The organism is Halalkalibacter akibai JCM 9157, from assembly GCF_000513135.1.
Classification (GTDB): domain Bacteria; phylum Bacillota; class Bacilli; order Bacillales; family Bacillaceae_D; genus Halalkalibacter; species Halalkalibacter akibai.
The window spans coordinates 1-51,523 of sequence record NZ_BAUV01000032.1 but is presented as its reverse complement, the minus strand read 5'-3'; the positions used below and the strand labels follow the sequence as shown (position 1 = coordinate 51,523).

General features: G+C 37.3%; 54 protein-coding genes, 16 tRNA genes, 2 pseudogenes and 1 riboswitch. Of the genes and pseudogenes, 11 read left to right on the top strand and 61 right to left on the bottom strand.

What is annotated here, in order from left to right:
* Nucleotides 1-168: 168 nt before the first annotated feature.
* From JCM9157_RS15995 to JCM9157_RS15875, 24 genes and pseudogenes are all read right to left on the bottom strand, one after another.
* Complete coding sequence (locus JCM9157_RS15995; RefSeq protein WP_035666272.1) at nucleotides 169-1,002, bottom strand: TlyA family RNA methyltransferase; 834 nt, start codon at nucleotides 1,000-1,002, stop codon at nucleotides 169-171.
* 5 nt (nucleotides 1,003-1,007) lie between these two features.
* Complete coding sequence (gene dxs, locus JCM9157_RS15990; RefSeq protein ID WP_035666269.1) at nucleotides 1,008-2,897, bottom strand: 1-deoxy-D-xylulose-5-phosphate synthase; 1,890 nt, start codon at nucleotides 2,895-2,897, stop codon at nucleotides 1,008-1,010.
* Nucleotides 2,898-2,907: 10 nt separating this feature from the next.
* Entirely contained in the window at nucleotides 2,908-3,519 is a 612-nt protein-coding gene (locus JCM9157_RS15985) for a hypothetical protein (RefSeq protein WP_035666266.1), read from the bottom strand.
* A gap of 692 nt (nucleotides 3,520-4,211) precedes the next feature.
* The gene (locus tag JCM9157_RS15980; RefSeq protein WP_035666263.1) at nucleotides 4,212-5,102 is read right to left on the bottom strand and encodes a polyprenyl synthetase family protein; all 891 of its coding nucleotides are present in this window, start codon (nucleotides 5,100-5,102) and stop codon (nucleotides 4,212-4,214) included.
* A gap of 1 nt (nucleotide 5,103) precedes the next feature.
* Nucleotides 5,104-5,340: an exodeoxyribonuclease VII small subunit gene (locus JCM9157_RS15975; protein ID WP_035666260.1), complete on the bottom strand. Its 237-nt coding sequence runs from the start codon at nucleotides 5,338-5,340 to the stop codon at nucleotides 5,104-5,106.
* Nucleotides 5,330-6,700: an exodeoxyribonuclease VII large subunit gene (xseA, locus tag JCM9157_RS15970; RefSeq protein ID WP_035666258.1), complete on the bottom strand. Its 1,371-nt coding sequence runs from the start codon at nucleotides 6,698-6,700 to the stop codon at nucleotides 5,330-5,332. The genes JCM9157_RS15975 and xseA overlap by 11 nt, the downstream gene beginning before the upstream one ends.
* A gap of 9 nt (nucleotides 6,701-6,709) precedes the next feature.
* Nucleotides 6,710-7,552, bottom strand: a complete 843-nt coding sequence (gene folD, locus JCM9157_RS15965) for a bifunctional methylenetetrahydrofolate dehydrogenase/methenyltetrahydrofolate cyclohydrolase FolD (protein WP_035666256.1) — start codon at nucleotides 7,550-7,552, stop codon at nucleotides 6,710-6,712.
* A 17-nt stretch (nucleotides 7,553-7,569) separates the two neighbouring features.
* The gene (gene nusB, locus JCM9157_RS15960; RefSeq protein WP_035666254.1) at nucleotides 7,570-7,965 is read right to left on the bottom strand and encodes a transcription antitermination factor NusB; all 396 of its coding nucleotides are present in this window, start codon (nucleotides 7,963-7,965) and stop codon (nucleotides 7,570-7,572) included.
* A 289-nt stretch (nucleotides 7,966-8,254) separates the two neighbouring features.
* Nucleotides 8,255-8,653, bottom strand: coding sequence for an Asp23/Gls24 family envelope stress response protein (locus JCM9157_RS15955; RefSeq protein WP_035666252.1), 399 nt, complete (start codon nucleotides 8,651-8,653; stop codon nucleotides 8,255-8,257).
* A gap of 16 nt (nucleotides 8,654-8,669) precedes the next feature.
* Nucleotides 8,670-10,031, bottom strand: coding sequence for an acetyl-CoA carboxylase biotin carboxylase subunit (gene accC / locus JCM9157_RS15950; protein WP_035666250.1), 1,362 nt, complete (start codon nucleotides 10,029-10,031; stop codon nucleotides 8,670-8,672).
* A 15-nt stretch (nucleotides 10,032-10,046) separates the two neighbouring features.
* Nucleotides 10,047-10,544 (bottom strand): acetyl-CoA carboxylase biotin carboxyl carrier protein, encoded by a 498-nt coding sequence (accB, locus tag JCM9157_RS15945; protein WP_035666249.1) that lies wholly within the window; start codon nucleotides 10,542-10,544, stop codon nucleotides 10,047-10,049.
* 203 nt (nucleotides 10,545-10,747) lie between these two features.
* Nucleotides 10,748-11,125: a hypothetical protein gene (locus tag JCM9157_RS15940; protein ID WP_035666248.1), complete on the bottom strand. Its 378-nt coding sequence runs from the start codon at nucleotides 11,123-11,125 to the stop codon at nucleotides 10,748-10,750.
* Between the two features lie 197 nt (nucleotides 11,126-11,322).
* Nucleotides 11,323-11,931: a SpoIIIAH-like family protein gene (locus tag JCM9157_RS15935; RefSeq protein WP_035666247.1), complete on the bottom strand. Its 609-nt coding sequence runs from the start codon at nucleotides 11,929-11,931 to the stop codon at nucleotides 11,323-11,325.
* Nucleotides 11,931-12,596, bottom strand: coding sequence for a stage III sporulation protein AG (spoIIIAG, locus tag JCM9157_RS15930; RefSeq protein ID WP_035666245.1), 666 nt, complete (start codon nucleotides 12,594-12,596; stop codon nucleotides 11,931-11,933). Before spoIIIAG ends, JCM9157_RS15935 begins: the two co-directional genes overlap by 1 nt.
* On the bottom strand, nucleotides 12,547-13,260 hold the full coding sequence (spoIIIAF, locus tag JCM9157_RS15925) for a stage III sporulation protein AF (protein ID WP_035666244.1): 714 nt from the start codon (nucleotides 13,258-13,260) through the stop codon (nucleotides 12,547-12,549). The genes spoIIIAG and spoIIIAF overlap by 50 nt, the downstream gene beginning before the upstream one ends.
* Before the next feature lie 310 nt (nucleotides 13,261-13,570).
* Nucleotides 13,571-14,706, bottom strand: a pseudogene (gene spoIIIAE / locus JCM9157_RS15915) (stage III sporulation protein AE).
* Between the two features lie 71 nt (nucleotides 14,707-14,777).
* Nucleotides 14,778-15,167: a stage III sporulation protein AD gene (spoIIIAD, locus tag JCM9157_RS15910; RefSeq protein ID WP_081734211.1), complete on the bottom strand. Its 390-nt coding sequence runs from the start codon at nucleotides 15,165-15,167 to the stop codon at nucleotides 14,778-14,780.
* Nucleotides 15,168-15,181: 14 nt separating this feature from the next.
* Nucleotides 15,182-15,388, bottom strand: a complete 207-nt coding sequence (gene spoIIIAC / locus JCM9157_RS15905; RefSeq protein ID WP_034630453.1) for a stage III sporulation protein AC — start codon at nucleotides 15,386-15,388, stop codon at nucleotides 15,182-15,184.
* Between the two features lie 22 nt (nucleotides 15,389-15,410).
* On the bottom strand, nucleotides 15,411-15,923 hold the full coding sequence (gene spoIIIAB / locus JCM9157_RS15900; RefSeq protein ID WP_035666240.1) for a stage III sporulation protein SpoIIIAB: 513 nt from the start codon (nucleotides 15,921-15,923) through the stop codon (nucleotides 15,411-15,413).
* On the bottom strand, nucleotides 15,920-16,852 hold the full coding sequence (spoIIIAA, locus tag JCM9157_RS15895; RefSeq protein ID WP_035666239.1) for a stage III sporulation protein AA: 933 nt from the start codon (nucleotides 16,850-16,852) through the stop codon (nucleotides 15,920-15,922). Before spoIIIAA ends, spoIIIAB begins: the two co-directional genes overlap by 4 nt.
* A 15-nt stretch (nucleotides 16,853-16,867) precedes the next feature.
* Complete coding sequence (locus tag JCM9157_RS15890; RefSeq protein ID WP_035666237.1) at nucleotides 16,868-17,149, bottom strand: YqhV family protein; 282 nt, start codon at nucleotides 17,147-17,149, stop codon at nucleotides 16,868-16,870.
* Between the two features lie 368 nt (nucleotides 17,150-17,517).
* Entirely contained in the window at nucleotides 17,518-18,075 is a 558-nt protein-coding gene (gene efp / locus JCM9157_RS15885) for an elongation factor P (protein WP_035666235.1), read from the bottom strand.
* A gap of 94 nt (nucleotides 18,076-18,169) precedes the next feature.
* A complete protein-coding gene (locus tag JCM9157_RS15880) occupies nucleotides 18,170-19,240 on the bottom strand; it encodes a M24 family metallopeptidase (RefSeq protein ID WP_035666234.1) in 1,071 nt (356 codons plus the stop codon).
* Nucleotides 19,241-19,353: 113 nt separating this feature from the next.
* Nucleotides 19,354-19,821 carry a YqhR family membrane protein gene (locus JCM9157_RS15875; protein ID WP_268870955.1) on the bottom strand — a complete coding sequence of 156 codons (468 nt, stop codon included), beginning with the start codon at nucleotides 19,819-19,821 and terminating at the stop codon, nucleotides 19,354-19,356.
* 327 nt (nucleotides 19,822-20,148) lie between these two features.
* Here JCM9157_RS15875 and JCM9157_RS15870 point away from each other — a divergent pair, with 327 nt between their 5' ends.
* Nucleotides 20,149-20,559, top strand: coding sequence for an SA1362 family protein (locus JCM9157_RS15870; RefSeq protein WP_052013193.1), 411 nt, complete (start codon nucleotides 20,149-20,151; stop codon nucleotides 20,557-20,559).
* A gap of 17 nt (nucleotides 20,560-20,576) precedes the next feature.
* Here the strand turns inward: JCM9157_RS15870 and JCM9157_RS15865 are convergent, their stop codons facing one another.
* The 4 genes from JCM9157_RS15865 to JCM9157_RS15850 form a co-directional block, all read right to left on the bottom strand.
* Nucleotides 20,577-21,473: a patatin-like phospholipase family protein gene (locus tag JCM9157_RS15865; protein WP_035666232.1), complete on the bottom strand. Its 897-nt coding sequence runs from the start codon at nucleotides 21,471-21,473 to the stop codon at nucleotides 20,577-20,579.
* 97 nt (nucleotides 21,474-21,570) lie between these two features.
* On the bottom strand, nucleotides 21,571-21,993 hold the full coding sequence (gene mntR, locus JCM9157_RS15860) for a transcriptional regulator MntR (protein WP_035666230.1): 423 nt from the start codon (nucleotides 21,991-21,993) through the stop codon (nucleotides 21,571-21,573).
* A gap of 155 nt (nucleotides 21,994-22,148) precedes the next feature.
* Nucleotides 22,149-23,174: a spore photoproduct lyase gene (gene splB, locus JCM9157_RS15855; RefSeq protein WP_035666229.1), complete on the bottom strand. Its 1,026-nt coding sequence runs from the start codon at nucleotides 23,172-23,174 to the stop codon at nucleotides 22,149-22,151.
* Between the two features lie 111 nt (nucleotides 23,175-23,285).
* Nucleotides 23,286-25,847, bottom strand: coding sequence for a vitamin B12-dependent ribonucleotide reductase (locus JCM9157_RS15850; protein WP_035666228.1), 2,562 nt, complete (start codon nucleotides 25,845-25,847; stop codon nucleotides 23,286-23,288).
* Nucleotides 25,848-26,281: 434 nt separating this feature from the next.
* Between JCM9157_RS15850 and dat the strand changes: the two genes are divergently transcribed.
* Entirely contained in the window at nucleotides 26,282-27,118 is an 837-nt protein-coding gene (gene dat, locus JCM9157_RS15845; protein WP_035666227.1) for a D-amino-acid transaminase, read from the top strand.
* Nucleotides 27,119-27,182: 64 nt separating this feature from the next.
* Here dat and JCM9157_RS15840 read toward each other — a convergent pair whose 3' ends face one another.
* On the bottom strand, nucleotides 27,183-28,016 hold the full coding sequence (locus tag JCM9157_RS15840; RefSeq protein ID WP_035666226.1) for a lipoate--protein ligase family protein: 834 nt from the start codon (nucleotides 28,014-28,016) through the stop codon (nucleotides 27,183-27,185).
* A gap of 158 nt (nucleotides 28,017-28,174) precedes the next feature.
* Here JCM9157_RS15840 and JCM9157_RS15835 point away from each other — a divergent pair, with 158 nt between their 5' ends.
* The 5 genes from JCM9157_RS15835 (at nucleotide 28,175) to JCM9157_RS15815 (ending at nucleotide 33,272) form a co-directional block, all read left to right on the top strand.
* Entirely contained in the window at nucleotides 28,175-28,549 is a 375-nt protein-coding gene (locus tag JCM9157_RS15835) for a rhodanese-like domain-containing protein (protein WP_035666225.1), read from the top strand.
* 297 nt (nucleotides 28,550-28,846) lie between these two features.
* Nucleotides 28,847-29,377 (top strand): helix-turn-helix domain-containing protein, encoded by a 531-nt coding sequence (locus JCM9157_RS15830; RefSeq protein WP_035666223.1) that lies wholly within the window; start codon nucleotides 28,847-28,849, stop codon nucleotides 29,375-29,377.
* 70 nt (nucleotides 29,378-29,447) lie between these two features.
* Nucleotides 29,448-30,779 (top strand): tyrosine-type recombinase/integrase, encoded by a 1,332-nt coding sequence (locus JCM9157_RS15825; protein ID WP_052013192.1) that lies wholly within the window; start codon nucleotides 29,448-29,450, stop codon nucleotides 30,777-30,779.
* A gap of 173 nt (nucleotides 30,780-30,952) precedes the next feature.
* Nucleotides 30,953-32,866 carry a site-specific integrase gene (locus JCM9157_RS15820; RefSeq protein ID WP_158318629.1) on the top strand — a complete coding sequence of 638 codons (1,914 nt, stop codon included), beginning with the start codon at nucleotides 30,953-30,955 and terminating at the stop codon, nucleotides 32,864-32,866.
* Nucleotides 32,832-33,272, top strand: a complete 441-nt coding sequence (locus JCM9157_RS15815) for a hypothetical protein (protein WP_148296898.1) — start codon at nucleotides 32,832-32,834, stop codon at nucleotides 33,270-33,272. The genes JCM9157_RS15820 and JCM9157_RS15815 overlap by 35 nt, the downstream gene beginning before the upstream one ends.
* A gap of 1,155 nt (nucleotides 33,273-34,427) precedes the next feature.
* Here the strand turns inward: JCM9157_RS15815 and JCM9157_RS15800 are convergent.
* The 7 genes from JCM9157_RS15800 to gcvT all read right to left on the bottom strand — a co-directional run bounded on the left by JCM9157_RS15800 (nucleotide 34,428) and on the right by gcvT (nucleotide 41,547).
* Nucleotides 34,428-35,306: a hypothetical protein gene (locus JCM9157_RS15800; protein WP_035666213.1), complete on the bottom strand. Its 879-nt coding sequence runs from the start codon at nucleotides 35,304-35,306 to the stop codon at nucleotides 34,428-34,430.
* A gap of 530 nt (nucleotides 35,307-35,836) precedes the next feature.
* Complete coding sequence (locus JCM9157_RS15790) at nucleotides 35,837-36,181, bottom strand: hypothetical protein (RefSeq protein ID WP_035666208.1); 345 nt, start codon at nucleotides 36,179-36,181, stop codon at nucleotides 35,837-35,839.
* A gap of 99 nt (nucleotides 36,182-36,280) precedes the next feature.
* Nucleotides 36,281-36,496, bottom strand: coding sequence for a hypothetical protein (locus JCM9157_RS15785; RefSeq protein WP_035666206.1), 216 nt, complete (start codon nucleotides 36,494-36,496; stop codon nucleotides 36,281-36,283).
* Nucleotides 36,497-36,595: 99 nt separating this feature from the next.
* The gene (locus tag JCM9157_RS23525; protein WP_052013190.1) at nucleotides 36,596-37,273 is read right to left on the bottom strand and encodes a hypothetical protein; all 678 of its coding nucleotides are present in this window, start codon (nucleotides 37,271-37,273) and stop codon (nucleotides 36,596-36,598) included.
* 361 nt (nucleotides 37,274-37,634) lie between these two features.
* Nucleotides 37,635-39,095 carry an aminomethyl-transferring glycine dehydrogenase subunit GcvPB gene (gene gcvPB / locus JCM9157_RS15775; RefSeq protein ID WP_148296900.1) on the bottom strand — a complete coding sequence of 487 codons (1,461 nt, stop codon included), beginning with the start codon at nucleotides 39,093-39,095 and terminating at the stop codon, nucleotides 37,635-37,637.
* Complete coding sequence (gene gcvPA / locus JCM9157_RS15770; protein WP_035666202.1) at nucleotides 39,095-40,438, bottom strand: aminomethyl-transferring glycine dehydrogenase subunit GcvPA; 1,344 nt, start codon at nucleotides 40,436-40,438, stop codon at nucleotides 39,095-39,097. The genes gcvPB and gcvPA overlap by 1 nt, the downstream gene beginning before the upstream one ends.
* A gap of 11 nt (nucleotides 40,439-40,449) precedes the next feature.
* Complete coding sequence (gene gcvT, locus JCM9157_RS15765) at nucleotides 40,450-41,547, bottom strand: glycine cleavage system aminomethyltransferase GcvT (protein WP_035666200.1); 1,098 nt, start codon at nucleotides 41,545-41,547, stop codon at nucleotides 40,450-40,452.
* 161 nt (nucleotides 41,548-41,708) lie between these two features.
* A riboswitch (glycine riboswitch) is annotated at nucleotides 41,709-41,816 on the bottom strand.
* 235 nt (nucleotides 41,817-42,051) lie between these two features.
* On the opposite strand from gcvT, the gene JCM9157_RS15760 reads away from it, so the two are divergent.
* Nucleotides 42,052-43,737, top strand: a complete 1,686-nt coding sequence (locus JCM9157_RS15760) for a DEAD/DEAH box helicase (RefSeq protein WP_035666198.1) — start codon at nucleotides 42,052-42,054, stop codon at nucleotides 43,735-43,737.
* Nucleotides 43,715-44,509 (top strand): YqhG family protein, encoded by a 795-nt coding sequence (locus JCM9157_RS15755; protein WP_035666196.1) that lies wholly within the window; start codon nucleotides 43,715-43,717, stop codon nucleotides 44,507-44,509. Before JCM9157_RS15760 ends, JCM9157_RS15755 begins: the two co-directional genes overlap by 23 nt.
* Before the next feature lie 44 nt (nucleotides 44,510-44,553).
* Here JCM9157_RS15755 and JCM9157_RS15750 read toward each other — a convergent pair whose 3' ends face one another.
* The gene (locus JCM9157_RS15750) at nucleotides 44,554-44,742 is read right to left on the bottom strand and encodes a DUF2759 family protein (RefSeq protein WP_035666194.1); all 189 of its coding nucleotides are present in this window, start codon (nucleotides 44,740-44,742) and stop codon (nucleotides 44,554-44,556) included.
* A gap of 224 nt (nucleotides 44,743-44,966) precedes the next feature.
* Here JCM9157_RS15750 and JCM9157_RS15745 point away from each other — a divergent pair.
* Nucleotides 44,967-45,601, top strand: a pseudogene (locus tag JCM9157_RS15745) (MBL fold metallo-hydrolase).
* 397 nt (nucleotides 45,602-45,998) lie between these two features.
* Here JCM9157_RS15745 and JCM9157_RS15740 read toward each other — a convergent pair.
* From JCM9157_RS15740 to comGC, 8 genes are all read right to left on the bottom strand, one after another.
* A complete protein-coding gene (locus JCM9157_RS15740; RefSeq protein ID WP_035666192.1) occupies nucleotides 45,999-46,244 on the bottom strand; it encodes a DUF2626 domain-containing protein in 246 nt (81 codons plus the stop codon).
* Nucleotides 46,245-46,386: 142 nt separating this feature from the next.
* Nucleotides 46,387-47,103 (bottom strand): helix-turn-helix transcriptional regulator, encoded by a 717-nt coding sequence (locus JCM9157_RS15735; protein ID WP_035666190.1) that lies wholly within the window; start codon nucleotides 47,101-47,103, stop codon nucleotides 46,387-46,389.
* A 139-nt stretch (nucleotides 47,104-47,242) separates the two neighbouring features.
* Nucleotides 47,243-47,431 (bottom strand): YqzE family protein, encoded by a 189-nt coding sequence (locus JCM9157_RS15730; protein WP_035666188.1) that lies wholly within the window; start codon nucleotides 47,429-47,431, stop codon nucleotides 47,243-47,245.
* 69 nt (nucleotides 47,432-47,500) lie between these two features.
* Nucleotides 47,501-47,926, bottom strand: coding sequence for a competence type IV pilus minor pilin ComGG (comGG, locus tag JCM9157_RS15725; protein ID WP_158318628.1), 426 nt, complete (start codon nucleotides 47,924-47,926; stop codon nucleotides 47,501-47,503).
* Entirely contained in the window at nucleotides 47,919-48,380 is a 462-nt protein-coding gene (locus JCM9157_RS15720) for a competence type IV pilus minor pilin ComGF (RefSeq protein WP_035666184.1), read from the bottom strand. The genes comGG and JCM9157_RS15720 overlap by 8 nt, the downstream gene beginning before the upstream one ends.
* Nucleotides 48,352-48,639, bottom strand: a complete 288-nt coding sequence (locus JCM9157_RS15715) for a hypothetical protein (protein ID WP_035666182.1) — start codon at nucleotides 48,637-48,639, stop codon at nucleotides 48,352-48,354. Before JCM9157_RS15715 ends, JCM9157_RS15720 begins: the two co-directional genes overlap by 29 nt.
* A 22-nt stretch (nucleotides 48,640-48,661) precedes the next feature.
* Nucleotides 48,662-49,108 carry a competence type IV pilus minor pilin ComGD gene (gene comGD / locus JCM9157_RS15710; RefSeq protein ID WP_035666181.1) on the bottom strand — a complete coding sequence of 149 codons (447 nt, stop codon included), beginning with the start codon at nucleotides 49,106-49,108 and terminating at the stop codon, nucleotides 48,662-48,664.
* Complete coding sequence (gene comGC / locus JCM9157_RS15705) at nucleotides 49,105-49,425, bottom strand: competence type IV pilus major pilin ComGC (RefSeq protein WP_035666179.1); 321 nt, start codon at nucleotides 49,423-49,425, stop codon at nucleotides 49,105-49,107. Before comGC ends, comGD begins: the two co-directional genes overlap by 4 nt.
* Before the next feature lie 157 nt (nucleotides 49,426-49,582).
* Between comGC and yidD the strand changes: the two genes are divergently transcribed.
* Nucleotides 49,583-49,813 (top strand): membrane protein insertion efficiency factor YidD, encoded by a 231-nt coding sequence (gene yidD / locus JCM9157_RS15700; RefSeq protein WP_035666177.1) that lies wholly within the window; start codon nucleotides 49,583-49,585, stop codon nucleotides 49,811-49,813.
* Nucleotides 49,814-49,854: 41 nt separating this feature from the next.
* On the opposite strand, the gene JCM9157_RS15695 is transcribed toward yidD, so the two are convergent.
* The 16 genes from JCM9157_RS15695 to JCM9157_RS15620 form a co-directional block, all read right to left on the bottom strand.
* Nucleotides 49,855-49,936 (bottom strand) — tRNA-Leu (locus tag JCM9157_RS15695).
* 34 nt (nucleotides 49,937-49,970) lie between these two features.
* Nucleotides 49,971-50,046, bottom strand: a tRNA-Lys gene (locus JCM9157_RS15690).
* Nucleotides 50,047-50,059: 13 nt separating this feature from the next.
* A tRNA-Glu gene (locus tag JCM9157_RS15685) sits at nucleotides 50,060-50,134 on the bottom strand.
* Between the two features lie 16 nt (nucleotides 50,135-50,150).
* Nucleotides 50,151-50,241 (bottom strand) — tRNA-Ser (locus JCM9157_RS15680).
* A 1-nt stretch (nucleotide 50,242) separates the two neighbouring features.
* Nucleotides 50,243-50,317 (bottom strand) — tRNA-Asn (locus tag JCM9157_RS15675).
* A 1-nt stretch (nucleotide 50,318) separates the two neighbouring features.
* Nucleotides 50,319-50,395: transfer RNA gene (locus JCM9157_RS15670), tRNA-Ile, on the bottom strand.
* 9 nt (nucleotides 50,396-50,404) lie between these two features.
* Nucleotides 50,405-50,478: transfer RNA gene (locus JCM9157_RS15665), tRNA-Gly, on the bottom strand.
* Nucleotides 50,479-50,507: 29 nt separating this feature from the next.
* A tRNA-Arg gene (locus JCM9157_RS15660) sits at nucleotides 50,508-50,583 on the bottom strand.
* 5 nt (nucleotides 50,584-50,588) lie between these two features.
* Nucleotides 50,589-50,660 (bottom strand) — tRNA-Gly (locus JCM9157_RS15655).
* Between the two features lie 2 nt (nucleotides 50,661-50,662).
* Nucleotides 50,663-50,737, bottom strand: a tRNA-Gln gene (locus JCM9157_RS15650).
* A 16-nt stretch (nucleotides 50,738-50,753) separates the two neighbouring features.
* A tRNA-His gene (locus JCM9157_RS15645) sits at nucleotides 50,754-50,826 on the bottom strand.
* 6 nt (nucleotides 50,827-50,832) lie between these two features.
* A tRNA-Tyr gene (locus JCM9157_RS15640) sits at nucleotides 50,833-50,917 on the bottom strand.
* Nucleotides 50,918-50,934: 17 nt separating this feature from the next.
* A tRNA-Asp gene (locus JCM9157_RS15635) sits at nucleotides 50,935-51,011 on the bottom strand.
* Nucleotides 51,012-51,017: 6 nt separating this feature from the next.
* A tRNA-Met gene (locus JCM9157_RS15630) sits at nucleotides 51,018-51,091 on the bottom strand.
* A 163-nt stretch (nucleotides 51,092-51,254) separates the two neighbouring features.
* A tRNA-Ser gene (locus tag JCM9157_RS15625) sits at nucleotides 51,255-51,347 on the bottom strand.
* 23 nt (nucleotides 51,348-51,370) lie between these two features.
* Nucleotides 51,371-51,446 (bottom strand) — tRNA-Ala (locus JCM9157_RS15620).
* Nucleotides 51,447-51,523 lie beyond the last annotated feature (77 nt).

Below are 51,523 nucleotides of genomic sequence, written 5' to 3'. Positions count from 1 at the left end.
GGGAATCGCATATTTTAAAAAATTTCAAAATCAAAAAAAACATACGAAAACCCCCACCAGATCAACTTTCTCTGAGGGAGTCTACGTATATTTCCTAATGCTAAGGTTCTGCATCGTTCGAATTCTCATTCAAATACTTTTGTTATGTCCTAGCCTCATTAATTAAATTTATTCTTCTTGCTTAGCTTTTAACTGTTCATGTGCGGTCTCGACAATTTCTCTAGGCGACAGGTCATTGCTCATCTTGCCTGCTTCATGTTCCCCCAAAAATTGTAAATGCATGAGAAACTCGATATTTCCTTCTCCACCTTTGATCGGTGAAAAACTGAGGCCAGCCACAGTGAAACCTTGCAAGGTAGCAAATTCGCTAATTCTTGTTACTACTTCTTCATGCACCTTTTTATCTCGTACAATTCCTTTTTTTCCAACCTGTTCCCGCCCCGCCTCAAATTGCGGTTTAACCAGAGCCACTACATCACTGTTTGGAACAAGTAACGTTTTTAAAACAGGAAGAATTAACTTCAAAGAAATAAACGAAACATCAATTGTTGCAAAATGAGGAAGGCCTTCAGTTAAGTCTTCAGGTTTTACATAGCGAAAATTAGTGCGTTCCATCACAACAACACGCTCGTCTTGTCGAAGCTTCCAAGCAAGCTGATTATACCCTACATCCAGAGCATAGACTGCTTTTGCACCGTTTTGTAAGGAACAATCAGTGAAACCACCGGTTGATGCACCAATATCTAAAACAATTTTATCTTGTAAAGAGAGATTAAACTCTGATATTGCTTTTTCAAGCTTTAATCCACCACGACTTACATACGGAAGAGGATTTCCTTTCACTTCTAAAGGAGTTTCACGGTCAACCTTTAAGCCAGGTCTGTCTACTCTTTCCGTACCAGAATAGACAAGTCCTGCCATAATAGAGCGCTTTGCCTTTTCCCTTGTTTCGATTAATCCTCTTTCAACTAATAAAACATCTATACGTTCTTTTTTTGTCACGTCTGTTACGCCCTTTGTCTTTTCTTTGGAAGTAAGGTCATAACTTGATCTAGAACATTAGCTGATGTCAAACCAATTTCCTCAAGTAGCTCTGACACACTACCGTGTTCTATAAATTCATCAGGAATTCCCATACGCTTAACTTCGACATTATGATAGCCATGATCATGGAAAAACTCAAGAACTGTACTACCAAAGCCGCCTTGAAGAGCCGCTTCTTCTAAAGTCAAAACTGGGACATTCATTTTTGCAATTTCATGCAATAATTCTTCGTCTAGTGGTTTAACTGAATTAGCATTTACTAATTTAACTGAGATACCTAGCTTCTCTAATTGCTCAATTGCTTGTTCTGCTACTGGAATCATTGTTCCAAACGTCAACAGACAGGCATCTGTTCCATCTTTAAGTGTTTCCCATTTACCAATTGGGAGTTGCTTTAATTCACTATCCATTTTAATTCCATAGCCGTTCCCTCTAGGGTAACGAACAGCAATAGGACCATCATCGTATTTACATGCCGTATAAAGCATGTGCTGTAACTCATTTTCATCTTTTGGCATTAAGATTTTCATATTAGGCAGGTGACGTAAATAAGCAATATCAAACACACCTTGGTGAGTCTCACCATCTGCCCCTACTAGTCCTGCACGATCAATCGCAAAAACAACATTTAGATTTTGTCTACAAATATCATGAACAACTTGATCATACCCTCGTTGTAAGAAAGTAGAATAGACGGCAAACACTGGTTTCATTCCTTGTGTTGCAAGTCCCCCTGCCATGGTTGTAGCATGCTGTTCCGCAATTCCTACATCAAACATTCTTTCTGGGAACTCTTTTGCGAAGACATCTAACTTGGTTCCACCAGGCATTGCAGCCGTTAAAGCTACAATTCTCTTGTCTTCTCTTGCGATTTTCTTTAACGTTTCTGCAAACACACCACTATAGCTTGGTGGTCCAGGCTTCTTGACAACTTCGCCTGATTCAATTTTATACGGTCCTAATCCATGCCAAGTACCGTGAGCGTCGTTTTCAGCCGGCTCGTAGCCTTTCCCCTTCTTTGTCAGAACATGTACTAGAACGGGGCCTTTTGTTTTCTTTGCATACTTTAAGTTCTCTGCAAGATCATCGAGGTCATGTCCATCAACAGGACCTAAATAAGTAAACCCTAATTCCTCAAAGAAGATCCCAGATACAAGTAAATATTTCAAACTGTCTTTCACTCTTTCAGCAGTCGAAGCAATTTTTCCACCTAATGCTGGAATCTTCTTGATTAACTGTTCAAGTTCTTCTTTTGCCTTATGATATTTACCAGCTGTGCGTAATCTACCTAGCACATTGTGAAGAGCGCCGACATTTGGAGCAATCGACATTTCATTATCGTTTAAAATCACAATTAAATCTGTTTGTTCATGTCCAATATGATTCAAAGCCTCTAATGCCATTCCACCTGTTAATGCACCGTCACCAATTATAGCGACTACATTTTCATCGGTACCTTTTAAATCTCTGGCAGTTGCCATACCCATCGCAGCAGAAAGCGAAGTCGAGCTATGTCCTGTTTCCCACACATCGTGCTCACTTTCATTTCTCTTTGGAAAACCACATAACCCTTTGTATTGGCGGAGCTGATCAAATCGGTCCGCTCTACCTGTAAGGATTTTATGGACATATGCTTGATGACCTACGTCCCAAATAAACTTATCTTTAGGACTATCAAATAAATGATGTAGAGCTAATGTTAGTTCGACAACACCTAAATTAGGTCCTAGATGCCCACCTGTTACCGACAATTTTTCTATTAAGAAATGACGGATATCATCTGCTAATTCTTCTAATTGCTGGTTTGTATAATTTTTAAGTTCGCTTGGGTCTTTAAATTCCTCTAGTTTCATAAAGGAACCCTCACTTTCGAGTCAGTTTGTCTTTTTTCTTTGTTTTTCCATTTGTTGTTTGGAACACTTTTATCTTTAATCTTACCTCTAAAATGTATAATAATCTACCAACTTGATAGATGATTGGTGTTGCGTAGTGGATTGCAAGTGTTTTACCGACTGCTTTTCCTCCTACCGTTAACGCAGCGACCACGCTTGTAAATAGGATTGAAATTGCAAATTGCTGATAAGATGTATCCGTATAACCGAGCTGCAATGCGAGTTGTAATACAACATAAGCTGAAGCGGTACCACTAATAATCCCTGAAATATCACCAATTACATCATTACAGAAGTTAGCAAATTTATCAGCATTTCTTGTGATTAGAACTGCATGTTTAGCTCCATGTAACCGTTCAGATGCCATTGCATGGAAAGGTTTTTCAGTAGCTGCCGTTGCTGCCACACCTATTGTATCAAAAAACACACCTAAAAAGACAATAATGAAGACAATTATCATACCAATTGCCCAAGAAACTCCACTTAAAATAAATGTGGATATAACTGAAAAAATAGCCGCTAGCACGAGTGTGATAACGGCAATACCCAAACTCCAATGTATTGATTTCTGAAGAGGTTTCATAATGGTCTCAAGATCACCTTTTATAAATAGACTATGTATTAATGGAGTGGTCATTTAAAGAGTAAACTCTGTAGCTTAGGTCCAGTAGGATTTCCCAATTCAGTACCACTGCGTCGCCGCAATGGCGGTTTCCCTTTACACTGAAGTTGACGTTGTCACCAATCGCCAGACTGGATTACCACTTAGTCTACACTGCAATCCTCTTTAAATGTCAATTGAACAGTCTAGGAGATTTCCTCGGCAGTTCCTTGCCTTTCTTTTATCCTCTTTTGCAGAGTAGATTTCATATGGGTAAAGTTTTAGACCTGTTGGCCGACAGATCAAAACCTCATTTCCATAATCCCCTCTTCCTCCACTCAAGGCAGGCTACGCTGCAGACAAGCTCCCTAGCTTGCCGTTGCAGGTTCATACCATTTGCTCTTGTTTCTTACTCGTGTAAGAACCGAGCAAACGGCCTCCACGGTAGGAGGGTCAACGCCCACATGCCTTTGTGGATCGCCCTACTACCTTATCTCCCAGTCAAGACCCAAGGCTGGGCGCCTCAAGCCAAGACAAGGAGCTTCATCGATGTGCCCTTTGGCGGATTTTTAGCCCCGCCTTCAAGAAAGGAGAACTGACTAGAATACTGCACCACTCACGTGTCTCGCTATTATAGCACGCACATTTTATTTGCTCAATGGAAATGCTTTGAATTAATGGTCACGTTCGGCTACATAGTTTGTTAGGGCCATTAATAAACTTTGATCCAAATTCACATTAGATAAGTAAGTCTCTGCTTTTAGCTTATGCTCAGACAGCTTGTTTTTTGCACCATCTAAACCTAAAAGATTTGGATATGTACTTTTGTTATTACCGTCATCGCTCCCGATTGGCTTCCCAATCGTTTCTGCATCGCCTTCAACATCAAGAATATCATCTTTGATTTGAAACATAAGTCCTAATTCTTTGGCAAACTGTCGCAAGTTGTCAATATCTGATTTTGAAGCTCCTGCAATGATCGCACCCGCGATAATAGCTACGGTTAACAGATCTCCTGTTTTATGATGATGGATGTAAACCAGTTCGTCTAGAGTTAGAGATTGGTTTTCACCTTCCATATCAGCCACCTGACCTCCTACCATTCCTTCTGGTCCGCTAGCTCGTGCCAATTCTTGGATAAGAAGCAGTTTTTGTTCTGCGGTGAGGTTTCCGACTTCCATTTTAGTAATTACTTCAAAACTGTATGTAAGTAAGGCATCACCTGCTAAAATTGCTAGAGCTTCACCGAATACTTTATGATTAGTCGGCTTTCCTCTTCTAAGATCATCATCATCCATTGCTGGTAAGTCGTCGTGTATTAAAGAATAAGTATGAATCATTTCAATAGCGCAAGCCATATCATAACCATGTTCAAGTGGTTTACCAAAGCTTTTAACTGTAGCAAGCAATAAAGCTGGTCTTATCCTTTTACCGCCAGCATTCAAAGAATAGAACATAGCCTCTTTTAACGTGTCTGGAGCTTGAAGCTTTTTAATGTGAATAGGTAACTGTTTTTCTATTTCCTTCTTTAGTTCATTAAGAAAAAGGGAAAGGTCCTCATTCACACTATTCATCCTCCTGAAAATCCAACAATTCTATTTCGCCATCTTCATGAAGAATTTGATCCATTTGTTTCTCTACCTGCTCAAGCTTTTCATGACATTGTTTTGACAATGCCATTCCTTCTTGAAACATCGAGATCGCTTTTTCTAGAGGAACGTCTCCTTGCTCAAGTTTTTCTACTACACTTTCTAATTGTGACATTGCCTCTTCAAAACTCAATTCTTTATTCTCAGTCGTCATTTTTTTCCTCCTCCACCATTGACTTGGTTTCTTCAACAAGACAATGAATCAATCCATCTTTCAGCCTTATATCTAACTTTTCTCCTACATTCACTTGTTTCAAAGTTTTCACTAATGAATGATCTTCTTGTTTATATGCTAGACTATACCCTCGGTCCATCAGACGTAATGGACTTAGCAAATTTAACTCACCTATCACTTTTTCAAAAGGTTGACGTTTTAATTTAAGGTGTTCCTTCATTGCTTTAACTAACGCCTCATGTAAGTGCTGTTTGTTTTCTTTTGCTTGTTCAATTTTAAGCTCAGGATGCAGTCGGTTGAGCGCTTTATCAAGATGAACTAGGTTCGTCGCAGGTTCTTGAATTGCTTTTATCAGCGAGCGTTTTAACCTGTCGATGTTTCCGTCCAATTGTTGTTCTTTTTGTTGAATTAGCTGCTCAGGGTACCTGAATGCATATGAACGTTTTAATCGTTCTAATTTACTTCTCTCAACGGACAACTTGTTTTCAATTAATTTCTTCATGCGATTTTGCATGGATAAAAGGGACCGGTTTATTTCTCTAATATCAGGAACAGCTAGTTCAGCAGCTCCAGTTGGTGTTGGCGCACGTAGATCAGCCACAAAATCACTGATCGTGAAATCTGTTTCATGACCTACAGCAGAAATGACCGGCATATTCGTGGCTGCAATGGCGCGAACAACTCCCTCATCATTAAAGGCCCAGAGTTCTTCAATTGAGCCTCCACCTCGTCCAATAATTAAACAATCAAAGCAATTGGCTAAGTCTGCCTGTTCTACCGCTCGAATAATGGAAGCTGGAGCCTGCTCACCTTGTACCAAAACGGGTAACAAAGTGATCTGCGTAACAGGGTATCTTCTTTTTAAAGTTGTTACGATATCACGAATTGCAGCTCCCGTTGGTGATGTGATAACGGCTATTCTCTCAGGAAAGGCAGGAATAGGCTTTTTTCTGGCTTCATCAAATAACCCTTCCTTTTCCAACTGAGCCTTTAATTTTTCATAAGCTAAATAAAGGCTCCCGATTCCATCTGGTTGCATTTCTTTTGCGTAAAATTGGTATTGACCATATGGTTCATACACATTGACTTCGCCACGTATGATAACTTTCATGCCATTTTCAGGCTTAAACTTTAAAAAACGATTATTACCCGCAAACATAACGGCTTGCATTCTTGATTGTTGGTCTTTTACCGTAAAATATAAATGACCACGCGTGTGCATTTTCACATTAGACAGCTCGCCTCTAAGCCAAACATTATGAAGAATCGAGTCCTCCTCCATAATTGTTTTAATGTATCTGTTAACCTCTGAAATCGACCAGATATTTTGAGTTGTCATTAGAACCTATTAACGATTTCTCGCGGATTGCACAGTATTTTCTAATAACATGGTGATCGTCATTGGACCCACTCCGCCAGGAACTGGTGTAATATAAGAGGCTTTATCTTTTACCTTATCGAAATCTACGTCACCACAAAGCTTGCCATCTACTCGGTTTATTCCTACATCGACAACTACAGCACCTTGTCTTACATCTTCTGCTCCAATAAAGTTAGGTCTTCCGATTGCGACAATCAGTATATCTGCAAGATTTGTCATCGCTCGTAAATTTGCAGTGCGTGAATGACAATAAGTAACGGTAGCATGTTCGTTCAAGAGAAGTTGGCCTACAGGCTTACCGACTATATTACTCCGTCCCACAACCACTACATGCTTACCGACTAAATCAATTTCTGCTTCTTTTAGCATTTCAACAACACCATATGGCGTACATGGAAGAAATGTCTCTTCACCTGTCATCATTTTTCCGATATTAATTGGATGAAAGCCATCTACATCCTTATTAGGTGCAATTTTCTCAATGACAGCTTGTTCAGAGATATGTTTCGGAATTGGTAACTGAACTAAAATTCCATCAATTGAATCATCTTGATTTAACTGTTCAATTTCAGACAATAATTCATCCTCTGTAATACTATCTGGTTTCTTAATTAAAACAGAGTGGATACCAGCTTGTTCACAAGCTTTTTGCTTTGCTTTTACATAAGATTGAGAAGCTGGGTCCTCTCCTACTAAAATAACCGCAAGACCTGGTGTTACGCCCTCAGCCTTTAATTTTTCAACGTCTATTTTTAATTGATCTCTTTTTTTAGCAGCTAATTCTTTACCATTCAATAATAATGCAGTCACTCTTCCCCACTCCTCTTTTAATCTTGAATAGTCTCCATCGCCTTTGACAAGACCCCGTTTACAAATTTACCTGATTCTTCTCCACCGAATGCTTTAGCTAATTCAATTCCTTCGTTAAAAGTTACGTTAACAGGAATATCATCAATGAATTTCATTTCATATAAAGTCATCCGCACGATTGCACGGTCTACTAGACCCATTCTGTCAATTGTCCAGCCTTGAAGACTAGCTGAAATCTTTGAGTCGATTTCCGGTTTATGTTCAATTGTTCCTTTAACTAATTCAAGCATAAACTCACTTGCTGTTTCCGAGTCATCAAGTACACTATGTATAGCTGAGTCTATATCGGTTTCTGTTAAATCAATTTGATAGAGCGCTTGAGCCGCTCTAAGTCTTGCTACTCTTCGATTCATTTGTTAAACTCCTTTAAGCTTTTGCATATGGATTATGTTAGTCTAGCATGTAATATGTTGATAATAGCATAACACGCTTTACTAAAACAGAACAATTTAGCATAATAGTTGATGATCTTTCGCTTTCTGTGATATTAATCTGACTTTAAGACGATTAAAAGACATCAATTGCATCTAAATTCAAAACACCTATTATTAGTAGCTATCCCTTTTTTTGTTGTCTCCTTTTTATTATAACCAAAAATATGAAAAAGACAGTCGAGGATTTCCCCAACTGTCCTAAAAAATTTTAATTTTCCTCTTCAACTGCTTCATTCGATTCAAATTGCACACCAACAACATGTACGTTGATTGCTTGCAATTCGATTGCCGTCATCGTTTGCAACGCTTGTTTGATATTAGATTGGATTAGATTAGCTACCTCAGGAACAGCAACACCGTATGTTATGACAACTGAAACGTCTACTGTGATTCCATCTTCAGCTAATTCAACCTTTACACCTTTACCATGGTTTTTTCGCCCTAGTTTCTCGGCTACCCCAGTAGCGAAATTACCACGCATAGTCGCTACACCGTCTACTTCAGAGGCTGCAATACCTGCTATTACCTCAATTACTTCTGGAGAAATTTCAACTTTTCCTAATTCGGATTTTTGCTCTTCTAGTTCTAGAATGTGGTTCTCATTCATACTAAGTCCCTCCTAATTATTTAAGTTTTACAGACATAACATCGTGTTGCTCTAAGAACTTTGTATTAAAATCACCTGAGACAAATGTTTCATGACTTAAAAGGCGTAAATGGAACGGAATCGTTGTTTCTACCCCTTCAATTTCAAATTCCTCAAGTGCACGTTTCATTTTAGCAACAGCTTCTGCACGAGTCGCTCCATGCGTAATTACTTTTGCAACCATAGAATCATAAAAAGGAGAAATCACATAACCGGGATAAACAGCTGAATCAACTCGCACCCCGAGTCCACCTGGCGCTAAGTAGTTTGTGATCTTTCCTGGAGAAGGCATGAAATTTTTAGATGGATTTTCAGCATTTATTCTACATTCAATAGACCAACCTTGGAATGTAACATCTTCTTGTGTGAGGGATAAAACTTCTCCACTCGCCACACGAATTTGTTCTTTAATTAAATCAATCCCCGTTACCATTTCTGTAACAGGATGCTCTACTTGAATCCTTGTATTCATTTCCATAAAATAAAAATTACCATTAATATGATCGTAAATGAATTCTACAGTCCCAGCTCCAGAATAATCAACAGCTTTCGCTGCATTAACAGCAGCTGTTCCCATTTCATTTCTCGTTTCATCCGAGATAGCAGGTGAAGGTGTTTCTTCAAGTAATTTTTGTAGTCTTCTTTGAATACTACAATCGCGCTCACCAAGATGGATTACATTACCGTGATTATCCGCAAGAACTTGGATCTCGACATGTCTAAAATCCTCTATATACTTTTCAATATAGACTCCTGGATTTCCAAACGCAGTTGCCGCCTCTTGTTGGGTGATATTCATTCCTTTTTGAAGCTCCTCTGCATTGCGAGCTACACGAATTCCCTTACCACCCCCACCAGCAGTGGCCTTAATAATAACAGGAAAGCCAATTTCTTCGGCTACAGCAAGACCGGCTTCAACACTTTCCACAATCCCTTTAGAACCTGGAACAATCGGTACACCTGCAGCAGCCATCGTTTTTCTTGCTACATCTTTTGTACCCATTTGATTGATGGCGTATGGACTTGGACCGATAAATGTAATGTTACAAGCTCCACAAATTTCTGCAAAATCAGCATTTTCTGCTAGAAAACCATAACCTGGGTGTATCGCATCCACCTCAGTTAATGTTGCCACACTCATAATGTTAGTGACATTCAAATAACTTTTATTCGAAGCTGTTGGTCCAATACAATATGCTTCATCAGCTAAGCGTACATGTAATGAATCCTTATCTGCCTCGGAGTACACTGCTACTGTTTCTATATCTAGCTCTCGACAAGCACGAATAATTCGAACTGCAATTTCCCCACGATTAGCTATTAAAACCTTTTTTATCATCGTATCTCTCCTATACTAGACAAGCTCTACTACAAATAATGGTTGTCCATATTCAACAAGTTCACCGTTCTCAGCAAGAACTTCAACAATTGTTCCTTTAACTTCTGCTTCGATCTCATTCATTAGTTTCATTGCTTCAACTATACACACAACAGATTCTGTTGAAACTTTAGCGCCTGTTTTTACGTATGGATCTGCATCAGGTGATGGGGCTGCATAAAAAGTTCCTACCATTGGTGATGTTATTGTATGTAAATTTGAATTACTTGTACTTGATGCTTGCTCAACTTCTACAGCTGCTGGAGCTACTGCTTTTTCTTCTCTTGGAATAGCCACTGGAGCGGGCACAGGTGCTGCCTCTCTTGTCACCTCAACTACCTTTTCCACTGAAGGTGCAGGTGCAACTTGCTTTTTCAAAACAAGTTTAGTCCCATCTTGTTCAAACTTTAATTCATCAATACTTGATGCGTCTAATGCTTTAATTAATTCTTTCAACTCTTGTACTTTTAACATATTTCTTTACACTCCCTCATTCTCCCCTAAGCATAGAATATGACTAAGGTCTAATAAATTGTTGTTTTACGTTATTATAACATAATGATTTCGACAAAGAGGACATGATCCCTTCTTTGTTCATCACGAAAAATAAAAGGCTGACTCTATTAGAAATCCGTTTGACATCGTAACGGTAAGATCTTGAAGTCAGCCTTCCATTATTATTCTTCTGAAGAAGCAGGAGCAGCAGTTACGTCCTCAACTTCTGTTTTTACTAGTGCTTCTTTTTTATATTGTCTGAAAACAGGAAATTCAGATAGGTTGTCTGGAATCTTACCGTTTTCTAATAGAATAATTTTCACAATATCTTTGTTACGTGCCATATGAAATTTATCGCCATACTCGTTTTCCTTCGTATAGCGCTTCAAGCTTTGATAATCTTCTTCTTGAATTGAAACTTTATATGTACCTTGATCGTCATCTTCTAGTTGCTGTTCGAAACCAATTTCAAATTCTACTATTTGAATGTTGTCATTTTTTATATTGCGCGTTTGTTCTAGAACCGCTTTTGCACCTTCTGTTAAATCATTCCATTCCATTTTTATCGCTCCTCATCATTTGTTACTTTGCGTATTATATCATAGTCAAATCATGAGTTGCATCCTTTTGGAAGAATTCCTTTTTTCAGAAGTTTTGCCGCAGAATTTGGTCAAAATAATTATAAAGTACTTACTAACAAAGCTTGACTCACCGTTATTAAAATATAAAGCCGCCTGTTTTGGCGGCTTTATCTTATTTATTTCGTTGCTTGGTGTGCAACAGTAACTTCAGAATTTGCTCCTAAATGCGTGTGTGTTAAGTTTAAAATTTCAGTTGCCTGTGCAGCTGTTAACTCATCTGTTTGAACAATAACACGTACTTTATTATCTTCTGCTAAAACTAGGGCATCTGAGAATCCTTTAGCTACAATTAATGTTTCAAGTTGTGATTCTTTTTGAGCTAAACGTTGTAATTCCATGCTTCTTTCATGAGCCTCTACTTTTTCTTCAGCTGATGCGTCAGCAGATGCTCTGATATTTGTAAATTCTTCAGCCATTCTATCTCTTGATGCTTGCAGTTCCATGCGAATTGTTGTAAAAGCTTCATTCGTAGAAATAGCAGAAATCATTCCGTCTGTTTCATCAGCTTCGTCAAACTCTTCAGAGATGTTCACAACTACTTCATTCGCATCCCCTTCCAGTAGTTCTTCGATATTAATATCTGATTCTTGTTGTTCTTCACCCTCGTCAACAAAAGCAATCTCATCTCCACCAGGCACGGTTGGAGAAGTAACGTAATACACTGACAAGACAATAATTAAACTCAACATTGTTAATAACCAAACTGTTTGTTTTTTCAATACCATTATAAATCCTCCTTAGTTTTCTTCGGCATAACCGAAACTCTATGTGTTGGTACATCAAGTCCACGACTTACTGCTTCAATCACCCAACTTTTTACTTGAGCGTTCTCTACCCCTTTAGCAACTACTAGTACTCCCCGGATAGTTGGTTTCTCCGTTTGTACTAGAATCGGAACTTCTTTATCGCCATTTCGGGTAATCACAATTTGCTCATCACGAGAGAGGTCTTCTACTTTTCTAGTTCCACCTTCTCGGTCGGTTTCATCCGTATTTTGCTGCTTTTCGTTTACATTTCGTTCATAGACATTTCGCTCAGTCTCGGCTAGGTTAACCATAACTGACACGTCTGAAATACCTACCATTTGCTCTAGTATCTCTTTCAACTGATTTTCATAGCGCATTTCATAGTCTTGCATTGAGTTAGGTTCTACGGATGAACTTCGTTTAAATACTGGCTCATCGTCTTCCTGTTCTTCATTAAAGACGGGTAAGGATTGTTCTTCATCTCCTGCTGGATTGGTCAGAAGGTTGCCCGTAATCATGAGCGCAAGACCTACACATCCAAGAAGCAAAATATAGTGGAGCGGCAATTTCTTTTTTTTGCCACCACCTGACTTCTTAAATAAATTCTGTAGCCATTGTTGATCCTTCTGTTCGTCGCGATTCATTCTGCTCTTTTCCCCCTTCCCAAGCTAGTAAAATCTTTTCTTTCGGGATGTACCAATTTTCTGAGAGAAATTGTTGAACTTGTTTCAGGTCGCTACTCGTTTCATCAATCTCATCGTCCATCGTTAATGGCTTGGAAGTATCAATATGAACAACTTGGACTGATGAAATCTCGTTTGACCTTTCTTGTTCAACAGGTAATGCTTCTGATGATTGAACGTGAACATGAATGGCTTTAATGGCATCCAATGCTTGATCTTCTATTAGAAGTTGTTCAAATTCTTCATCAGGTTCAATAGCAACATGCTTGATTTTCAGCTGATGCTGATCCACCAATGCTTCTGCCACTTGTCTCTCCAGTTGGACAGCCACCTGTTCTAAATGATATGCACGTTGTCCCAACTCTATTTCTCTTTTTTGCAAATTTATTTGATCATTTATTGTTTTTTCTGTTTGCTCAGTTTGATTTGCTACAGAAAAGAGCCATGCATCAACGTCTTCAGTAAAAATCGTTAATAGTGGTTGTAGCATTACAACTAGTAAAAGTAGCCCAACAACCATCTTGACGTATCTTTGCATATTAGAGTTAGGCAACATTAACTCAAGAATTGTCGCTAGTAGAATTAAAAGAATGATATTTGTTAGCCATTCTGTTAAAAAGCCCATTTGGTATTTACTCCTTTCTTAAGGGAAGTAGTTATAGTGTTGAACATGCTGGCAATGGCTTCTCTCGCTGCTCGTCTCTTTGAGAAGTTCGCTCAAAGAGACTTAAGATCTTGCAGCGGTTGGAGCCCTTGCTTTTGGTTGGGGTGTTTCAGGTTTCCTTCGGCCCTACTCTGTGCGAACATGCTGGCAATGGCTTCTCTCGCTGCTCGTCTCTTTGAGAAGTTCGCTCAAAGAGACTTAAGATCTTGCAGCGGTTTCGCTCATTGCATAGATTTTGCTAAAAAAGGAAGTTCGTCTTTTTTAGCAAAATCTATCGCATCATGATTGACAAGTTTCCGGCGGCTACCATGATGGTTATAGCTAGGAAGAACATTAAGCAGACAACTGCCATGGCTGCGAAAACGAAGATGACGCTTTGCCAATGATAGAAAGGCATTCGATGATCGGCCCTCCTCCTAATGGTTGAAGTACAGCAGCTGATAAATTAAAAATAATAGCTAACGATAGTACCTTTAGTGCCGGAAAAGCACAAAGCATTAGAAGTATCCCAAGACCAGCTATTCCAATCGTATTTTTCAATAGTACTGATGCTGATAAAACTGTATCTGCAGCATCAGTGAACATTCGTCCAATTACAGGGACTAGATTCCCTGCAATGAATTTAGCTGTTCTGACCGTAATTCCATCAGACACCGCTGTCGCTGCCCCTTGAACAGAAATAACACCAAGAAACACTGTAAGAAAAACCCCTAATGTACCGACAGCAATATTTCTAAGAAAATTAGCTAGTTTTGTCACTTTATAGTGATCAGTTAGAGTCGATACAATACTTAGTACAGCTGATAAGAACAACAGTGGCAAGACTACATGTTGGATAAGTAATCCACTTGTATTCACTAAGAAGATAATTAATGGGTGGAAAAGTGCCGCGGATGTGATATTCCCAATCGCAGCCATCATGGCAAGCAATAAAGGCAAAAGGGCAATCATAAAATGAATCATGCTATTTATAGCATCTGAAGCATATGTAATAGCTACATGAAAGCTATTTAAAGCGATGATCATCAACACCATATAAGTGATTGCATAAGCAACTTTACTAACGGTATGTTGTTCAAATGCATTCTGCAATGACTGTAAAATCATACAAAAAACAGTTAATAAAATAAGTGAACCTAGTAATTTCCCGTTTACAAGTAGTTCATGTAGAAAGAATCGTAGAAGCCCAACTCCCCATTCCTTAATGGAAAATTGCTTCTCACCTCGGACAAATTCCATAAATGTTCCTTTTTGACTTTCGGGTAAAAAGCCACCGTACTCAGTGGAAATCTCCTCCCAGTAAGCCCTGACCTCGTCTAGTTGAAGTTGTTCCATTTGTCTTTCAACGAAGCCCTGCTCGTCCAACGGTTCAGTTTCAGCTAAGCTGATAGGTGTAAACATAAGCATGACGGAAGCTACGATCAGTATTTGGACGATGAACCGTATCATTACGCTTGTCCCTCCCTTTTTCTCTCTCCTTATGACGGCAAAAGAGCGAGAACCATTTCAATTACGGCTGTTAAGATTGGTATTGCCATGACCAAGATCAGGATTTTTCCGGCAAGTTCTATTTTTGATGCAATAGCGGCTTGTCCGGCATCTTTAGCAATTTGAGCTCCAAACTCTGCTATATAAGCAATTCCGATTATCTTTAGAATGGTCTGTAAATACATCATGTTCATATTGGCTTGTTCAGCTATTCCCTCAAGCATTTGAATAACTTTAGCAATTTCATCTATTAAAAATAGAAAAATTAAAATTCCTACAAATACAGTTAACATAAAAGCAAATAGCGGCTTTTGTTCTTTGACGACCAAGGCTAGGAAGGTTGCGATGAGCCCTAACCCGACAATTTGTATAATATCAATCGCAACTCACCCCTTTACCCTTGAAAAAGGAAGACCCCTTTTATTTTCTGGAAAAGATCATCAACGATTGTCGCAACCATATATAAGACGACCACAAAACCAATTAATGTAACCCAATGTGCCCAGTCTTCCTTCCCCATTTGTTTCAAGACTGTATGAATCATTGCTACAACTATTCCAATCCCTGCTATTTGAAAAATGGTGTTAACATCGTACACCACGACCTCTCCTCCTCCTACTTGCCTACAGCATTAAAATGACAATTAGCAAACCTGTAAGAAAACCTAAACTCTTTATCATGCGCTCATAGCGATGCTGACGATCTTTCGCTTCACTTTCTTCACGTTCTAGATGTGAGAGTGTTAATTTAATTTGCTTTTGTTGCTGCTCTCGATCATGTTGACCTAACGTTGATCCAAATTGCATCATGACTTCTCGTTCACTTTCAAGCATCGAGGTTAAATGCCATGTTTCCTTCAAGCTTTCCTCCCAAGCTTCAAACGCGGTTTCTTGTTTATGAATTAAACGATCAGCAAAGTGTTCAAAAAAGTAAGAAATTGGTTTTGGCATTTGTTTAGCAATATGATCACTTGCTTCAGCTAATGGAGTTAGACCATACATAATTTCAGCTTCTAATGATTGGATCGCGACCTTCAATTGTCTTAGTTGTCTTGGTCGTTCACTTAATCTCTTGGCCAATTCAAAACCAATCCAGGTCGTAACAAGAATAATGATTACCGCGCCAATTAGTTTCACTTCGCAATCACCACGTCTCTCCTTTGTTGATTTCGAATTCTTCTAATTACTCCAGCTCGACTTGTTCTTGTTAATTCAACACAACGTTCGAATGCCTCTATATCAAGTAATGATTTAAGAGCAGGACGCTTTTCTATGTCTTCTACAGAGTAACCATGAGCTGTTGTCATCACCTTTACACCTGCATGAAGAGCTTCTTGAACAGCAATTACGTCCTCTTCTCTCCCGATTTCATCGACGATAATCACATCAGGGCTCATTGAACGGATGAGCATCATCATTCCTTCAGCCTTCGGACAACCATCTAGTACATCAACTCTTGGGCCGAGTTCAAGTTGAGGAATTCCTTTCATACATGCAGCTATTTCTGATCTCTCATCAACGATTCCTACTTTCAATGGTGCAATATTTTTGCTTGGCATACCTTGACTGATTAACCTCGCTACGTCACGTAACATGGTTGTTTTACCAGTTTGTGGAGGCCCAATAAAAAGGGTGTTTAACCATTTTCGATCATATAATTGCGAGATGAGGCTTTCGGCCACACCAATTGTTTGCCTAGCAATTCGGATATTAAATGAACTAATATCTCTTAACGTCTTAACTTGTCCTCGGTCTAGAACAACTTTACCAGCTAATCCTACTCGGTGACCTCCTTTAACCGTGATAAATCCACGTCGTAACTCTTCTTCAAAGGCATACATCGAGTATTGGCTTAATTGGTTAAGTAAAAATTTTGCTTCTTCTGCCTGGACTATATAGTGACGTTGATTAACATGTGGATAATAAGGTGTTCCTCCTGCTATGATTTCAAGAGGTCGACCAACACGTAGGCGGATTTCTTCGGTTTTTTCTAGAATAATTGGTTCTATTTTTTTAATAACGATTTTTATGGTTTCTGGTAAGATCGCTGCGACATCTTGTAACATGTTAACCTACCCTCCTTATTTCCTAATTCCGACAAGAATTAATACTACGCCAGCCCCTATGAAAACAAATTTAGAAAGAGAAAGTTTATCAGACATTCCAACTAAACCAATGGCCACGGATGTGATAAAAATAGTTGGTCCAACAATTGCCAGAACTGCATTTAAGGCAACTGCTTTTTCAATGCTGTTAAACTTCAAGATCAATCCCGCTACTGTTAGCTCAATTAACCCTGATATCACCCTCAAACCAACCATAACAAGTAATGCCATTTCTATCGTGTAGAACCACGTCTTCATACTTCCACCTCAACTCAAAGATCACTTTGTACAACCTATGAAGCGACAGTCATATTCAGAACTAAAAAAGACGAGCTTTTTGTGGGGGTCTGACCCCCACCGCTTTAAAGCCTAAAAGTAAGAGCCCAGAAAAAGGCTCATTATACCTTTTTCTGCTCTTACACCATGAACGCATCCTATTAATTGCGTCGCATTAAATTGGATGGTTCCCTTCATTCCATAGTGACAGCAAAGTTGTATTCCATTCCTTTTTTCTGAAGCTTGCTAACGAACTCCAACACTTTAACACTTCTCCTCGTTACCGTGTTGGGGGTCAGACCCCCAACAAAAAAAGCAAGTTGGTTTTTAGAAACCAACTTGCTTTTATGCTATGCACGTGATACGTACGCACTGTTACGTGTATCAATAATTAAAACATCACCTTGGTTAACAAAGAATGGCACTTGTACAGTTAAGCCTGTTTCTAATGTAGCTGGCTTTGTGCCGCCTGATGCCGTATCTCCTTTAATACCTGGTTCTGTTTCAGTCACTTCTAGCTCAACTGTATTAGGTACTTCAACTCCTAAAGTCTCGCCTTGGAACGTCATGATTTGTACAACCATATTTTCTTTTAAGAATTTCAGTTCATGAGCAATTTGCTCAGAAGTTAATTCAATTTGCTCATAAGACTCGTTGTCCATGAAAGTGTGCATCCCACCACTTTCATATAGGTAAGCCATACGACGATTTTCGATATGAGCTTTTGATACTTTTTCACCAGCACGGAATGTTTTCTCTTGAACAGATCCAGTACGTAAGTTACGTAATTTAGAACGAACAAAAGCTGCTCCTTTACCTGGCTTTACATGTTGGAATTCCATTACTTGCCATAATCCGTTATCCACTTCAATCGTTAATCCTGTTTTAAAATCATTTACTGAGATCATTCATTATTCCTCCATCTTTACATCCAAAACTTGGACATTCAGTCACAACCATTACTATACCACAGCTTTGAAAAACTTTCTCCACAAAATTACCTTACTCCCCAACAATTAATAGTTCTTTTGTTGAATGTGTAAAAGTTTTATTACCTTCTGGTGTGATTAGCGTGTCATCTTCAATTCTCGTACCACCAACACCAGCTATATAAATACCAGGCTCTACTGTAACAACCATTCCCGGCGCCAAAACAGTATTTGATTTCATAGATAACCCAGGTCCTTCATGAACTTCCATTCCTAAACCGTGACCTGTTGAATGCCCGAAATATTCGCCATACCCTTTTTCCGTAATATAATCACGAGTTAGAGCATCTGCTTGTTTTCCGGTGATGCCAGGTCTAATTCCTTTCATACCTAGAAGTTGAGCCTCAAGAACAGTGTTATAAATAGTTTTCAATTCGCTACTTACTTCACCGACAGCTATCGTTCTTGTAATATCTGAACAATAGCCCTTTAAGTATGCTCCAAAATCTAATGTAACTAATTCACCTTTTTCAATCACTTTCTCACTTGCCACACCATGTGGAAGAGCAGACCTATAACCAGATGCTACAATAATATCAAATGATGAACTAGTCGCTCCTTGCTTTCTCATGAAGAATTCAAGTTCATTTGAAACCGCTAGTTCAGTAACTCCAGGTTTAATGAAAGTAAGGATGTGCGTAAATGCAGCATCTGCGATGTCAGCCGCATCCTGAATCATCTTAATCTCTTGTGTGTCCTTAATTAATCGCAAATCCTCTACTAAACCTGAGATAGGGACTAAAGAAGCAGTTTCAATAGCCTTTGCATATGTTTGGTGTGCTTCGTATGTAAGATGTGATTGCTCAAACCCTAATTGCTTTAACCCTAGTTTTGCAACTTGTTTAGCTACTTCTTCAAAAATGGGACCAGTATGTTGAACAATTTCGAAGCCTGTTGCTTGTTCCTTCGCTTGCTCAACATAACGGAAATCTGTAATAAATATAGCTTTTTGCTCTGAAATAATCGCTACTCCTGCTGTTCCAGTAAAATTCGTCAAATACTGTCTGTTATACGTACTCGTTACAAGTAGTCCATCAATCTCATGATCTCTTAATTTTGATCTTAATTTCTCAATACGACTCATTCTTAGGCCACTCCCTTTTGTTATTGTTGCCAGACAACAACACCCTTTAATATCCTAGATTTGTTTAGGATTGCTACATAGTTTATTGTAGCATAAAGTTTAATAGGAGAAGCCTATACATTCCTTTGTTGCTCTGCATATTCATAAGAAATTGAATACCCGATAAATGTTCCGTATAAAACATATAAACAAATTGATGTAATAATCGTATTCAAATCAAGATTTTGCACTGACTTTAAACCAGGAAAAATGGGATTTAAAACATAAAATACAATTAACCATAATCCTAACCCAAAGCCAACACCAGCCCAGATTTTATTGATCTTTTGGAGCACAAGTCGGTATAAGAAGGCAACGCCTATCGAAAGTACAGATATAACCCCTATCCCTACTAACTGACCTAAATACGTGTCTTTCCAATCTCCTAGAGCAAATGGCATTAATGCTAACGCAGGGCCTACACGAATAAAATGAAAATAAAAAGTGAAGTAGCCTATAAACGACCAAATTAAGCCACCAAACAACCCGATCAAAGCAACTTTCATTGGATAGGACATTTGTTGTTCTTGTCTTTTTTCCAAACTTACCACCTCCAATTCTAGTATGTCCGTTTATAATCATGAAAATCACAAAAATAATCCTTGTCTAGCTAGAATGAAACATTGGTTAATTGGGTATAATAATAAAAAAATGTTTTTATAACTTATTTCACTCCACGTTTACAATAGAGGATTTTATAAAATTCATGTAGAATTATTATAGGTAGATAGGCTATTATCATTAAGGTTAAATCTAAGTTTCCATACGGTGGGCAAGCTGTCCTTTAAAGTGTGATTAAGCTAACTATTAGATGCAACTCAATAAATGATCCTAATTCCTATTCCATCAATATTTTGGAGGTGCAGACGATGCGTTCAATCATGAAGTACATCGTTCCTGGTGTTTTAGTTTTGGCATTCATTGGCCTCGGTTACGAGCTTATTTTTAACCCTTTAGGTTTTTTAACAAGAATATTGATGATAGTAGGATTTGTTGCCTTATTCTTCTTAATCTATCGTTGGTTTATGTCTAGGAGATATGGAACCCCTTTGTTTCCATCTCAAAGTGGTCCAAGTCGAGCACAACTCCAGAAAGCGAAAAGAACGAGCACACAGCGTCACACTTCAGCTTCACCAACTACCGTTCTTCGCCCTAATAAAAAAATAACGACTGTACCTAAGAAGAGGCCCGTCAGAGTCGTGAAAAAACGTCGTGAGAACCATAATTTAACCGTCATTGAAGGCAAAAAAAATAAAAAGAAGAATCGAGCGTTTTTTTAAACACTCGATTCTTCTTTTTAATAACTCCAATTCTTGAGAAAATGAGTAGTCTCCTCTTTCCCTAAAACAATTAGATTTTCCTTTTGCTCCTCAGATAACTCAAAGTCCGTGGCCTTAACATCCAAAACCGGTATAAAGACCACATTCTTCGCATCGTCTGTGTCTACGTATTTTATATCATGGGCAGAGCTCATCGTTTCAAACAAAGCCCGGTATAAAGTAACAGCATTTTTAATTTTTTTAGGGGGCATTTGGCTCAATTCAGGTTTCAATTGAAAACCAATCACAGGGCGCTTCCACCTTTTCATTTTGCCATCCATAAACAGCCATAAAGGAAAATTACTTAATAATCCTCCATCGACAACATAAGAAGCTTTTCCTCCACTTCCACGATCATAGATTTTAACTGGTTCAAAGAAAAAGGGTATACTACAACTCATTCGAATTGCTCTTGCTACTGGAAATCTATCTGGGATTACTCCATATTGCTCTAAATCATCTGGCAAGACTAATAATTTTCCTTTTGATAAATCAGAAGCAATGATACGCAACGATCCGTGTGGCAAATCGCCGAACGTTTTTACTCCTTTTGCTTCAAGTACTTTTTTCAACCACTCCTCTAAAGCATTCCCTTTATATAAGCCTAGTCGATAATACATATGAATCCATTTTGCGATCGTAAACGGGACAACAGACATTCTCTCATCTTTAAAAGATTCTATATCTAATTCATCAAGTAATCTAAAAATTTCAGCACTTGTATATCCAACTTTTATTAAAGCTGCAACAATAGCACCAGCACTTGTTCCTCCTAAACGGTCAAATTGATAGCCCCTCTCTTCCATAACCTGAAGGGCTCCAACAAAGGCAAAAGCTTTAACTCCTCCGCCTGCAAACACACCATCGACAATCATATGATCACCTCCCACTTACACCATATGATATAAATTAGGTGGTACGACCTTATTAATTTAACAAAAATAAAAAACACTCGCTTATAAGCGAATGTTTTTAATCTTCTTCGTTTTGTTTTTGAATCTCACGAAGAGCATCAATTCTTTCTTGTTGTTCCTGGAAATATTGAACAAGATCTCCAATTCGATCTATAGCATCCCAACTAAGATGATGTTCAATTCCTTCCACATCCTGATACACATGAGAATCATCGACCCCAATAAGGCGCATAAAGTCTTCTAATAATTCATGACGATAGACTAAGCGTTTGCCAATTTTTTTCCCCTTTGCGGTAAGGACTAGTCCACGGTACCGTTCATATATTAAATATTCACTTTTATCAAGTTTTTGTACCATTTTTGTTACTGATGAAGGGTGGACTTCTAATGCCTCTGCGATATCGGATACTCTGGCGTAGCCCTTCTCCTCAATCAACATATAAATTCGCTCTAAATAATCTTCCATACTAGGTGTTGGCATAGTGTCCCCTCCAATTTTTAGCCGTTATACAGCTACCACCACTCAAAATAACAGTTGTGTTAATATATTCTACTATTAAATAAAAAGTTACTAAAATTAAGCAACAATTCTATTTTACAACAGAATACAGTGAGAGGACAATCATGAAGATCGTTTTATGTGAAGTATTCTAACTTTGCTTCTGGGAAGAAACGATCAATATAAGTTTGAATAGTCTCTTTTAAGTCATCAGCTTGTTCGTTTTTATAAACATATTTCCCTCTTCCATAACGACCCCATTTATATTTTCTTTCTTCTTCATTCATCTCAAGTTTAGACTTTGGATATCTTTTTTGGATAATATTTTTCGCCGTTTTCGTAAAGCGATGTTGAATTAACTCAAACGTCAAGTCTTTTTTCGCATAATGAGGCAAAATTGCTTCTAGTCGTTCAAAAAGATCATAATATCCCTCTTTCCACTTATCATGTAAAATAAGCGGTGCAACGATAAAGCCTAGTGGGTAATCTGCTTTTGCCACTTTTCCTGCCGCTTCAATTCTTTCTAAGAATGAGGACGTTCCTGGTTCAAATTGCTTAATTACATGATCAGAGTTTACACTAAAACGAAAACGTGTATTGCCGTTATGTTTCGCATCAAGCAAATGATCAACGTGATGATACTTCGTTACAAAACGAAGTCGTCCTAAATCGGTTTGACCCATATATTCAATTGTTTTTTTTAATGAATGGGTTAAGTGGTCAAGACCGACTACATCTGAAGTACAAGCTGCTTCAAATCGAGTAATGTCTGGACTTCTTTCTTTCATATACTTGTCAGCTGAATCAAAAATTTCTTCTAAATTAACATAAGTACGGATATAAGGCTTGTTTCCTAATGTTGTTTGTAAATAACAATAATGGCAATGCCCCATACATCCAGTCGCAAGAGGTATTGCATATTCCGCCGATGGTTTAGACGTATCAAATTTCAATGTTTTTCTTACTCCAATCACCAACGTTGATTTTGCATTGCGATATTGTTGGAGTTCATTATCGCCAGGAATATTTCTAACCTGGTTATGAGAAGTTGTTTCTCTAATTTCCACGCCTTCTTTTTCAAATTTATCTTTTAGCTCACGTCCTAACGGGTATTCAAGTGCGCCCGGTTCAATATAGATCAATTGTGGTTTAAATGGTTTCAACTTTAAGCACCTCTCTTTTTTTTTAGCTTGCGCACATCCTTAAAAATAAGCCAGCCATAAAATAGAAAAAAAAAGCTGAGGGGATATTTTCCCTTCAGCTTCTTTGTAAAATTATAAACCACACTTTAACTGAGCTCCACAACTTGTACACGTATTGCAGCCGCCTAGGTCTTCTACTTTACCTTCACGACAAACAGGACATGTGTTTCCAACCTCAGAACCAATTGTTACATTAGTTGATCTAAGATCAGATATCGTATCAATTAACACAATTTTTTGCTCTGACGTAGGGTTTGAATCTGTTAATTCCTCATCAAAACGATTTTCTTCTGCTTTAAGAGATAATACTTGCGCGTCACGGCTTCCATCAACATAGACCGTACCACCTTTTGCTCCACCGGCATATAAGCGCTCATATAGAGCTTGAACTTGTTCAACCGTATAACCACGAGGTGCGTTTACCGTTTTAGATAATGAGCTATCTACCCAACGTTGGATAATACATTGCACATCGGCATGGGCTTCTGGCGAAAGTTCCATTGTAGAAATAAACCATTCAGGTAGCTCGTTTCCGTCCACATGTGGATTTTCATCCAAGTACTCTTGGACAATCTCGGCTTTTACTTCAATGAACTTCCCTAAACGTCCACTACGGAAATATGAGAATGAGAAATATGGCTCAAGTCCAGTCGATACCCCAACCATTGTTCCTGTACTACCAGTAGGAGCAACCGTTAATAGGTGCGAATTACGAATTCCATATTGTAAAATTCCTTCTCTTATATCTTCTGGCATTTGCTTCATATAACCCGTGTTAATAAAAGCATGTCTAAGCTCTTGCGTCTCTTCTTCTGTTTGGCCAATAAGAAATGGAAAACTTCCTTTTTCTTTTGCTAAATCTATACTTGTTCGATAAGCAGTAGTCGCAATTGTCTCAAATACTTGATCAACAAGCTGATTACCTTCTTTTGATCCATAAACGGATTCACAATAAATGAGTAAATCATGTAGACCCATTACGCCTAGGCCAACACGGCGCTCACCTTTTGCTTGCTTTGTATTCTCTTCTAAGAAGTATGGTGTTGCATCAATGACATTGTCTTGCATACGCACGCCAACTTCAACAGTCTTCTTCAGTTTATCGAAATCAATTTGCTTCGTTTCTTTGTCTGCCATTTCAGCAAGGTTAATAGCCGCAAGATTACAAACCGAGAATGGTGCTAATGGCTGTTCCCCACATGGATTTGTGGCAACAACACTTTGTCCATACGCCTTGGCATTTGTTTTATCATTTGCATTATCTATAAAGAAAATTCCAGGCTCTGCACTATAGGTAGCGCAAATGTTAATCAAGTTCCAAAGTTCCTTTGCTTTAATAATGCGATACGTTCTTACAGAATGACCTTGCTTCTGCCATTCACGAACATCACCTACTTCGTGCCATTTAGCATTGTACTCAGCCATTTCCATTTCATTGTAGTTTTCAACATCCGGGAATCGGAGAGCATACTCCTCGTCATTCTCAACGGCTTCCATGAATTCTTTCGTTAAACAAACCGAAATGTTTGCACCTGTTAAGAATTCCGAGTTATTAACGGAGTATGTTCCTCCTACTTGGAGCTTTTCTTCTGCTTCTCGGATAACTTTTGCATCGAAGCCACCTTGTCCAGGAATCGTTCTATAGTTAAGAATTCCTTGGTACATAGATTCTTCAACTGCATTCATAGGTGTGAATGACAGCTTGTCCTTTACTAGCTTCTGGATTTGCTCATCATTTGTATTTTCTAACAAAAACCTAAGGATTCGTGGATTTTGCATTTTTGAAATGATAAATTCTAGAATATCAGGATGCCAATCAGCAAGCATGATCATCTGCGCTCCACGTCTAGAACCACCTTGTTCAACAAGATGAGTTAATTTAGCAATATCATCAAGCCATGAAACCGATCCAGAAGATTTTCCGTTTACTCCTCTAGCTAAAGTGTTACGTGGTCTTAGCGTAGAACCATTCGTCCCTACTCCACCACCACGGCTCATGATCTCCATTACTTGTTTACGGTGTTCGGATATACCTTCTCTTGAATCTTTTACATAAGGCATCACATAGCAATTGAAGTATGTAACGTCCGTTTCAGCACCTGCACCATAAAGAACACGTCCTGCTGGTATAAAATTCATCGAAACTAATTGCTCGTAAAATTGTTCGAATGCCTCTTGTCTTTTTTCAACTGTTGTTTCAACAGAAGCGAGTCCTGTAGCATTTCTTTTTGCAATTTGTTCATAAAAAAGCTCGAGTGGCTTTTCAATCGTGTCTAATGAACGAGTTACAATTCCACTTTCTGCTTCTTCCCCTTCTAATACTCCTCTAAATTCTTCATCAACAAGAACTTTCGCTGAATTATGATCGCGATTAAGTTCAATAACGAATCCGTAACCACGTGCCGGGAACTTAGGATCATCTTTCACCGTTAAAACGACAAAGTCACCAGTCTTTAATGTTTTCTTTTCCGTATCCTTGAATGTGTATCTATCTAGCATTACTAATCTAGATACTCCCTTTTTCTGAATGTGCATCTCACTCGTAATCGGGTGCACTTGTGGGAACTGTTCAATATCCTTATTTAATCGATCCACATCTAGCGTAATACATTTGACATCGTCATCGCCATTCATTTTTCCTCCTCTAAAATCACATGGTTATCTATACTAGTAATCTAGTTGCTAATTTATAATGGTTGTCCATGCACTTATGATTGTCTTGCGTAATCTTACCACAACCATCAGGACAGATTCAATATATTGTGCTCACTTTTATTTAAAATACACCATATATAGTAGAGTGAAACAATTTAAGTTTTTTTGTCAACTTTGAAATGGATAAGAAAAGAAAGAATAAATGAGTTTAATAGCAGATTATCCGCTTTTTTTCGACATTTTGAACCAATTTGTCTCTTGCAAGAATAATAAATTGTTCTATCCCTTACCACCATTCACATCCGTACATAGTACATAACAGTTGACAAAATAATTTCAGGATTTTCTTTCTGAATATGATATTCTAGAACCATACTTTTACTGTGACATATAAATTGCTGGAGGAATTAAAAATGGAATATGTAATTTTAGACCAACAATTAATCCCAAAGTCAGAGGCATCTATTAACTTTGATGATCGAGGCTATTATTTTGGAGATGGAATCTATGAGGTTGTCAAGATTTATAATGGTCAACCTTTTGCGATGGAGATGCACCTAGATCGTTTTCGTTCAAGTTCTGAAAAACTAGATATCGCGTTTCCAATGTCTAATGAACAATTATCTGAACTATTAATGTCCTTACTACAAAAAAATTCGATTGATAACGGCCTTATCTACTTTCAAATTACACGAGGTGTAGAACCAAGAAATCACTTGTATACGAGACAATCTGCTCCAGTGTTAACGGCTTTTACGCAAGCGACTAAAGATGTAGCAACTCCACAAGAAAAAGGTCTAACAGTATGGCTTACAGATGATATTCGTTGGCTACGCTGTGATATCAAGACCATCAACTTATTAGGGAATGTATTAGTTAAACGTGAGGCTGCGGACCATCATTGTCATGAAGCGATCCTGAACCGAGATGGAATCATGACAGAAGGCTCTTCCTCAAACTTATTTTTAGTAAAAGACAATGTGTTGTATACACACCCAGCAACCAACCTTATCTTAAACGGAATTACAAGACAGTTGGTTATTAAGTTAGCTAAAGAAAATAACTATTCTGTAGTAGAAGAACCGTTCCCAGTTGAAGTACTTGAACATGCAGATGAAGCTTTTATTACAAGTTCATCCGTTGAGATCGCCCCTATCACTGCTGTTAAAGGGCAACTAACAACCGTTTTCGACATCGGACCTGTGACTTTACACCTACAGAAGAAGTTCGCAGAGATTTTACCAAAATAAATTTAATTTGAAACTTAGTAAAAAGGTGAGACAAAGGGGATAATAACCTTTTGTCTCACCTTTTTTATTTTCTGAAATTCCACTCGGGATTTTCATAGCGATCTCTTACAATTGCTTGAACTAATCTTTCTTCCTCATCCGAAAGTGTATAGGGTTCTAAGTCTATATTTAATCCTTTTTCAAACCCTCTTTTAAAAGCTACTTTAGCTTCCCCCATAGATAATGGCTCATCTCTTAAGGCATTAATTGCCACCGCTTTATTTTTGAAGTTCTGTTGCATGCGTTGTCTGACTCGATCACTAGAGTACTTGAACAAATCAAAAAGTTTATCCTCGTCTATATCTAATATAATCGAACCATGCTGCAAAATTACTCCTTTTTGTCTCGTCTGAGCACTTCCAGCCACTTTTCTACCTTCGACGACAAGTTCGTACCAGGACGGTGCATCAAAGCAAACGGCAGATCTAGGATTTTTAAGTACACTTTTTTCTTCATCTGTTCGCGGAATTGAAAAATAAGCATCTAAACCCACATCTTTAAATCCTTCTAATATTCCTTGTGAGATCACTCGATAAGCTTCCGTTACGGTTGCTGGCATTTCAGGATGATTTTCAGAAACAATTACACTATATGTAAGTTCTTTATCATGTAAAACGCCACGTCCACCTGTAGGCCTTCTTACAAAACCCAAACCATATTCTTTCACTTTGTCTAAATTAATTTCTTTCTCTACCTTCTGAAAATAACCAATTGATAGAGTAGCTGGATTCCAACCATAAAAGCGAATAGTTGGTGGGATAAGCCCTTTACTATGCCAATCTAATAACGCTTCATCTAGAGCCATATTATAAGCAGGACTACAATCGCCTGAATCAATAAATCGCCAAGTTTCCTTCATTTGACACCGCTTCTTTCCATACTGTTATCCTAGTCATTTTAACAAACAAGCCACACTTAGCCAAGTATACTGCATAGGAACAGTTATTGCGTATTTGGGACAGGACTATTATAATAAAGACTGATGGTCGAATGTAAAGGAGTGTAGAGATTAAACATATGGTATACTTATGGCTTATCTTACTTGGTTTTGTAGCTTATACAGTATTTAAACGCTTTTATACCCCTAAGTATCTAAAGACGTTGTCACAAGATGACTTTATTAAAGGGTATCGTAAAGCTCAATTAATTGATGTTCGTGAACCACGTGAATACGATGGTGGTCACATATTAGGCGCTCGCAACATTCCCATGTCCCAAATGCGACAACGTATGAATGAAGTGAGAAATGATCAACCTGTTTACTTATACTGCCAATCAGGCGCTCGTAGTAGACAAGCGGCTCAGTTTCTTAAAAAGAAGCGTGGCGCCCAGGATCTTTCACACCTACAAGGTGGATTTAAAAAATGGACTGGTAAAATTAAAAGAAAATAAAGCTACTAAGATCTCCTAGTAGCTTTACGGGAGCCTAAGGTATCAGTAAACATTATTCCTATTTTATCTTTCTAAGACAGTGACATCACTGATATAGAATATGATGTTGAACATTATATTGATAATTTGGTACATCACTTATATAAAAGTGGTGTACTTTTTTTATTTTAAGACACTTTAATGACCACATTTACCACAACATAACTAAACTGGAAAATTATTATTTACAGCTACAATGATGTTGTTATAAAATAAGAACAAGTATTCCACGAACAAACATTCCTGTAGGTGATGAAAATGAAAGAATACACAGTAAGAGAAGTCGCTTCTCTTTTCGGTAAACATGAAGAAACAGTCAAACGTTGGATACGAGCAGGAAAGTTTCCTAATGCATACCGCAATAGTCACAAGGAAGGCTGGCGAATAATTGAAAGCGATTTAACCGATGTTTCTATGCCAAAAATTGTTGTAAAAGCAGAGGACAAACCGCAAATAAGTGATGAATCACATGAAGAGGCTGAAGAAGAATTAGTTAAGTTGGCGTATGAAGCTGTGACATTAACTTCACCAACTGAACAAATGGTTAACATTTTAGCTTATGTTGGAATAAAAAGAACGTTGGAGATATTGTTAATCATGCAACAATCCCCTAATAAAGTAAAAAACCCCGAAGGGTTTATAAGAAAAGCTATTTCAAAAGGCTGGTCTCCTACATCCCTTCCTCAGAGAATTGATTCTAAAAAAGCCTCTTTTGAGAGAGGTAGGAACAGGTCGGAAAATTCAAATCAGGAAGCTCCAAGTTTTAGTTGGTTAGAAAAACCTTTTTAGCGAGGTAGATAAAATGGTGAGTAGTTATTTTTATAAGAACCGCCCTAAAATGAATAAGGGGAAATATGAAGTGCTTATATTCGATTTAGAATATAAACCGTTCCCTCCTCTTATCATATTTTACGATGACCAAAACAGTAGATTAGCTGAGAGTACACTAAGAAGCTATTTAAATGCCCTTCTTCCTTTTTTTACATGGCTAGATAGATACAGCAACTATCAAGGGAAACGCGTTAAATGGGACGGTGAATCGGATGTTGTAAGACACGCTGTTGATACTTATTTAAGGGATGAATTGAATTGCAGTGTTGTGATCAAGGATAATTACTCAACGGTTGAGAAATCAGCAAATAGCCCTTCTTCATACCATCAATTCATATCAGCTGCAAATACATTTTATAAAACTATGATTCGCAAAAAAATCTATCCCTACAAAACTAATCCATTGATTGACATACACGCTAGTTTAGGTGAAGACCTAAAACAAACTGGGGAGCGAGAAGGGAAACCTAGAATGCCAGCAGTTGCAGGAACTGAAGAACCTATTCATGAATCACACCGTAGGTGGACTGATTCTTATTTTAAAATTACAAACGAAGATTGGATTCCTGTTGTTATTGCAGATAGAGACCTACCCTATCAAGTTTACAAAGCTGGAGATAAGGTTCGTTGGAACTTGCGGGAGAAAGTGATTGCAAGATTACTTTTTGAGACAGGAGCAAGGGCTTCAGAAATCATTACGATGACCATAGGTGCTTATCGACAAAGAAGAGATAAATTAGAAGCGCAAGTTATAGATAAAGGGAGTCAAAAGGTTCGAAGAAAGTTTATTAGATTTACAGATGACACTCTCATTCTATTAAAACGATATGTAAATACCGAACGTAAAGGAATAGACCCTCTCGGTCTTACATTTGACCAACTTCCTGATTCGGCACCAATATTTATCACACAAAGAAATACTCCACTTACACACAACTCTTGGTATCGACACTGGAATAAAGCCATGAAACGAGAAGGTTTAAGTCTTAACCCTCATAAGGCAAGGCATTGGTATGTGACAAATCGAATGAGATTGATTAAGGAAGCCGCTCAATCAGAGGGAGAACTAGCAAAGAAAATGGCTGAACTTGTTGTTTATATGGCGTGGAGAAGTGGAGAAGAGATGTTGAGCGTATATGAACATTTCTTCACCGAAGAAGAAGCTGTGAAGTCTATTGATGTATTTCAAAATAGTATGAAAAAGCAAGAACAGGAGTATCTAAAAGAACGAAGCTCTAGAAGAAAGAAACAAAAAAAGAAACAAGTTGAAACTGTCGAAATCCCTTCTACTATCGTGGACGATATACAGGAGGATCAAGATATAGCAGACTTGTTTGAGGAGTTGGAGAATTATAGATGATAACTACAACAGAATGGTATGAAAAATTGTCTGATGGGATTCCTGACGAACTCCTCCTTTTAAAAGACGAGAAGGGTCAATATTATTTAGACCGAGCCGATGAAAAAAGACATATCAACTACTTTGCTAGAAATATATTAACAACACCTTGGAGAAATCAACTAGCTTTTGGAATGATTATCTCTTTAGCTAAAAACAAGGATGTTGCAACGATAGAAACTTCATTATATCAATTAAATTCATTATTTAAAAATACTTTTGAAAGTTTTGGGTTAACATCGTTGGAAGATTTCATTCCTGATGAACACCTTATTAAATATACGAATGGAGAGTTTGCAACACACTCTATCAGATACCGTTCTGATTGTCTTAGTCAATATTTTGCTACACTGCATTCTCAAGAGCATTTTATTCGTTCTAAGTTTGACGAAACAACTAGACTTAACTTTGAAAAGCATCTGCTTCCTGAACCCTCTTTCAGATTGAAAGACCTTAGAATTAATAAAAAAGGGAGAGAAGAAAGCGAACGAACAAGAAAAGCCGAGACAGATGCAGTGGTTCATATGTTTTCCGAAATCAGAGGAGAAGCGCATCTACGATTTAACCAAGTAATACGGCTTAAACAAGCTTTTGATGATGCCGTTTCAAAAGTTCAAGAGGAAGGTGTTCCTCTCCCTTTAGATTTCAATTATGAGGAATCTGACGTAGTTGGAGAGTGTTGGTATTTCCGACTTTGGGATAAGGAATCTTTTGATATGACACATCCTGAAGCACTCACTCCAACGAATTCTAGACAAGTCCCATTTTTCCTAGAATTTATTAAAGCTGAAAAGATTGATACTTCTGATACCGTTGAACCCGAAGGATTATGGTTTTTAGAATTGGCTAAATTAGGTGTTTTAAAGCAGCTTCAAAAAAATACATCTCAGAAAAGATTAGATCGCGCTATGTCATTCTTTAAGGATTGGGGTTATATAGAGGAAGACGCTAAGGGGTCAGTTCATCCTTTTTTCTCTCAACATGCAGGTGTCCTAACACAGAACTCTTATATCTCTATAAATCAAGACATAGTGCAGGGTGTGTTAATTGATGTAGAACCAATTTATGTTGCTGTACACTTTGGTCTTCTCACCTTAGAAATGTGCACAACATCAGGTGTTCGTATAAATGAATTACTACAAATAAACTACACATCTGACTGTATGGTGAAAATAAAAAACGAAGGACCTCCGCCTACGATTAGGTACACTTTACGATTAGTTCCCAAAGGTCGAGACGAATTAGAAAATTTTTATGTGACAGAAGACATAATGAAAATTGTTTCATTGATAATTAAGATGTTGAAAGAACATTATAATGGCAATATTCCCAAAGTAGAATATGGCTCCTCTCGTAAACATTTGTTTAAGAATAAACCCTATATTTTTCAGTATAAAAATCGTGCTTTGAACAAAAGCGCAGTGGGTGCAATTTTAAAATTTTTATGTCATGGTATTGCTTTTGAAACACAGGAAGGAAAGAAAGTGTATTTAAAAACACACTTACTTCGTCACGCTTTCGCAACTCAAGCTGTTCAAGGAGAAGGATTACCTGTTGATATTGTAGCAATTTTATTGCATCAGAAAGATTATACTGTCACGAAATATTACAGTCGCCCCACAGCAACACAGGTGAGCGAATCATTAGAAGGACTGCATACTGCGTTTGCTGGAGATATAGATATTGCAGAAGTAGTCCTGCGGACTCCTATTGAATTAGAGGAACAATTAAAAGAGTACAAAGAAAATGTGGGTACTGTAAATAAAACATTAGGTGGGTTATGTACACTTGATAAAATTTGCCCTAAAAAAATGGCATGTTTGGGTTGTGCTGCAAAAGTACCTCAACCTGAAAATAAGAAAGAGCTGGAACGAGAATGGAAGTTCTATGATCAAAGGGAGAAATATTACAGGAAGCATGGTATAACCTTCGAAGCAAACAAATGTAAAGTTGCGAAACGTAATATAAAAAAAGAATTAAAAGAAATCGAATCCATAGAAAAGTACAGGGAGGATGAGAATTTTGCCCCAACCCTTCACTTTAGTTGATGATCAAAAAGACCACCCTCGGCTGGAAGAAAAGCATAATAAAAACTATCAACGCACTCTCCTCCTTGGAAAAGCAGCGATTGATAAACTACGGAAAGAAAATAAAGAAATAACCTATAAAAGCATCGCAGAAGAAACAAAAAATCTTGACTCAGAAAAGAAAGGTATTCATTCTAATTCGGTTAAAAGGAATGCAGATTTATACAATTACTATAAAAGCCACAGCAACACATATGCTAGAAAGAAAGCGTTAGAAGAACGTAAAAAATCTTATAAAATCAAATCAAAACCAAAAGGTTTTGAACATATTAAACCAGATAGAAATAAGGCTGATGTACGAAAAAAATTAAATAGGTTAACAAAAAAAGAGTTGATTGAACATATTATCGAAGCTGAAGATATATAGCTAAAAATAATGAGAGATGGCTTATTAAACAGTTTGAAAATATGGATTTTGAATTATAGTAACTACGTTTATTTTACCGATACATTTTATTCGTTGTTGTTGTAAAAAGAGGTCTTTAGTGGTCAGCATAAATTATAAAAAGGGATAGATTTCTATCCCTTTTGTTTAAACTTATAAATGTTCAACATCATATTAAGTTATACTTATAATCACACGAAAGTCATGGAATTACATAAAATATTGCATCTATACTTTTTTACTAATATTTTCTTTCCTTCTTGAACTAACGCACTCCTTTAGTTTAATAAGAATTAACTGAAACTAAAATATGAACATATACATTGCTATTAGGTAAATAACAATATAAAGCACTGCACAAACTCTAAAAAAAATTAAGAAACACCCTTTTTCTTTTCTTAAAACAGTTAAATATAAAATACTTCCGATAACCATAAAAATATATAACGGTGAAATAGCAAGTTGTGATAATTCATCAGGCATTTAACCAATTCTCCCTTATTTGAAGTATTCTGCTTTTATTCTGCTTTGTAAGTCAAAAGGCATTCCTGCCACTGTTGTAGAAACACACCTTTTGTTTAAGAATAAAGAGTGTATGAGTACAAATAATATTATTTATTCAAGTTGTTATGGTTTATAATCTTCTTGAAAATAAAATTGGTTTTGAGCTTATAGATGGAGGACAATGATGAATTTCCTTTTTGATATGTTTAAAGAGAAAAAAAGTTTTTATAAGTTAGTTATTTGGACTTTTATTATCTGTTCACTTACGTTAACAATTTACTATTTTTCTCCAAATATGCGAACACTTCAAGATTTTTATAAGTTTGGATTAACAGGACCTTATCGAATGTCAGCAAATATGGCGGCTTCCCTATTAATACTTTACATTGGAACTATTATTTTAACTGGACTTACATCACTAATTGCGTATAAAAAAGTTAAGGAAGCTAAAAAAAATGACTGTAATACTGATTATACTCGTTTTTTTATAGTATTTAGTGTTTTCATAAGTTTTACCTTACTAATATTCATATTGATAATAGTATAAGTTTCAAGAGGGGAACATGGTTGTGATAGGGGTCTAAGCATCCCTTGTTGAAGGAATACCCCCCGTTTGTTGAACAAAAATTAGAATTATTTTATTGTTTTTGCAATCCCTAACAGATAATCAATGTCACTTCCCATGAGAGAATAACTAAATTTATCGCTCTGCCACATTACCATAGCATTATTAATATCATCTGACGGATATTCTATATACACGGTTCGATTATCGATTGATGTTCTTTCCCAATCATTGTACTGGTAAGGCAAATTCTCTTTTTCAATAAACAAAAGAAAACCCCGCTCATCTTTATCATCATAACTAAAAAATTCCTTTTCAGTCTCTTTGTAATATAATGTAATTCGTTCTATTTTTCCGCCTCTTCTTTCTATATCCCCAAAATCCAAAGTAACATTTTCAGGCGGATTAGGTGTTTGAATTTCAAAAGGAACGTTTTCTTTAAGTACATTTAAATCATTAAATGTTTGAATAGGTTTTTCTATTGATACAGAAAAGAACAAGTAAATGACGAGGATATTTATCAGAACAAACACAAAGTAAATAACCCTGCTAAAACCTTTAGTCATAGAAGTTGAGAAACTAATCCAGCTATATAATAAATGCACATGAAAAAATAAAATAGCCCCATAAACACCTAGCAAATGAATATGAAGTATCTCTAAAGGAATATTTAATAAAATCATATAAAAAGAGCTACTTAAAATTCCAAGTAAAGAGAAAAGCAAAAGACTTTGAAAATAGTGAAGTTGTCTTTTGCTTTTCAACTTATTATATACTAACGCTGCTATTAGACCTGCGATAATAAAGGTGGGAAATACCAACTTTAAGAACGAAATAAACTCAGGGAAAAATTCAGATGAATTTAAATATGAAATTACAACACTAATACTAAAACAAAATAATAAAATTGTGGTTATTATGACATTAAACAAATTAATTAATTTCATTACTTACCACACCTCTGTACAATTTAGAAAAACTCTTATCGGTTTATCATGTATCTTATAGAAAGTCTTTATTCAATTAACCTGCCCAATAGTGGAATAAGCGTTTCTGCTTGTTCCAGAAACGCTCCCGATACTTTAATAAAGTATCTATACATTACTTATGAGATAGTTACAATACCCATCATATATAGCCCAGTAATAACTAAAATTAGAAAGCCTATTATAAATATCAAAATTGAGAATGAGCGGAAGGTAAATCCAGAAAAGATTCCAATAAAAGCATCAATAACCGAAGACAATAATGGTTCGTTGTCATTTCCTCTCTTCCAAAAGATTATTGATAAAAACATCAAGATAACTCCGATTATTAAAGCAAAATACAAACCTTCCACCTCCGCAATAAAACAACTCTTTGTTACTATCTAAATCTTTATATTCCCTTAATTCTTCCTTAACTATTCTGCCGTTAGTAAAAAAAAGCGTCTCTGCTTATTACAGAAACGCACCCGTTACTTGAATAAGCCTATTGCTTAAATCCCAAAGTGTATCATATATTTCTTTTCTTCTTTTGCTTGAGTAATTTTTGCTGCTAAATCTGTTAGTTCGTCAGACTTTTTGAAGTGTGGCGAAGATACAACCACATCATAAAACAATGAAAGGGATTCAGGGGGAATAATAGTAACTCCCCAATATGTAAGACCAAATTCTGATCTATCATACGAATGGAAGTAACTCTTCATTATTTTTAAAGATTCTGAAAGATTTTGAATGAGATCATCATCAACCGATATACATTTATATTCTTTTGGAGCATAGTAGCCATAATCTTTTCGAATGTTAAAATCATCGATAATGCCAAACTCATGGACAGGCATATATTATCAACCTTTCACATTATGTAATAATTCTATGGTTAAAAAACGAACAGATGCAGCTGTTATTCAACATTAGCATCCATTACTTGAAGAATATCTTTATGAATTTGTAGTAAATTTCAAATGTTTATCACCTAAGATAATAATGTTTATATTCCATCTTGGATGCATTACTAAATTCTTGTTTTCATCAAATTCTAAAGCCATATGTATTTCATCATCTTCGGTTGTAAGAATAGCCATTCTTTTATTTTCAATATCTATATAGGACTTTAAACCTTCGACCATTTCTATTTTCCAATCAAAAAAGTTCATTATTTACCCTCCATTTTTTAATAAAAAAAGCACTGGGAATGTTTCGCCAGTCCTCCTTCCCTTTCCCGCCGTTGAAATAGAAAGAAAAAATTTATTCGACTACTTATTAAGCTTGTATCTCCTAAAAGCCTTAACAGGGACATTCGGTTTATCAAAATATTCAGGGTCATGATAAGGCATATCTATCAAATCCCAATTAAATCCATCCTCTACACAGGAAATTAATAGTTCATACCCTTCACCATCAGATGGTGATAGTGTAGTGCTTATTTCTCCATACTTTAAAGCTGTATCAATGGCATTACGCAATTCTTCTAATGCCGAACGATTACCTACTATAAAAGCATTTCCGTGCCACATATCTTGACCGTAAATATGACATATCGGAGTAGGTGTATCTTCATCATAACCATTTATTTTCTTATTTAGTTTTTCAAATACAACTCCTGAAGAATAGTCACCTAAATATGTATCCATACCGCATTCCCAATAACCTCCCCGAACACCTTTTACTCCAAATTGCGACGTAAAATCATTGAATAGTTCATTGTCCTCTACAAAGAGATAGCGATATGGACCTTTCCAATCAGCAACAATATAAAAACAAATAATTTGTCTTCCATTATTTCTATAAACAAAACGATATAGCGTATCAGCTATACGTACACTTTCTTCTAACTTAAAGTTAAATTTTTTTGCTTTTTTGGGTTTTAATTTTTCATCTTGAAAAGGCGTATCAGGTATATAAATTGCTTTAAATAATTTTGCATTTGACACTTTTATCACCTCTCCTATCAACATTGCCTTTTCTTTGTTTTACTATTCTGCCCGTTAGTTCAATAACAAGTATTTCAAATAATGCGAATTTTATCAATGTCTTTATCTAAATATACTGTTACATTAAATAAGCCATTTCTATGTAAGAAGCAGAATTATGCAGCACTAAAAATCGGTTTACTAAAGCGTTTAACGGAGTGTTGTAGTAGTAAATGAGGTCATTGGTGGTCATTATAAATAACAAATAAGGGATAGAGAACTATCCCTTAAATTCCACCTATAAAATGTCTAACATTATAATAAAAGCTATACCTATCAAAAAACAAACTATCCTTACATGGAATTACATATAACTTAATGCTTAGGCTTTTTCATATTTTAAAATTGGTTTCCTTGCAGCTGTTGTTTCGTCTAATCTAGAGATTACTGTTGTATGAGGAGCTTCTTGAACAATTTCTGGATTCTCCTCTGCTTCTCGTGCAATTTGAATCATTGCTTCAATAAACTCGTCTAATGTTTCTTTTGATTCCGTCTCAGTCGGCTCAATCATCATACATTCCTCAACATTTAAAGGGAAGTAAATAGTTGGTGGGTGATAACCGAAATCCAATAAGCGTTTCGCAATATCTAATGTACGTACACCTAGTTTTTTCTGACGACGTCCTGAGATAACAAATTCATGTTTACAATGTTGCGTGTAAGGTAAATCAAAATGAGGTTCTAATCTACGCATCATATAATTTGCATTTAAAACAGCATATTCTGAAACTTTTCGTAAGCCGTCTGGCCCCATTGTACGAATATACGTATAAGCACGAACATTAATACCGTAATTTCCATAGTAAGGTTTTACTCGACCAATTGATTGTGGACGATCGTAATCAAACTCAAAACGATCATTCCGTTTAACAATTGTTGGTTTAGGAAGAAAAGGAATTAAATCTTTCTTCACTCCAACTGGACCTGAACCTGGTCCACCACCACCGTGAGGGCCGGTAAATGTTTTATGAAGATTTAAATGAACTACATCAAAGCCCATATCCCCTGGTCTTGCAATCCCTAAGATTGCATTTGAATTTGCCCCATCATAATAGAGTTTCCCACCTGCATCATGGATAATCTTCGCCATCTCTACAATGTAAGTCTCAAATAAACCTAGTGTATTAGGATTAGTAAGCATTAAAGCCGCCGTATCTTCCCCAACAACTTCACGTAAATGCTCCAAGTCAACTAAACCAACTTCATTCGTTCTAACAGTTACTGATTCAAATCCAGCTACCGTTGCAGACGCAGGGTTTGTTCCATGTGCTGAGTCAGGCACAATGACTTTCGTACGCTTGAAGTCGCCATTTCTCTCGTGGTAAGCACGGATCATCATTAATCCAGTCCACTCACCATGTGCTCCTGCTGCAGGCTGTAAAGTAACTTCATCCATTCCTGTAATCTCTGCTAGTGACGTTTGGAGTTCATAAAGAAGTTCTAGTGCACCTTGTACTTGCTCCACTGGTTGATAAGGATGAATATGTGCAAGCCCCTCAAAACGAGCCACGTTCTCATTAATTTTTGGATTGTATTTCATCGTACATGAACCTAGTGGATAAAAACCAGAATCAACACCATGATTTCTCTTTGATAAAGCTGTGTAGTGTCTCATAATTTCAAGCTCGGAAACTTCCGGAAGCTCTGGTTCAATTTCACGTAGGAATTCACTTGGAATAAGCTCTTCTATATTCTGTTCCTTAATATCTAAAGTTGGCAAACTATGTCCAACTCTTCCTGGCTTACTACGTTCAAAAATAAGTGGCTGGTCTTTTGTTGTTATCATACTAGAGCCCCCAATTCTTTAGCAAAGCTGTCAAGTTCTTCTTTTGTTCGTACCTCTGTAACCGCAAGTAACATTTGACCTTCAAGTCTAGCATCATCTTGACTTAAGTCATATCCACCAATAAAGCCTTTTGCAAATAGAAGCTCATTTACTTCAGAAACTGACTTATTTACCTGAACAACAAACTCGTTAAATATCGGTTGCTCATTTACAATTTCGACACCATTATTTTTTAACTGTTGCTTAAGATAAGCTGCCTTTTGTACATTTTGATACGCCATTTCTTTAACACCTTTTTTTCCAATCGCCGTCATAGCAACAGATGCCGCTAATGCATTTAAAGCTTGATTGGAGCAAATATTCGATGTTGCTTTCTCACGTCTAATATGTTGTTCACGGGCTTGCAATGTTAAAACAAAACCACGTTGACCATGTTCATCCGTTGTTTGACCTACTAAACGGCCAGGAACTTTACGCATTAACTTTTTAGTTGTTGCAAAATAACCACAATGAGGACCACCGAATTGCGTCGCTATTCCAAAAGGCTGAGCGTCACCTACAACAATATCTGCTCCAAATTGGCCTGGTGGCTTTAAAAGCCCTAGTGCAAGTGGGTTACTAGAAACAACAAACATGGCTTTCCCGCTATGTGTAATTTCCTCAAGTTCAGTTAGAGGCTCGAGGTTTCCAAAGAAGTTCGGATGTTGAACGACAACACAAGCCGTATCATCACCGTAAATCTCTTTTAACTGCGCAAGATCGGTTACTCCATTATCTGTATCAATCTCAATCACATTCAATCTTTGTCCAGTTGCATTTGTTTGTAGAACGGCGCGTGCCTCAGGGTGAACCGCTTTTGAAACAAGAATCGTTTTCTTCTTCGTTTGCCCAGCACTTAGCATTGCTGCTTCTGCAAGAGCAGTTGGTCCGTCATACATTGAAGAGTTAGCTAAATCCATCCCCGTAAGCTCACAAATCATCGTTTGGAACTCGAAAATAGCTTGTAATTCACCTTGAGAAATCTCTGGCTGATATGGTGTGTATGCTGTATAAAACTCAGATCGTGAAATCACATGATCAACGATGGAAGGGATGTAATGCTCATATACTCCAGCCCCTAAAAAAGATGGAGTTTGTTTAACCGATACATTTTTACTAGCAAGTCCTTGAAAATAAGAAACTAGTTCTGGTTCTTTTAACGCTTCCTTAAGATTCATTTCTCCTTTGAAACGAATCTCTTTTGGAATATCTGAGAATAATTCTTCAATAGAATCTACTCCAATAAAATTAAGCATTTCTCTTTCGTCAGCTTCTGTCATTGGTAAATAGCGATGATTCATGAATGTTCCTCCTACGACTTTTTATAAAAAGGGGTTGCAACTATTTTTGCTTTTAACCTTTTTTTACGAACTTGAACTTCAACTTCAGTATCTAATGATGAAAACGCATGATTAATGATAGCAAGACCCACATTCTTCTTTAATGTTGGTGATTGAGTACCCGTTGTGACGAATCCAACCTGTTGCTCATCAACAAAAATTTCATAACCAGTACGCGGTATCCCCTTGTCAATCATTTCAATCCCAACCAATTTCCTTGTTAATCCATTTTCTTTTTGCGCCTTTAATACATCCTTACCGATAAAATCAGCTTCTTTATTTACTTTTACAGCAAATCCAATTCCTGCTTCAAGCGGACTAATATCTTTAGTAAGTTCTTGACCATACAATGGTAAGCGTGCTTCAAATCGAAGTGTATCGCGAGCACCTAGTCCACATGGTACAAGTCCATCCGCCTTTCCAGCTTCAAGTAGCAGATCCCAAAGTTTAGGGGCATCCGTTGCCAAGCAATACAACTCAAACCCATCTTCTCCGGTATATCCTGTTCTAGAGACCAAAGCTTCAATTCCATCAATTGAGACGTTTTCCGCGAATCGGAAAAAGAGAATGGTTGATAAATCGTAACTTGTCTTCTGTTGTAGAATTTTTTCTGCGATTGGACCTTGAATGGCAAGTTGAGCTATTCTACTTGAAATGTTCTCAACCGTTACGTTTTCTGTTTTATGTCGATTCAACCACTCAACATCCTTGTCAATATTAGAAGCGTTAATGACAAGCAAAAAGTCATTTACCGCTTTACGGTAGATAAGTAAATCGTCAACCGTTCCTCCATTTTCATAACACATGGCCGTGTATTGTGCTTGACCGTCTACTATTTTAGACACATCATTTGTCATTACTTTTTGCAAAAACTCTAAAGCGCCTTCTCCTTTTACCTCGACTTCACCCATGTGAGAAACATCGAATAGTCCAGCTTTCGTTCGAACAGCCTCATGCTCTTCTTTAATGCTCGAAAATTGAACTGGCAAGGCCCAACCACCGAAATCAATTGTTTTTGCTCCATAGCTCTTATACAAATCATATAAAGGTGTTTGCTTTAATTCTGACATTTTAATTACTCCCCTTTCTTTAAGAAACTGAACAAAAAAAAGACAGAGTTATACACTTATTCGTGTATAACTCTGTCCTGAAACCAGAAAGTTTCCTATATTCAAAAAAAGATGAATATAGTGTCTTCGTGGGTGGCTCAACCGAGCACTCTCCAGAGCTGCGTCAAATAAAAGTCTTTTTGCCTGAGAGATTCGTATTTGATAACACAATATCGCATACTTGCTCCTTCGGCGTTGCAAAAACCTGCAATCTCTCCCTTTATTCTCATCCGCGCCTTAAATTCATTTGTTTTGAAAATATACTCATTAAATAGTCATATGTTGTCCATACTACTAATATAAAACTCAATTTGTAAAACGTAGGTTTTAATTCGGATTTCTATTAGTATCGTACCAAGATCACCGGAGAGACGCAACTATTTTTTCTAAAAACAGAAGTTTTTGTAGATTTCTGTTGTTTTCATTCGGATATTGGCTTAAGTTTGTTCGAAAGGATGATAGATCATGAATGTAGATATTCATTTTGATCAAGAATGGAATAACACCTTTTTAGAGAGGTTAGAGCATGATGGCCCCTGGTCTAATTGGGATCTTTTTAAACTGGCATATGAAGCAGAAGAACATCAAGTCATACCCGAGTTTCATGGTTTACTAGCACCTAAACACCTTCCGCAACTACAACCGTTCCCTCATCAAATTGAAGTTGCAAACACAGTTATTGAGCAAATGAACGGTAAAGCTATTTTAGCGGATGAGGTCGGACTTGGAAAAACAATCGAAGCTGGTTTGATCTTAAAAGAATACATGATTCGTGGATTAGTCAAAAAAGTATTAATTCTAGTTCCAGCTTCTTTAGTTTCACAGTGGGCAATTGAACTGAATACTAAATTTCATATTCCTGCTATTGCTCAACGTAAATCATATGTATGGGAGCAATGTGACGTTGTTGTCGCTTCAATTGATACGGCCAAACGACAACCACACCGCGACATTGTTTTAGACCAACCATATGACCTTGTCATTATCGACGAAGCACATAAATTAAAAAATCCTAAAACAAAAAATTATGAATTTATTAAACATCTAAAAAAGAAGTTTTGTTTACTTTTAACAGCAACTCCTGTTCAAAACAAACTAGAAGAAATCTTTAACCTTGTTTCTCTTTTAAAACCAGGACATCTTGGGGACATTACTTCTTTTGAGCAAGAGTATCGCTCAAATAAACGCTCTCCTAAAAATGAGGAGAAATTAAGAGAACTCGTAAACAAAGTAATGGTTCGAAACCGCCGAGAAGAAACTGGAATTGAATGGACAAAACGTATAGTCGAGACCGTACCAATCGAGTTTAGTGAATCTGAGAGATCTTTCTATACTGAGATTGAGAATTTAAAAGATGGATCAAGTCATTTTGCTCTATTAACACTAAAAAGAGAGCTTTGTAGTAGTCGTGAGGCTGCTTTCATGACCCTTAAAAATATGATTGAGCGTGCTCATGCTGATGGTAGAAGTTTACCTGATGCTGAAAGGCTTCTTAATAAAATTGGGGAAGTTGAAGGGCATGCCAAAGCAGAGAAAGCACTTGAATTGATTCAAAAAATAAATGATAAAGTCATCATTTTTACTGAATACCGTGCTACACAACTTTATTTACAATGGTATTTAAAGCAAAACGGGATTTCATCCGTTCCTTTTAGAGGTGGTTTTAAACGAGGTAAAAAAGACTGGATGCGTCAACTTTTCCAAAATCATGCACAAGTCCTTATTGCAACTGAAGCAGGTGGAGAAGGAATAAACCTTCAATTTTGTAGTCACATCATCAATTATGACTTGCCATGGAATCCAATGAGGATTGAACAACGAATTGGACGTATTCATCGTTTAGGACAAAAAGAAGATGTACGTATTTATAATTTTGCCGTAAACGATACTGTTGAACAACATATTCTAAAGTTACTTTATGAAAAAATAAATCTTTTTGAGTCTGTTATTGGAGAGTTAGATGATATTCTAACAAAAATCGAGTTAACATCTGTTGAAAATCATGTTCAAGATATCCTTTTACAGTCCGACTCAGAAGGAGAAATGCGGATTAAGTTTGATCATCTTGCTGCAATCATGAATGAAGCAGCAGAGGAAGCAGCTAACGCAAAAGAGGAGGATCCGATCGATGCAACAGCCTCAAGTTCATGATTTTTTAAAACGGTATTTTGAAGCAAATGATAGTCCGATACTCGAAAATCATAAAGGCTATCTTCAAGTACAGTTATCTATAGAACTAGATAAATTACTAATGAATCGGCCCTTCTATTGGCACTATCTTGAAAAAACAGGTGGCGAGCCCAGACCTATGCAAGTGACATTTATTACCGATCAGAACGAGACCCCTGACGATTTAAAGGGAGAACAAATTCATTTTGGTTCACCGAGACTGAGGCAGTTGTTCGCATCAACAAGAGAACTAGGAGGTTTTATTCGTTTATTCGAACAGATTGATGCATCAGGAAACAAATCAATTCCTTTGCAACCTTGGTTATGCCTTAATGCAAAAATATCATTTCAATGTGATCGCAAAAAAGATGTCTTGCTATCACTTGGGCTCAATTTAATCCATGGCCAAATCGTCCCTCAATTTTTCGAGAGGATAAGAGAAAAAAATTTAACGCCAAATATACCTGATTACTGTTTTAAATTATCACCTTTAATTACGATCAAAAGCGGCCTAGTGAGATTACAGAAAATGGTTCAGACATATGCCGAGAATGAAGATGATACTTGGGCAATAGAAGCTGTAAAGAGGTGGGATGCGGACCTTGAATTATTAGAAGCGTTTTACGAGGAAGAAGAAGAAAAGCCAGAAAGTTATCTTGTTGAAAAGCAAGCACTGAAAGAACAATACGAACCAAACATTCATGTATCTGTTGTAAATGGTGGAATGTTTTATTTGCAGCAACAGGTCTTTTAAAAAAAGACGAACTACAATCGAATGTAGTTCGTCTTTCATTTGACTTAGTGAGCTACTGGAGCTCCGGTACCAGTTGTAATGATAGAAATGATTGTCGCAATAGAAAACCAGCCAAACACAACAAATGAAATTCCTGCAAAGCCAACTGCGAAAAAGTTCTTTCTTTTAATTTCACGAACGATCGCAACAGCACTTAATAGTGCTACAATTAAAAGGATAATAGATAAGATCATACTGACTTAACCTCCTTATGTAGAAACTAAGAACCCAGCTTAACTAGTCCTATTATAAGACTAGATGCATTCATTGTCAGCCTTTATTTATGACAAAGCTAGCACAAATGAACCTGTAATTAGGTTGGGCATTTTGGTCTTATTTTACTCCTTTTTTAACTGTTTGTCGAGTCGATTTCTCTAATGTATGATAGTAATATCTAATTTTAAAGGAGGTCTTCATAATGAAATGGACCCAGTTACCTTTAGGACCCTTGCAAACGAATGCTTATGTCCTAGAAAATGATAAGAAAGAAGCGATAATAATTGACCCTGGCAGTGAGGGACCAGCACTCGTTAATTGGTTACAAGAACAAGCTCTTCATCCTCTTGCCATTCTTTTAACACATGCTCATTTTGACCATATTGGAGCCGTTGACGATGTGAGAAGTAAGTTTAACTGCCCTGTCTATATACATAGTAAGGAACAAGATTGGTTAACCGATGGTGATAAAAATGGTTCTTCACGTTTTTTAGGAACAGATGCAATTACAGCACAGCCCGCTGAACATATTATTAAAAAAGAAGGAGCACTTATTGTGGGTTCCTTCCACTTTACTGTATTTGAAACTCCAGGTCATTCGCCAGGCAGTGTTTCCTACTACATAGAAGAACATTCCATCGTATTTTCTGGTGACGCACTATTTGCTCAAAGTATTGGTCGGACTGATTTACCTGGTGGACATCACGACCAGCTTTTAGAAAGCATCCATGAGAAATTAATGACTTTACCTGAAGAAACAATAGTAGCGTGTGGCCACGGATCACCTACACTATAGCTAATGAAATGGATCATAATCCATTCTTATCGGGTTTTTAATAGAGGCTATTTGTAATGGTGGTTGATTGGAATTTATTTTTCAACTGATTGTAGCGAAATGCAACCCAACGTCCCTTCTACCTCGAATTATTAGTAGACGAAATCAGCCTGAATATGAGAGGTTATTCTATGTTCATCAGAACTTAAGGAATAACCTTGTTTCTCCCGAGTTACTACTATTGACATAGTGGTTATCTATTTTATAAAATAGAAAATAGATTGGTGAGCTTTGAAAAATGGGAGTCCCCCTCCCCTCAATGTTTACATCAATACGATTTACTCCCCATGTGGTCTCCAGTTAAGTTGGAGGCCTTTTTTTTATGGAAACATAATACAAAAAAAAACCGTCCCTTTTCAAACAAGAGACGGTCTTTTAAGTGTATATGTACCAAAAATATTAATGTCCACCAAAGCTTGGTACTAAAAGGAATGTAGAATAATACGTAAAGCCAACGAAGAAAATCGTTAAGTAGGCGCCAAAAATATAAATATACACACGTTCAGATAAGTTTAAATAGCTTAGCGCTAAAAGTGCACCAGTTTGAGCGAAGAATAGCAAAGCCACGTTAAACATATCACCGACAAAGAATAGAACAGCGAAAATTCCTGTCCAGAATGCTAATACACGATACATACGATCCATTTGGTTTCCCCTCCTTCATGCACAAAATTATGCCCTGTAGGCAGTATTTGTATAGGATATCAAATGATAGAGTACAGACTTATTATATCGACTGTATCTTTATTTGTAAATGCTTTGATCAATGACGAATCTGTGTCACCCATTACAGATTTACTTTAATCACCGCATAAGAACAAGCTTTTGATTTAGGATCTGTGATCTTTGCATTGTCTTTAAGAATATGATCTCCAAGAAACAAGGAAAAAATTCCTTTAAATAACTCATGGTGCATTACACAAAGTGAATTTGAGTGCTCGGTCATTAGTTCTTTAAATGTACAATTAAATACACTAAATTCGATTTGCTCTTTTTCTTTATTGTAGAGAATTTCAGGGTTTAATCCTTCATTCGATGCAATTTGTTCAATTAATTTTATTTTTTCTTCTAGAGGTAATATAGATAAGTCGATTTTAAACTGATCCACAAATAGCTCAGCGCTCTCTCGACCATATTTATATCCCATCTTTTTCAAGGCCGATACCCCAACATCTCCGAGTTCATTTAATGTCTCAATAGCCATCTTTGCTAAGCGCTGGTAATCTCTAAATGGGAATTGTAATTGAATGACCTCATCAGACAATGAATAAAAACGGCTAGGACGGCCTCCTTTGCCTGATTTCAAGGTTTCAGAAATAATCATCTTAACATCTTCAAGCTTAGTCAGATGAAGACGTGCTACGTTAGGATGAATGCTAAATTGATCAGCAATTTCCTGCACCGTTACTTTACTGCGCTGCGTTGATACGTATTGATAAATTGAAAAACGGGTTGGATCAGACAACACACTTGTTATTTTTAATGTGTTTTGTTCTTGTTCCATTTATTTTCACTCCTATACTACTAACTACTTTAATCATTATAGTACAGTTATCAGACCAAATAAATGAATTGTTTTCACTTGAAACAAATTTTGACAGAGAAAAAGCGAATAATCTGTCGTTCCGCGACAGGAATTCGCTTTATCTTCTTTTCTTTTTCTTTTTCCACAGCAATGAAATCCCTAATGGAATCATCCCAAATGCATGAGTTGAGAACGACTGTCGATCAGCTTTTCGTTGTAATCTTTTCGTTTTTCTCTCTTCTTTCGGTTGATCCATTCGAATGACAGCCTGTTGAGTTAGAAATTTCACATAATCATTTAATGACATGTCCTATCACCTCGGAGAAGTACTAAATGCTAGTATTCCCAGATCGGAAGAATCTAACCTCTATTAAGACTAAGCTGGTGTTTCACTTCTTCTCCACTGGTCATGATAAGACATGGAATTTACACCTTCCCAATAATTTGAGATTTTTGAACTAGACCAGTTAAAATCAAAACCAGCAATTCTTTCGTAACCATTGCTTAATCTTGCTTTTACATGAATTTGACTGCTTCCCTCTTGTAAACTTCTTATTGTAAATGTAACCGTTCCTATATCATAAGCAAACGTAGTCGAATAATTAACACGCGGAGTATGTTGTTGCTTTTTAAACTCCGTAATACTAACTTGCAGGATGGATTCAAGTGTTAAATATTTTTCTTGATGATATAAAAATTGTTTCTCGGTTTGGTAATAAGATATTTGTAATAGCAATAGGTGAACAATTAATAAACATACTGCTATTGTAGCAGGATAAACAAATCCTCTCTCATTATTCAAAAGTGGTGACTTTAATCGCATAGTGAATAAAAATTGACCTTTTAAATTGCTCTCCTCCTTTACTTGACAATGTACAAGACATTGCCAGGTTGTTCTTTAAACACTTAAACGCCTGAACGTTTTCAAGAAATAAGACGTTGCCCTCACCATCACTTGTTCTCCTTATTTGCCCTGTTTCGAGTAGTTTAATTTCAATGTCTTTCCTTCCTGATCTTTTCAATAGAATAGATTGCTCCCCAATTTCCACATTAGTTGAACTTTTTACATCTTGTGCTACTTGATTAAAAAACATGGTTACTTGTTGCAGAGTGAGCGTTTGGGTTTCGTAATTTTTTGAAACAGCTATTATGAAATTAGGCAAGAGAGACAGTAGAAGTATTGATAGAGTTAGTACGAGAAGCAATTCAATTAGTGTATGACCATTATTATTTGGCTGCCAATAAGCACTTTTCATTAATTCTGTTATTCCCTCCCTTTCTTTGAATACAGATCTTAATTACACCCGACTTAATGTACTCTCTTGTAATTAACATATGGTCTTTAGAGTCTTGACTTTGGCTATGTTCACGATCCTGTAAATAATCATGTAATGTTTCCTCAAGCTCAGTTAAAGCATTTAATTCTTCGCGAACAGCTATACGCTCGACGTAAATGATCGAAATAAGAGGAAGAATAGTAGCGCTAAAAATGGTAAGTAAGATCAAAGAAGCCATTACTTCAATAAACGTAAATCCTTTACAATTTTTTATACGTAACCACTCCTTTGCCTAGATAAACAGTAAAAGTGTAACGGTGATCCCCTATTCTTAATAAAAATGTTCCTGAGCGACTAGGGTGACCATTCGCTAGAAAAGAAATGGTCGAAGGAGAAATAGTCATAAATTCAAAAGTCATATCTGGATCTTGATAAGGTATAATAAGATATTCTTCAAATAAGCCAAACCTAATGCTGAATTCCTTATTTGGATTGTCAGTCCTAATAAACGTGTGTCTCCCTGTAGACATTGCTACTTGTTGAGCTAGTATGAATTGGTCTTGGACTTGTTTGGCAATGAGATCTGCTTCCTGTGAGGTTTGAGTTAATCTAGGGAATGTGGTGAGTGGTATACTAAGTAATATGGAAAGAATAGATAGTGTAATGAGCATTTCAATGAGGGTATAGCCTGATTTAGAGTGAATCATTCGGAAATTGTAGGTGGGGCAACAATTCCAGTAGAACTACTGTAATTAACCGGGGTTCCATTTGGACAAGTTATTTTTTCAACATACTTATCATCAATTAGTTTTTGTAAAGTAAGGGGAAAACTACTTTTTTCAAGCTTGTAAGCATGAACCTGTGCTTGAAGTAATTTAACTGTCGCCTCACATCCTTTTCCATTAGCTGTATCGCTATTCTTACTCATGTTTGGGACTACAATTAATAATAGAACAGAAATAATCATCAAAACAATAAGCATCTCGACAAGAGTAAAGCCAGTTTGGTTTTGTAAAGTTTTCAATTTTCATCACCTCTAGAAGATTTTTAACGCGGGGATTTAAACGAAGCTGCTATAAAGGGTATTTATGGATACTCCTTTCATTTTGATATTCTTAATTATTAGACAATAAATTCTTGTTTCCTCCTTTATTTTTATTTTTTTTTGAAAGGTTGTTTGTATGAAAAAAATATTATTACTTATTATCACAATTTATCAACGAATAATCTCTCCTTTAAAACCACCTACTTGTAGATTTTATCCAACTTGCTCTCATTATGGATTAGAATCTATTAAAAGGTTCGGTGCTTTAAAAGGAACATGGCTTACTATAAAAAGGATAGCAAAATGCCATCCGTTTCATCCAGGAGGGATTGATTTAGTTCCTGAAAAAGATAAAGAAAAATCCTAAAGAAAAAGAAAAAAACCATACATATGTATGGTTTTTAAGTATGCGGGTGAAGGGAGTCGAACCCCCACGTCATAAGACACTAGATCCTAAGTCTAGCGCGTCTGCCAATTCCGCCACACCCGCGTGTATTTGGTACCTATTCAAGAGTAAACTTAAATGGTGAGCCATGAAGGACTCGAACCTTCGACCCTCTGATTAAAAGTCAGATGCTCTACCAACTGAGCTAATGGCTCAACCTAATATTAATGGTGACCCGTACGGGATTCGAACCCGTGTTACCGCCGTGAAAGGGCGGTGTCTTAACCGCTTGACCAACGGGCCAGAAATAACTTGTCCATGGCGGAGAAGGAGGGATTTGAACCCTCGCGCCGCGTAAACGACCTACACCCTTAGCAGGGGCGCCCCTTCAGCCACTTGGGTACTTCTCCATGGCTCCACAGGTAGGACTCGAACCTACGACCGATCGGTTAACAGCCGATAGCTCTACCACTGAGCTACTGTGGAATGGTGGGCCTAAGTGGACTCGAACCACCGACCTCACGCTTATCAGGCGTGCGCTCTAACCAGCTGAGCTATAGGCCCCTAGTAAAATGGAGCGGGTGATGAGAATCGAACTCACAACATCAGCTTGGAAGGCTGAGGTTTTACCATTAAACTACACCCGCACTAGATTAAATTAAATTAGAAATTATATTGGCGCGCCTGAGAGATTCGAACTCCCGACCTTTTGATTCGTAGTCAAACACTCTATCCAGCTGAGCTAAGGGCGCAATAAAGCGGAAGACGAGATTCGAACTCGCGACCCCCACCTTGGCAAGGTGGTGTTCTACCACTGAACTACTTCCGCGTTGGCTGGGCTAGCAGGATTCGAACCTACGCATGACGGAATCAAAATCCGTTGCCTTACCGCTTGGCGATAGCCCAATGATATTATTTAAAGGGCGACTGATGGGAATTGAACCCACGAATGCCGGAATCACAATCCGGTGCGTTAACCACTTCGCCACAATCGCCATAAATGGTGGAGGGGGACGGATTCGAACCGCCGAACCCGGAGGGAGCGGATTTACAGTCCGCCGCGTTTAGCCACTTCGCTACCCCTCCACATATATTTTCAACAATGGCGGTCCGGACGGGACTCGAACCCGCGACCTCCTGCGTGACAGGCAGGCATTCTAACCAACTGAACTACCGGACCAAGGTATTGCGGGGGGCGGATTTGAACCACCGACCTTCGGGTTATGAGCCCGACGAGCTACCAGACTGCTCCACCCCGCGTCGTTATATAGCATATAGATGATGCTCTTTCAATGAAGAAGACATCTTCCTCTTCTAGCTAATTCAATGATGTATTTTGCGTCGATGTTACTTGTAGCGAAATCAAGTTGATTCACTCGTTGCTCCACCCCGCGTCGTTATAAAGAAAAATAAAGGTATAATATGGCGGAGGAAGAGGGATTCGAACCCCCGCGCGGTTTAACCCGCCTGTCGGTTTTCAAGACCGATCCCTTCAGCCGGACTTGGGTATTCCTCCGTTTTATATACAAATGATAATTTTGGTGGAGCCTAGCGGGATCGAACCGCTGACCTCCTGCGTGCAAGGCAGGCGCTCTCCCAGCTGAGCTAAGGCCCCAAATTATTAATGCCTGGCAACGTCCTACTCTCACAGGGGGAAGCCCCCAACTACCATCGGCGCAAAAGAGCTTAACT

Coding starts and splice junctions, on each gene's coding strand:
- JCM9157_RS15985 (WP_035666266.1), bottom strand. CDS start 3,519: ATGAAACCTCTTCAGAAATCAATACATTGGAGTTTGGGTATTGCCGTT.
- yidD (WP_035666177.1), top strand. CDS start 49,583: ATGAAAAAAATATTATTACTTATTATCACAATTTATCAACGAATAATC.
- JCM9157_RS15735 (WP_035666190.1), bottom strand. CDS start 47,103: ATGGAACAAGAACAAAACACATTAAAAATAACAAGTGTGTTGTCTGAT.
- JCM9157_RS15880 (WP_035666234.1), bottom strand. CDS start 19,240: ATGAGTCGTATTGAGAAATTAAGATCAAAATTAAGAGATCATGAGATT.
- dxs (WP_035666269.1), bottom strand. CDS start 2,897: ATGAAACTAGAGGAATTTAAAGACCCAAGCGAACTTAAAAATTATACA.
- JCM9157_RS15790 (WP_035666208.1), bottom strand. CDS start 36,181: ATGCCTGTCCATGAGTTTGGCATTATCGATGATTTTAACATTCGAAAA.
- JCM9157_RS15755 (WP_035666196.1), top strand. CDS start 43,715: ATGCAACAGCCTCAAGTTCATGATTTTTTAAAACGGTATTTTGAAGCA.
- JCM9157_RS15935 (WP_035666247.1), bottom strand. CDS start 11,931: ATGGTATTGAAAAAACAAACAGTTTGGTTATTAACAATGTTGAGTTTA.
- JCM9157_RS15800 (WP_035666213.1), bottom strand. CDS start 35,306: ATGAAATTAATTAATTTGTTTAATGTCATAATAACCACAATTTTATTA.
- JCM9157_RS15835 (WP_035666225.1), top strand. CDS start 28,175: ATGGTATACTTATGGCTTATCTTACTTGGTTTTGTAGCTTATACAGTA.
- dat (WP_035666227.1), top strand. CDS start 26,282: ATGGAATATGTAATTTTAGACCAACAATTAATCCCAAAGTCAGAGGCA.
- JCM9157_RS15820 (WP_158318629.1), top strand. CDS start 30,953: ATGATTATCTCTTTAGCTAAAAACAAGGATGTTGCAACGATAGAAACT.
- accC (WP_035666250.1), bottom strand. CDS start 10,031: ATGATAAAAAAGGTTTTAATAGCTAATCGTGGGGAAATTGCAGTTCGA.
- gcvPA (WP_035666202.1), bottom strand. CDS start 40,438: ATGAATCATCGCTATTTACCAATGACAGAAGCTGACGAAAGAGAAATG.
- JCM9157_RS15940 (WP_035666248.1), bottom strand. CDS start 11,125: ATGGAATGGAATGATTTAACAGAAGGTGCAAAAGCGGTTCTAGAACAA.
- efp (WP_035666235.1), bottom strand. CDS start 18,075: ATGATCTCAGTAAATGATTTTAAAACAGGATTAACGATTGAAGTGGAT.
- JCM9157_RS15830 (WP_035666223.1), top strand. CDS start 28,847: ATGAAAGAATACACAGTAAGAGAAGTCGCTTCTCTTTTCGGTAAACAT.
- JCM9157_RS15740 (WP_035666192.1), bottom strand. CDS start 46,244: ATGGATCGTATGTATCGTGTATTAGCATTCTGGACAGGAATTTTCGCT.
- JCM9157_RS15840 (WP_035666226.1), bottom strand. CDS start 28,016: ATGAAGGAAACTTGGCGATTTATTGATTCAGGCGATTGTAGTCCTGCT.
- accB (WP_035666249.1), bottom strand. CDS start 10,544: ATGTTAAAAGTACAAGAGTTGAAAGAATTAATTAAAGCATTAGACGCA.
- xseA (WP_035666258.1), bottom strand. CDS start 6,700: ATGACAACTCAAAATATCTGGTCGATTTCAGAGGTTAACAGATACATT.
- JCM9157_RS15865 (WP_035666232.1), bottom strand. CDS start 21,473: ATGATTGTCGATGGTGTGTTTGCAGGCGGAGGAGTTAAAGCTTTTGCC.
- spoIIIAG (WP_035666245.1), bottom strand. CDS start 12,596: ATGAATCGCGACGAACAGAAGGATCAACAATGGCTACAGAATTTATTT.
- JCM9157_RS15715 (WP_035666182.1), bottom strand. CDS start 48,639: ATGGCTTCTTTGATCTTACTTACCATTTTTAGCGCTACTATTCTTCCT.
- nusB (WP_035666254.1), bottom strand. CDS start 7,965: ATGAATCGAAGAGTAGCAAGACTTAGAGCGGCTCAAGCGCTCTATCAA.
- JCM9157_RS15760 (WP_035666198.1), top strand. CDS start 42,052: ATGAATGTAGATATTCATTTTGATCAAGAATGGAATAACACCTTTTTA.
- spoIIIAA (WP_035666239.1), bottom strand. CDS start 16,852: ATGTTACAAGATGTCGCAGCGATCTTACCAGAAACCATAAAAATCGTT.
- gcvT (WP_035666200.1), bottom strand. CDS start 41,547: ATGTCAGAATTAAAGCAAACACCTTTATATGATTTGTATAAGAGCTAT.
- comGD (WP_035666181.1), bottom strand. CDS start 49,108: ATGATTCACTCTAAATCAGGCTATACCCTCATTGAAATGCTCATTACA.
- JCM9157_RS15730 (WP_035666188.1), bottom strand. CDS start 47,431: ATGTCATTAAATGATTATGTGAAATTTCTAACTCAACAGGCTGTCATT.
- JCM9157_RS15785 (WP_035666206.1), bottom strand. CDS start 36,496: ATGAACTTTTTTGATTGGAAAATAGAAATGGTCGAAGGTTTAAAGTCC.
- spoIIIAF (WP_035666244.1), bottom strand. CDS start 13,260: ATGGGCTTTTTAACAGAATGGCTAACAAATATCATTCTTTTAATTCTA.
- JCM9157_RS15720 (WP_035666184.1), bottom strand. CDS start 48,380: ATGAAAAGTGCTTATTGGCAGCCAAATAATAATGGTCATACACTAATT.
- JCM9157_RS15890 (WP_035666237.1), bottom strand. CDS start 17,149: ATGAAGACGTGGTTCTACACGATAGAAATGGCATTACTTGTTATGGTT.
- JCM9157_RS15955 (WP_035666252.1), bottom strand. CDS start 8,653: ATGAATGAGAACCACATTCTAGAACTAGAAGAGCAAAAATCCGAATTA.
- JCM9157_RS15815 (WP_148296898.1), top strand. CDS start 32,832: ATGAGAATTTTGCCCCAACCCTTCACTTTAGTTGATGATCAAAAAGAC.
- JCM9157_RS15975 (WP_035666260.1), bottom strand. CDS start 5,340: ATGACGACTGAGAATAAAGAATTGAGTTTTGAAGAGGCAATGTCACAA.
- JCM9157_RS15870 (WP_052013193.1), top strand. CDS start 20,149: ATGCGTTCAATCATGAAGTACATCGTTCCTGGTGTTTTAGTTTTGGCA.
- mntR (WP_035666230.1), bottom strand. CDS start 21,993: ATGCCAACACCTAGTATGGAAGATTATTTAGAGCGAATTTATATGTTG.
- JCM9157_RS15750 (WP_035666194.1), bottom strand. CDS start 44,742: ATGATCTTATCTATTATCCTTTTAATTGTAGCACTATTAAGTGCTGTT.
- JCM9157_RS15850 (WP_035666228.1), bottom strand. CDS start 25,847: ATGAATGGCGATGACGATGTCAAATGTATTACGCTAGATGTGGATCGA.